Source organism: Psychrobacillus sp. (assembly GCF_032154225.1).
GTDB lineage: Bacteria > Bacillota > Bacilli > Bacillales_A > Planococcaceae > Psychrobacillus.
In genome coordinates, this window is the sequence record NZ_JALDYF010000003.1 from 1 (window position 1) to 57671 (window position 57671).

Annotated in this window: 57 protein-coding genes and 1 tRNA gene (1 of these 58 running past the window's edge); 12 read left to right on the forward strand and 46 right to left on the reverse strand. The window is 37.0% G+C overall.

Annotation, left to right across the window (positions count from 1 at the left end; translation table 11 throughout):
* Positions 1-58: 58 nt before the first annotated feature.
* From RUH95_RS05685 to acpS, 13 genes are all read right to left on the reverse strand, one after another.
* Positions 59-133: transfer RNA gene (locus RUH95_RS05685), tRNA-Asn, on the reverse strand.
* A 65-nt stretch (positions 134-198) separates the two neighbouring features.
* On the reverse strand, positions 199-684 hold the full coding sequence (locus RUH95_RS05690; protein WP_313891871.1) for a SprT family protein: 486 nt from the start codon (positions 682-684) through the stop codon (positions 199-201).
* 69 nt (positions 685-753) lie between these two features.
* Positions 754-2922: a Tex family protein gene (locus tag RUH95_RS05695; protein ID WP_313891872.1), complete on the reverse strand. Its 2169-nt coding sequence runs from the start codon at positions 2920-2922 to the stop codon at positions 754-756.
* A gap of 116 nt (positions 2923-3038) precedes the next feature.
* Positions 3039-3824, reverse strand: coding sequence for an RNA polymerase sigma factor SigB (gene sigB / locus RUH95_RS05700; protein ID WP_313891873.1), 786 nt, complete (start codon positions 3822-3824; stop codon positions 3039-3041).
* Positions 3802-4272 carry an anti-sigma B factor RsbW gene (gene rsbW, locus RUH95_RS05705; protein ID WP_313891874.1) on the reverse strand — a complete coding sequence of 157 codons (471 nt, stop codon included), beginning with the start codon at positions 4270-4272 and terminating at the stop codon, positions 3802-3804. Before rsbW ends, sigB begins: the two co-directional genes overlap by 23 nt.
* Complete coding sequence (locus RUH95_RS05710) at positions 4259-4600, reverse strand: anti-sigma factor antagonist (protein ID WP_313891875.1); 342 nt, start codon at positions 4598-4600, stop codon at positions 4259-4261. The genes rsbW and RUH95_RS05710 overlap by 14 nt, the downstream gene beginning before the upstream one ends.
* A gap of 66 nt (positions 4601-4666) precedes the next feature.
* On the reverse strand, positions 4667-5668 hold the full coding sequence (locus RUH95_RS05715; protein ID WP_313891876.1) for a PP2C family protein-serine/threonine phosphatase: 1002 nt from the start codon (positions 5666-5668) through the stop codon (positions 4667-4669).
* Between the two features lie 14 nt (positions 5669-5682).
* Complete coding sequence (locus RUH95_RS05720) at positions 5683-6084, reverse strand: anti-sigma regulatory factor (RefSeq protein ID WP_313891877.1); 402 nt, start codon at positions 6082-6084, stop codon at positions 5683-5685.
* A 196-nt stretch (positions 6085-6280) separates the two neighbouring features.
* On the reverse strand, positions 6281-6631 hold the full coding sequence (locus RUH95_RS05725; protein ID WP_313891878.1) for a type II toxin-antitoxin system PemK/MazF family toxin: 351 nt from the start codon (positions 6629-6631) through the stop codon (positions 6281-6283).
* Between the two features lie 4 nt (positions 6632-6635).
* Positions 6636-6917, reverse strand: coding sequence for a transcriptional regulator (locus RUH95_RS05730; RefSeq protein WP_313891879.1), 282 nt, complete (start codon positions 6915-6917; stop codon positions 6636-6638).
* 132 nt (positions 6918-7049) lie between these two features.
* Positions 7050-8156 (reverse strand): alanine racemase, encoded by a 1107-nt coding sequence (gene alr, locus RUH95_RS05735; RefSeq protein ID WP_313891880.1) that lies wholly within the window; start codon positions 8154-8156, stop codon positions 7050-7052.
* A gap of 68 nt (positions 8157-8224) precedes the next feature.
* On the reverse strand, positions 8225-9241 hold the full coding sequence (locus RUH95_RS05740; protein ID WP_313891881.1) for a LolA family protein: 1017 nt from the start codon (positions 9239-9241) through the stop codon (positions 8225-8227).
* Positions 9242-9299: 58 nt separating this feature from the next.
* Positions 9300-9653 carry a holo-ACP synthase gene (gene acpS, locus RUH95_RS05745; RefSeq protein WP_313891882.1) on the reverse strand — a complete coding sequence of 118 codons (354 nt, stop codon included), beginning with the start codon at positions 9651-9653 and terminating at the stop codon, positions 9300-9302.
* A gap of 68 nt (positions 9654-9721) precedes the next feature.
* Here acpS and RUH95_RS05750 point away from each other — a divergent pair, with 68 nt between their 5' ends.
* On the forward strand, positions 9722-10345 hold the full coding sequence (locus RUH95_RS05750) for a rhomboid family intramembrane serine protease (protein WP_313891883.1): 624 nt from the start codon (positions 9722-9724) through the stop codon (positions 10343-10345).
* Here the strand turns inward: RUH95_RS05750 and RUH95_RS05755 are convergent.
* From RUH95_RS05755 to RUH95_RS05785, 7 genes are all read right to left on the reverse strand, one after another.
* The gene (locus RUH95_RS05755; RefSeq protein ID WP_313891884.1) at positions 10337-11842 is read right to left on the reverse strand and encodes a PH domain-containing protein; all 1506 of its coding nucleotides are present in this window, start codon (positions 11840-11842) and stop codon (positions 10337-10339) included. The genes RUH95_RS05750 and RUH95_RS05755 overlap by 9 nt on opposite strands.
* Complete coding sequence (locus RUH95_RS05760; protein WP_313892199.1) at positions 11832-12311, reverse strand: PH domain-containing protein; 480 nt, start codon at positions 12309-12311, stop codon at positions 11832-11834. The genes RUH95_RS05755 and RUH95_RS05760 overlap by 11 nt, the downstream gene beginning before the upstream one ends.
* A 792-nt stretch (positions 12312-13103) precedes the next feature.
* Entirely contained in the window at positions 13104-14660 is a 1557-nt protein-coding gene (gene cshA, locus RUH95_RS05765) for a degradosome RNA helicase CshA (RefSeq protein WP_313891885.1), read from the reverse strand.
* A 336-nt stretch (positions 14661-14996) separates the two neighbouring features.
* Positions 14997-15713: an alpha/beta hydrolase gene (locus RUH95_RS05770; RefSeq protein ID WP_313891886.1), complete on the reverse strand. Its 717-nt coding sequence runs from the start codon at positions 15711-15713 to the stop codon at positions 14997-14999.
* Between the two features lie 24 nt (positions 15714-15737).
* A complete protein-coding gene (locus RUH95_RS05775) occupies positions 15738-17108 on the reverse strand; it encodes a UDP-N-acetylmuramoyl-tripeptide--D-alanyl-D-alanine ligase (RefSeq protein ID WP_313891887.1) in 1371 nt (456 codons plus the stop codon).
* Between the two features lie 5 nt (positions 17109-17113).
* Entirely contained in the window at positions 17114-18220 is a 1107-nt protein-coding gene (locus RUH95_RS05780) for a D-alanine--D-alanine ligase (RefSeq protein ID WP_313891888.1), read from the reverse strand.
* Positions 18221-18416: 196 nt separating this feature from the next.
* Positions 18417-19157 (reverse strand): hypothetical protein, encoded by a 741-nt coding sequence (locus tag RUH95_RS05785; RefSeq protein ID WP_313891889.1) that lies wholly within the window; start codon positions 19155-19157, stop codon positions 18417-18419.
* Positions 19158-19311: 154 nt separating this feature from the next.
* On the opposite strand from RUH95_RS05785, the gene RUH95_RS05790 reads away from it, so the two are divergent.
* Entirely contained in the window at positions 19312-20499 is a 1188-nt protein-coding gene (locus RUH95_RS05790) for an FtsW/RodA/SpoVE family cell cycle protein (protein WP_313891890.1), read from the forward strand.
* 279 nt (positions 20500-20778) lie between these two features.
* Here RUH95_RS05790 and RUH95_RS05795 read toward each other — a convergent pair whose 3' ends face one another.
* Entirely contained in the window at positions 20779-20919 is a 141-nt protein-coding gene (locus RUH95_RS05795; protein ID WP_313891891.1) for an Lmo0850 family protein, read from the reverse strand.
* A 189-nt stretch (positions 20920-21108) separates the two neighbouring features.
* Between RUH95_RS05795 and RUH95_RS05800 the strand changes: the two genes are divergently transcribed.
* On the forward strand, positions 21109-21522 hold the full coding sequence (locus RUH95_RS05800; protein WP_313891892.1) for a CBS domain-containing protein: 414 nt from the start codon (positions 21109-21111) through the stop codon (positions 21520-21522).
* A 142-nt stretch (positions 21523-21664) separates the two neighbouring features.
* Positions 21665-22831: an MFS transporter gene (locus RUH95_RS05805; protein ID WP_313891893.1), complete on the forward strand. Its 1167-nt coding sequence runs from the start codon at positions 21665-21667 to the stop codon at positions 22829-22831.
* A 42-nt stretch (positions 22832-22873) separates the two neighbouring features.
* Here RUH95_RS05805 and RUH95_RS05810 read toward each other — a convergent pair whose 3' ends face one another.
* Positions 22874-24178: an MFS transporter gene (locus RUH95_RS05810; RefSeq protein WP_313891894.1), complete on the reverse strand. Its 1305-nt coding sequence runs from the start codon at positions 24176-24178 to the stop codon at positions 22874-22876.
* Between the two features lie 113 nt (positions 24179-24291).
* Here RUH95_RS05810 and RUH95_RS05815 point away from each other — a divergent pair, with 113 nt between their 5' ends.
* Positions 24292-25512 carry a helix-turn-helix domain-containing protein gene (locus tag RUH95_RS05815; RefSeq protein ID WP_313891895.1) on the forward strand — a complete coding sequence of 407 codons (1221 nt, stop codon included), beginning with the start codon at positions 24292-24294 and terminating at the stop codon, positions 25510-25512.
* Positions 25513-25527: 15 nt separating this feature from the next.
* Here the strand turns inward: RUH95_RS05815 and RUH95_RS05820 are convergent, their stop codons facing one another.
* Positions 25528-27087: a GNAT family N-acetyltransferase gene (locus RUH95_RS05820; RefSeq protein ID WP_313891896.1), complete on the reverse strand. Its 1560-nt coding sequence runs from the start codon at positions 27085-27087 to the stop codon at positions 25528-25530.
* 141 nt (positions 27088-27228) lie between these two features.
* On the reverse strand, positions 27229-28620 hold the full coding sequence (locus RUH95_RS05825) for an L-cystine transporter (RefSeq protein WP_313891897.1): 1392 nt from the start codon (positions 28618-28620) through the stop codon (positions 27229-27231).
* Between the two features lie 148 nt (positions 28621-28768).
* On the opposite strand from RUH95_RS05825, the gene cls reads away from it, so the two are divergent.
* Entirely contained in the window at positions 28769-30220 is a 1452-nt protein-coding gene (gene cls, locus RUH95_RS05830; protein ID WP_313891898.1) for a cardiolipin synthase, read from the forward strand.
* Positions 30221-30882: 662 nt separating this feature from the next.
* Here the strand turns inward: cls and RUH95_RS05835 are convergent.
* The 4 genes from RUH95_RS05835 to RUH95_RS05850 form a co-directional block, all read right to left on the reverse strand.
* Positions 30883-31722: a M15 family metallopeptidase gene (locus RUH95_RS05835; RefSeq protein WP_313891899.1), complete on the reverse strand. Its 840-nt coding sequence runs from the start codon at positions 31720-31722 to the stop codon at positions 30883-30885.
* Between the two features lie 109 nt (positions 31723-31831).
* A complete protein-coding gene (locus RUH95_RS05840; RefSeq protein WP_313891900.1) occupies positions 31832-32077 on the reverse strand; it encodes a hypothetical protein in 246 nt (81 codons plus the stop codon).
* A 58-nt stretch (positions 32078-32135) separates the two neighbouring features.
* A complete protein-coding gene (yidC, locus tag RUH95_RS05845; RefSeq protein WP_313891901.1) occupies positions 32136-32933 on the reverse strand; it encodes a membrane protein insertase YidC in 798 nt (265 codons plus the stop codon).
* Between the two features lie 92 nt (positions 32934-33025).
* The gene (locus RUH95_RS05850; protein WP_313891902.1) at positions 33026-33742 is read right to left on the reverse strand and encodes a helix-turn-helix domain-containing protein; all 717 of its coding nucleotides are present in this window, start codon (positions 33740-33742) and stop codon (positions 33026-33028) included.
* 407 nt (positions 33743-34149) lie between these two features.
* On the opposite strand from RUH95_RS05850, the gene RUH95_RS05855 reads away from it, so the two are divergent.
* A complete protein-coding gene (locus tag RUH95_RS05855) occupies positions 34150-35286 on the forward strand; it encodes an MFS transporter (protein ID WP_313891903.1) in 1137 nt (378 codons plus the stop codon).
* Positions 35287-35786: 500 nt separating this feature from the next.
* Here RUH95_RS05855 and RUH95_RS05860 read toward each other — a convergent pair whose 3' ends face one another.
* Together RUH95_RS05860 and RUH95_RS05865 are read right to left on the reverse strand one after the other, a co-directional pair.
* Positions 35787-36071, reverse strand: a complete 285-nt coding sequence (locus tag RUH95_RS05860; protein WP_313891904.1) for a hypothetical protein — start codon at positions 36069-36071, stop codon at positions 35787-35789.
* Positions 36072-36102: 31 nt separating this feature from the next.
* Positions 36103-36552 carry a GNAT family N-acetyltransferase gene (locus tag RUH95_RS05865; RefSeq protein WP_313891905.1) on the reverse strand — a complete coding sequence of 150 codons (450 nt, stop codon included), beginning with the start codon at positions 36550-36552 and terminating at the stop codon, positions 36103-36105.
* A 130-nt stretch (positions 36553-36682) separates the two neighbouring features.
* Here RUH95_RS05865 and RUH95_RS05870 point away from each other — a divergent pair, with 130 nt between their 5' ends.
* Positions 36683-37174, forward strand: a complete 492-nt coding sequence (locus RUH95_RS05870) for a GNAT family N-acetyltransferase (RefSeq protein ID WP_313891906.1) — start codon at positions 36683-36685, stop codon at positions 37172-37174.
* Between the two features lie 23 nt (positions 37175-37197).
* Here RUH95_RS05870 and RUH95_RS05875 read toward each other — a convergent pair whose 3' ends face one another.
* The 8 genes from RUH95_RS05875 to RUH95_RS05910 form a co-directional block, all read right to left on the reverse strand.
* Complete coding sequence (locus tag RUH95_RS05875; RefSeq protein WP_313891907.1) at positions 37198-37668, reverse strand: DUF4064 domain-containing protein; 471 nt, start codon at positions 37666-37668, stop codon at positions 37198-37200.
* 955 nt (positions 37669-38623) lie between these two features.
* Entirely contained in the window at positions 38624-38905 is a 282-nt protein-coding gene (locus RUH95_RS05880; RefSeq protein ID WP_313891908.1) for a GNAT family N-acetyltransferase, read from the reverse strand.
* Positions 38906-38938: 33 nt separating this feature from the next.
* Entirely contained in the window at positions 38939-39907 is a 969-nt protein-coding gene (locus RUH95_RS05885) for a ring-cleaving dioxygenase (protein ID WP_313891909.1), read from the reverse strand.
* Positions 39908-40631: 724 nt separating this feature from the next.
* On the reverse strand, positions 40632-41546 hold the full coding sequence (locus RUH95_RS05890) for a DUF1002 domain-containing protein (RefSeq protein ID WP_313891910.1): 915 nt from the start codon (positions 41544-41546) through the stop codon (positions 40632-40634).
* 93 nt (positions 41547-41639) lie between these two features.
* The gene (locus RUH95_RS05895; protein ID WP_313891911.1) at positions 41640-42506 is read right to left on the reverse strand and encodes a CvfB family protein; all 867 of its coding nucleotides are present in this window, start codon (positions 42504-42506) and stop codon (positions 41640-41642) included.
* 2 nt (positions 42507-42508) lie between these two features.
* Positions 42509-44008, reverse strand: a complete 1500-nt coding sequence (locus tag RUH95_RS05900) for a GGDEF domain-containing protein (protein WP_313891912.1) — start codon at positions 44006-44008, stop codon at positions 42509-42511.
* A gap of 38 nt (positions 44009-44046) precedes the next feature.
* Positions 44047-44466, reverse strand: a complete 420-nt coding sequence (gene mntR, locus RUH95_RS05905) for a transcriptional regulator MntR (RefSeq protein ID WP_313891913.1) — start codon at positions 44464-44466, stop codon at positions 44047-44049.
* A 133-nt stretch (positions 44467-44599) separates the two neighbouring features.
* Positions 44600-44869 carry a late competence development ComFB family protein gene (locus RUH95_RS05910; protein WP_313891914.1) on the reverse strand — a complete coding sequence of 90 codons (270 nt, stop codon included), beginning with the start codon at positions 44867-44869 and terminating at the stop codon, positions 44600-44602.
* A 102-nt stretch (positions 44870-44971) separates the two neighbouring features.
* Between RUH95_RS05910 and RUH95_RS05915 the strand changes: the two genes are divergently transcribed.
* Positions 44972-45127: a lmo0937 family membrane protein gene (locus RUH95_RS05915; RefSeq protein ID WP_313891915.1), complete on the forward strand. Its 156-nt coding sequence runs from the start codon at positions 44972-44974 to the stop codon at positions 45125-45127.
* Between the two features lie 29 nt (positions 45128-45156).
* Here RUH95_RS05915 and RUH95_RS05920 read toward each other — a convergent pair whose 3' ends face one another.
* The 6 genes from RUH95_RS05920 to RUH95_RS05945 form a co-directional block, all read right to left on the reverse strand.
* A complete protein-coding gene (locus RUH95_RS05920; RefSeq protein WP_313891916.1) occupies positions 45157-46266 on the reverse strand; it encodes a GNAT family N-acetyltransferase in 1110 nt (369 codons plus the stop codon).
* 20 nt (positions 46267-46286) lie between these two features.
* Positions 46287-48383: a heavy metal translocating P-type ATPase gene (locus RUH95_RS05925; protein WP_313891917.1), complete on the reverse strand. Its 2097-nt coding sequence runs from the start codon at positions 48381-48383 to the stop codon at positions 46287-46289.
* Positions 48367-48753 (reverse strand): ArsR/SmtB family transcription factor, encoded by a 387-nt coding sequence (locus RUH95_RS05930; RefSeq protein WP_397469480.1) that lies wholly within the window; start codon positions 48751-48753, stop codon positions 48367-48369. The genes RUH95_RS05925 and RUH95_RS05930 overlap by 17 nt, the downstream gene beginning before the upstream one ends.
* Before the next feature lie 563 nt (positions 48754-49316).
* Complete coding sequence (locus RUH95_RS05935) at positions 49317-51674, reverse strand: penicillin acylase family protein (RefSeq protein WP_397469481.1); 2358 nt, start codon at positions 51672-51674, stop codon at positions 49317-49319.
* A 119-nt stretch (positions 51675-51793) separates the two neighbouring features.
* Positions 51794-52708: a UDP-N-acetylmuramate dehydrogenase gene (murB, locus tag RUH95_RS05940; RefSeq protein ID WP_313891919.1), complete on the reverse strand. Its 915-nt coding sequence runs from the start codon at positions 52706-52708 to the stop codon at positions 51794-51796.
* Positions 52709-52793: 85 nt separating this feature from the next.
* Entirely contained in the window at positions 52794-53099 is a 306-nt protein-coding gene (locus RUH95_RS05945) for a winged helix-turn-helix transcriptional regulator (protein WP_313891920.1), read from the reverse strand.
* A gap of 255 nt (positions 53100-53354) precedes the next feature.
* On the opposite strand from RUH95_RS05945, the gene RUH95_RS05950 reads away from it, so the two are divergent.
* The 3 genes from RUH95_RS05950 to RUH95_RS05960 all read left to right on the forward strand — a co-directional run bounded on the left by RUH95_RS05950 (position 53355) and on the right by RUH95_RS05960 (position 55523).
* Positions 53355-53879, forward strand: a complete 525-nt coding sequence (locus RUH95_RS05950) for a YceI family protein (RefSeq protein WP_313891921.1) — start codon at positions 53355-53357, stop codon at positions 53877-53879.
* A gap of 108 nt (positions 53880-53987) precedes the next feature.
* Positions 53988-54266 (forward strand): hypothetical protein, encoded by a 279-nt coding sequence (locus RUH95_RS05955; protein WP_313891922.1) that lies wholly within the window; start codon positions 53988-53990, stop codon positions 54264-54266.
* 27 nt (positions 54267-54293) lie between these two features.
* The gene (locus RUH95_RS05960; protein WP_313891923.1) at positions 54294-55523 is read left to right on the forward strand and encodes a Zn-dependent hydrolase; all 1230 of its coding nucleotides are present in this window, start codon (positions 54294-54296) and stop codon (positions 55521-55523) included.
* A 138-nt stretch (positions 55524-55661) separates the two neighbouring features.
* Here the strand turns inward: RUH95_RS05960 and RUH95_RS05965 are convergent, their stop codons facing one another.
* Both RUH95_RS05965 and RUH95_RS05970 read right to left on the reverse strand, forming a co-directional pair.
* Positions 55662-57479 (reverse strand): ABC transporter ATP-binding protein, encoded by a 1818-nt coding sequence (locus RUH95_RS05965; RefSeq protein ID WP_313891924.1) that lies wholly within the window; start codon positions 57477-57479, stop codon positions 55662-55664.
* Positions 57472-57671: the final stretch of an ABC transporter ATP-binding protein gene (locus tag RUH95_RS05970; protein WP_313891925.1), read on the reverse strand. 1543 nt of this gene lie beyond the right edge of the window; 200 of the gene's 1743 nt are visible here — the last part of the coding sequence; its start codon lies beyond the right edge, outside the window; the stop codon is at positions 57472-57474. The genes RUH95_RS05965 and RUH95_RS05970 overlap by 8 nt, the downstream gene beginning before the upstream one ends.

The window sequence follows — 57671 nt, forward strand, 5'->3', positions numbered from 1 at the left end:
ACCCGTGTTACCGCCGTGAAAGGGCGGTGTCTTAACCGCTTGACCAAGGGGCCATGAATGGCTCCGAAGGTAGGACTCGAACCTACGACCAATCGATTAACAGTCGATTGCTCTACCACTGAGCTACTTCGGAATAATTTGTCGTAACTTGTATCACTCGACTTTTATTATTATAAAGAGCCTTTCCTAAAACGTCAACTACTTTTTTAGAATTTGTTTAGTTTTCTTGTAAGAAACTAAATTCAAGTCTCCGTAACACTTGCCACACCTGTATTTGTTCGTATTTAATCTAATTTTCCGATTATATAACAGTGAGCATTTAGTGCATCTATATGTATAGACTTTAGCGTTTTGTCGTCTTTGAGGTTCAACTAGTGTCGAGCAGAATCTTGGAGAATCTGTTTTATTCAACAGCTCCCTAAAATCCGCATCTCTATGTTTATAACCCTTTCCTTCTATATGTAAATGATAATGACAAAGCTCATGTTTAATAACTCCAACCAATTCGATTAATCCATGTTTTTCAAAAACTAAAGGGTTTACTTCTATATAATGCGTTCGCAACATATATCTCCCCCCTGTAGTTCGAAGACGATTATTAAAATATGCTTGATGTTGAAAGTCTTTCCCAAATACCTCTTTTGATACATTACATACTAGTTCATGAAGCTGATTATCTGTCATTCCACTCTCTCCTATAATAAAAGAGCTTGTCTGGCGAATAAAAACAATTCACCAGACTTTACTCATTTTCTACTCTTGTTGTTCTGGAGGAAGCATCGTTAAAGAAATTCTTCCTTTATTTGTATCGTGCTGTTCGACCCACACGGTTACGATGTCACCTAGTGCCACTACTTCAAGCGGATGCTTGACGAACCCTTTTTTTAGTTTAGAAATATGGACTAGTCCATCTTGCTTAACTCCAATGTCTACGAAAGCTCCAAAGTCTACTACATTCCGAACTGTTCCTTGGAGTTCCATTCCTTTTAATAAATCTTCCATTTTCAAAACGTCTTTTTTCAAAATTGGCTGTGGAAATGCTTCGCGCGGATCACGAGCAGGCTTGATCAATGTATCCACTATATCTTTCAATGTAATTTCACCAATTTCTAATTCCTTACTTACTTCTATAATATCAATGTTCTTAAGTGCTTGTTCAGCATCCTTAGAACCGATTTGTGATTTTTTTAGCCCCGCTATTTCTAAAATTTGTTCTGCTGCTTTATAGCTTTCAGGATGAATTCCTGTAGCATCAAACGAATTTTTAGCATCAGGTACTCGCAAGAAACCAATTGCTTGCTCATACGTTTTAGCACCTAGACGCGGAATTTTTTTCAATTGGGCTCTAGATGTAAATTTTCCTTGCTCGTTTCGTAAGTTTACTACATTTTCAGCAACTGTTTTCGATAAGCCTGAAACATATTGTAAAAGAGAGGCAGATGCCGTGTTTACGTTCACTCCAACTTGGTTAACTGCAGTTTCTACTATAAATGAAAGCGACTCTGATAATTTCTTTTGAGATACGTCATGTTGATACTGACCTACACCTACTGCTTTTGGATCTATTTTTACTAACTCAGCTAGGGGATCTTGCAGTCTTCTTGCAATGGAAACTGCACTTCGCTGCTCCACTTGTAAATCAGGAAACTCATTTCTAGCAGTTTCTGATGCTGAATACACACTCGCACCGGCTTCATTGACAATAACGTAAGCTACGTCTCCGTCAACTTCCTTTAAGCAGTCTACGATAAATTGTTCTGTTTCTCTCGAGGCTGTACCGTTCCCTATAGCGATTAATGTTATCGGGTACTTTTTTAAATATGAAAGAACCTTCTTTTTCGATCCTTCCACATCCATTTTTGGAGCATGCGGATAAATAGCCGAAACTTCCATTAGCTTTCCTGTATCATCTACTACTGCTAATTTACAACCTGTTCTATAGGCTGGATCGACACCAAGAATTACTTTTCCTTTTAAAGGCTGTTGCAATAAAAGGCTTCGCAAGTTTTCTGAGAAAATATGAATAGCTTGTACTTCTGCTTTTTCTGTCAGTTCTGTTCGAATTTCTCGCTCAATAGATGGCTGTATTAAGCGTTTATACGAGTCTTCGATTGCAAGTTCTACTTCTCCAACAGCATCACTAGATGTAGCTGTTGGTATCCATTGGTTTTTCATGACATTCGTTGCTTTGTCAGTTGGAACTTGGATACTCACTTTTAATACATCTTCTTTTTCTCCTCTATTTATAGCGAGTATGCGATGAGGGACTATCTTCTTTACTAGTTCTTCGTATGCGTAGTACATTTCAAAAATATTTTTCTCATCTAGTTCTGTTTTTTTAACAGAGGTTACTACCATTCCGTCCGCGTGAGAAAGTTTTCTTATTTGCTCTCTAATCTGCGCGTCATCAGCAAACTGCTCCGCAAGAATGTCTCTCGCACCTTGCAATGCTTCCTCTATAGTAAGTACTTCTAATTCTTCATTTAAATATTCTGTTGCAAACTGTTGAACGGATTCTTTTGGGAAAGTTAAAAGGATACTTGCCAATGGCTCTAAACCTTTTTCTTTCGCAATTGTTGCTTTCGTTCTTCTCTTTTGTTTATACGGTCGATATAAATCCTCAATACGTTGTAATACAGTTGCATTGTTAATCGCAACGGTTAGTTCTTCTGTCAATTTTCCTTGCTCATCTATTAAGCGAAGTACTTCTTCTTTTCGTTGTTCTAGTTGCTGTATGTAGTTGTAGCGATCTTCGACGGCCTTTATTTGGACTTCGTCTAATGATCCCGTTTGTTCTTTCCTATATCGGGCTATAAAAGGAACTGTATTTCCTTCTTCTAAAAGTTTGATCACTTGTTCAGCTTGCGTTGTTTTCACGCCTGTTTCATTAGCAACGAGCTGTAGCATTTTTTTAAATTCCAAAACAAACACACCCTTTCCATATAAACTATATTTTAACACAAAAAAGGTTCCCCTATTCTACTAGGGTAACCTTTCTGTGATATATATAGCATTATCATTTGGCTCTTAGCTTCCCTTCAAACTTCTGATTTATCTAAAGCTAATATGGCTTCTTGCAATTTTTTTATCGCTTTCCTTTGTATTCTAGAAACATGCACTTGAGAAATGCCTACTCTTTCTCCCACTTCTTTTTGGGCTAGCCTCCCCATGTATGTAAGCTGTATTATTTCTTTTTCACGTTCATTTAGAACATTTAATGCACTCTCTACAACTAAACGCTGATCCGTTTCTTCAAATTCGCTAGCTACTTCTCCAATAATATCGAATAATGTAGTAGTACTATCTCCAGATTCCGAACCTAACACTTGATCCATTGATTGAGTCTGATAGCTCTGCCCCATTTCCATCGCCTCTAGTACATTCTCTACTTCTTCCATTAGATAATCTGCAATTTCAGCAACTAAAGGAGATCGTTGAAGCTCAATTGTTAATACTTCTACAGCAGCTCTTATACGAGGTCCTAACTCTTTTACTCTTCTAGGAACATGCACTGCCCATGTTTGATCTCGTAAAAAACGTTTAATTTCTCCCATGATAGTCGGAATAGCAAATGCTTCAAATTTTTTTCCAATTGATGAATCGTATCTTCTAATCGCCCCAAGCAGACCTAACATACCTACTTGTACCATATCTTCATGATACGACTTACCATTTGAATACTTCCATGCAATAGATTCAACCAATTTTGTATAGTGTATAACTAGCTTAGTTTGTGCTTCTTCATTTTCTGTTTCTTGATATTCTTCAATCCATCCTAAAACTTGCTCTTTGGATGGATCGTTAGGAAGTGAGGTGTTCGACATTTTGATCCACCTGCTTTATTCCGACATGCTTCGTCATAAATACTGTAACACCTTCCTCGTGGTGAATTTTCACTTCATCCATTAACGTCTCGATTAAATATATTCCGAGTCCGCCTTCTCGCAGAATAGATGCTTCTTCAAGATTATGATAAGGTCCAATTTTAGCTTTTGTCTCTTCAAAATTAAAGCTTTTCCCATGATCTGTTACCATAATTTCCATCTTCTCTTTATACAAAGCGCATCCTATTACTACTTCTCCATCTTCATCGGCAGAATACGCATGTTGAACGGCATTTGTAATTGCTTCACTCGCTGCAAGTTTCAAATCTTCAATATCGTCATATGTAAAACCAACTCGATTCGCTAATCCTGAAATCGTTAAGCGGGCTACACTGACATATTGCGTCTTGGCAGGCACACGAATCTCCACATAATCAAACGGTTTCATCTATCATCACCTCTTCACGTGTTTGAATATCCATAATCTCAACCAAACCAGTAATATCAAACAATCGTTTCAAACGAGAGGAAAGACCAGTTAATTTTAATTGGCCATTTAAAGCGTTTACACTTTTATAAATTCCTACAAATACACCCAATCCCGTACTATCCATATAGGATACATCCGTTAAATCTAGTTCAATCAATATATTTTCTTTTAAAGAAATATCCAATAAATTCTCTCTTAGAACTGGTGCTGTAAAAGCATCAATCTCCCCTTTAATAATACCTTTTACGTTCATATTTTTTTCGAATAATTCAACTGAAATGTTCATACAAGCATCCCCCTATCTTCGCTACATAGTACTTTATACCACGTGATAACCAATACTAAACATGATTCATCCTTCTTTTTTCAAAATGACTAACGTGAAATCATCACGCAACTCAAAATCTTGTAGTATTTCCAACTCGTGAAATACATGTTCTACCATTTCCTGTGCCGTTTCTTTTTTTACTCTCTCTATAATCTCCATAACTTTCTTTTGTTCGATAAAACCATCATTCGAACGACATTCTGTCACTCCATCTGTCATCATAACGATGAAATCGCCTTCTTCTAAAACAATCGAATGTTGCTCGTACTTAACGTTCGGAATAACTCCAAGCAATAACCCCTTCGCTTGAAGCTCTGTAAATTTTTTCTGCTTCGCACAATAAAAAAGAGGAGGCTCATGTCCAGCCGATGCATGTGTAAATTCACTTCGAAGCGTGTCATACCTACCATAGAACATAGATATAAACATAGAATCAGTAACACTTTTTTCTACAATCCGATTAATAACATCCAGTACAGTGATTGGATCTGTTTTTGCCCCATTTAAACTGTCCATACCGTATTTAATCATAGACATACAAAGTGCTGCAGGAATTCCTTTACCAATAACATCAGCAACAGCAATTCCAATGCTTGTCTCGTCGCTTAAAAAGTAAGCATAGTCCCCATTCATTTCTTTCGCCGGAACAGAAATCATTCCAATATCTAAACCATCCAAATTAGGGATTTTTGTTTTTAATAACGTTTTTTGAACATTTGCAGCAAGTTCCATTTCCATTTTAAAATTTTCTTGTATTTGAATTAACGCCTTATGCTCCTCCAATGCCAGCCCATATCGAATCATCACTTCTATTAAAAAATCAAAAGAATGAAGGGCATCCTTTGGTAAAGTAGGAATTAGTTCTTCCAAAGAGGCTTTATGTATGCTAATTACTTCTTCCGGTGAAATATTTTTTTGAATAAGCTGTTTACTAAAATTTTGCCCTTTATATAAATTTTGTTCTGTCTGTCTTAATGTGTATTGCTCTAATATTTCTTTATACTGCCTTTTGAACTCTTGAGGCATCTTTTTATCACCACCTATCTAAGCCATTTTGTAGCACTAATCTTAGTACCTTCTCCAATTACAGTGTCGATTTTGAAGTCGTCCATTAAACGCTTTACTCCAGGTAGCCCAGCCCCAAGTCCTCCAGATGTCGTATAACCATCATCTAGCACTTTGCGAACATCTAAAATACCTTCTCCTTCGTCTGATGCAATAATAAGTAGCCCTTTAAGATCGCCTTCTGTAATTTGCTGTATCTGTATATTTCCTTTTCCTGCATACAAGTAAATATTACGTGCAAGTTCACTAATCGCTGTTGTTATTCTCGCTTGGTCAACAGTCCCAAAACCTAGCTCTTTCGCTTTATTCCTCCCAAGTTTTCTTGCAGCAACAATGTCCTGCTCCTTTATAATTTCAACAGAAGACCTCGTGTTCATAATTGATCAGTCCTCCAATTCTTGTTATAAACTAATAACTTCATTGTACTGAATAATGAATTATTTTTCACCTTTTTCATTTAAACTAAATAGCTAAGCTCCGAAGTTAAACTATTAATTAGTAAAAAACTCTTTTTTAAACAATAAAAAACACAATGTGTATTTGTCGGTTACACATTGTGTTCTTAGCTATGTATTAAAATTTTACAATTCCTAAACTTATTGCTAAAGCATGATCTACTTGTTCCATCACATCTACATCGAGATGTGTGATTTTATCCGTTAGCCTCGATTTATCTATCGTTCGTAACTGCTCCAGCAATATAACAGAATCTCGTTCGAATTCATATTTTTTTGCGTTAATTTCCACATGTGTTGGAAGTTTCGCTTTTTGAATTTGCGCAGTAATTGCTGCAATAATTACAGTAGGACTAAATCGATTACCGATATCATTTTGAATCACCAGAACGGGTCTTGTTCCACCTTGCTCGGACCCGATGACTGGCGATAAATCTGCAAAAAAAACGTCACCACGTTTTACGATCAAATTTTCATCCTCCGCTTACGAGTCGCTCCGTCGTATGTTGTGCTTCATATTCCGCATGTAAACATTCTGTACAAATAGATAAGTTTATATGAGACATTTCAACATAACCTTTTATCATTGCTTCTCTTATAAGATTTGATTGGCCTTTCTTTAAATATTCATTTGCCTGTGCACTAACGAAATTTTCACTACCAGTTAACGTTTGTTTAACTGTTTGTACTCCTTCATTAACCATTTGCTTAGGAAGTTCTAAAATAGCTTCCTTTTTATTTTTCTCTATTACCACAGCAAACACCTCCGACAAAACATTTCCCTATCTGACACTATACGTTCATCTTACCATTGCGGGAGGTGAATTAAAAGACATAATAAGCAACGTTTAGACAAAATGTGCATTTAGGACTGCTTTGCCGAATATTTATTTACTGTATATTCTTGGGATTCTACTAGATAATGTGCAACAAACTTCATAAGGTATTGTTTCTAATGCATCTGCCCATTCTTCGATTCGAATTTCTTCTGAATGTTGTTTCCCTATTAATACTACTTCTTCCCCAATTGGAACTTGTTCCTTTAATCGAACCATGCATTGATCCATGCAAATTTTACCGACAATCGGCAGTCGTTCTCCTCTTATTAAAACAAATTGGTTATGCAATTTACGCAGTAAACCATCTGCATAACCAATCGGAAGGGTGGCAATCCATTCGTCTTTTTCAGCAGTGTACATTGTTCCATAGCCAATAGAAGTGCCTTTTTCTACTTTTTTCACATGCGTTACTTCCGTATGTAACGAAAGAGCTTTTTCAAAAGGAAATGGCAAATTTTCTTCCATCCAGAGAGAAGGGGCTACTCCATACATCGAAATTCCAAAACGAACCGCATCCAAATGCTGAGTAGGAAAATGGAGCGTTGCCGCGCTACTTGCAGTGTGTACAATTGCCGGTTTTTCTGGCAATAAAGAAAGTAAGCGCCAGAACTTATTCACTTGCTTTTGAAAGTAAACATCTGACTCTTCGTCTGCCGTTGCAAAGTGAGTAAAAGCACCAGTAATTTGGAGCCAGTCATTTTGTTGGATAAAAGAAATCGCTTCTTTTAATTCATCTTCTTGCGCAAATCCGATTCTACCCATTCCACTATCCATTTTTATATGGACTTTAACCGGATGAGCAGTCGGTTTAAGTGTTTGAAGCCATTCGAGTGAATACGCTGTAAGTGTAATATTATGTGTAGAAGCTGCTTGTAAAAAAGAAGCTGGAGCTGCTCCGAGTATGAGGAGTTCAGCTGTAATTCCTGCCTCTCTTATACGAAGTGCTTCTTCTGGTGTTGCAACAGCAAGCATTGTAGCACCTGCTGCTAGCGCTGCATATGCTACTTCAATATCACCGTGCCCATAAGCATTTGCTTTTATTATCGCCATTATATTCGTATGAGTTGGCAAGGTTTTCTTTAGCCGCTGAATATTTGCTTGAATTGCTTGTAAGTTTATATGAATGAATGTTGGTCTATAATATTCTTGCGACATTTTGCTTCCCTCTTTTTTAAAATCAATTTAAATTTATTATCCGCTTAATGGGATTCTCAAGTCAATTTTTATTTCAATTCGGTACCAGTCATTGATGCTGCAACTTCAATCATTTCATCTTTACTTAAAGTCGTAGAAGCAATGAAGAAAGACATACCATTTTGTTCCCATGAAATCGATTGATCTGTTATTGCTGCAATTGCAAAACCAAGGTCTACAGGATCACCAGGTGCAAATACCGGTATAGTCGATGAGTCGCCGTCATTGCTTAGTTGTTGAATAATCGTAAACTGCTGATCTCCACTTGCTGTTAATACAACACGTTTTTGTCCATCTACTTCTAATACTTTTTCATCGATGATGTGTACATTTTCTTTAAGAACAGGGTAATACGTTTGGAATTCAGGGATTTCTATTTCAGCAGACGCTTCCACTGATTCTCCAGTATTATTTCCTGTAGGAGTTTGCTCAATTTTGTATTCGGCAGCTGCACGCGTTTTACCAAGTGACACTTGTTTAAATTTAATATTGATTTGCTCTTCTTTGTTTTCATTCAAAATAGAAACGGATGTCGGAAGTAGCGTTTTCTTATCGATATAAATTCGTTGCGTTGGCAGCATGTTTTTATGATTATTACTCGTTTTTGTTTCAAATACATATTTGTTTCCTTCTTCTTTAAATGTAGAGCCTTTATCTTTTTTAATGTCTTGAGCCAATGAACCTATTAAATAGGCTTGGCTATTTTCGTTTGGCCATTTACTTTGGAATTTATACGTTTTGTTGAGAGCAGGTGTTACAACGAAAACACCTTCTGTATTACGCACAATCATTTGTGTATTTTCTGCATTGGAATCCGAAACTTTCACTCGGTAAAAATCTGGTTTTGTATGCCACACTTCTACTGCATACTTTCTTGGTTCTTGACCAGTCAGTATACTCATCTCCGCAGTCAATTCATACCCTTTTGCATCATTCCATTTACTGCTCATTTTCTTTAATACGTCTTCTTTCGATTGAGCCCCACATGCAGAAAGTAACAGGATCATCGTTAATGCAAATAACATTTTAGCCAGTCGGCTTTTCAATCAGTCCATCCTTTCTATTATCACTGCGTTCGTTCATTGTATGTAGTTGGACTAACAGTTATGATTGCAGAATTACTTGAGCAGCTGCATATTCTTTTGAATGTGTAATCGATACAAACCCATTTACTTCCTCTCCTTTGAAGAAAAGGCTTGGTTTGCCGCTAGGTTCACGTAGAATTTCAATATCTTGAAAGCTACATTCTTTTCCAATACCAGTTCCTTTTGCTTTCGAAAAAGCCTCTTTTGCCGCAAATCTTCCTGCTAAAAATTCTATTTGTCTTTGTGAGGATAAATCTTTCATCTGCTCTAATTCTTTTTGTGTTAATACTCGTTCCGCAAATTTTTTCGTTTTAGCTGTAATCGATTGAATTCTTTTCAATTCTGTAATATCTAATCCAATTCCAGTTATCATGAATGTTTCTCCTTTCCATTTGTTGCGTATACAGGCTATACTATTAGTAGAAAATCTGAGGTGACCATATGTTTATAAGAAGAGAGAACTTTAAACAATACATTAAATCTTACCCTGTTGTTTCAACTTTATTGGCGTTGAATATTCTTATTTTCATCGTCACGAGCCTTCCAATCATTGGAGAACCACTTTTCAATAAAGGAATCGGATTCAATTTGCTCATAAGCGAAGGGGAATATTGGAGATTAGTTACTCCTATGTTTTTACACGCTAGTGTAATCCATTTGTTATTTAATATGTTTTCTTTGTATTTATTCGGACCTGAGCTGGAGCATATCGCAGGTAAAGCACGCTTTTTAACAGTGTATATGTTATCTGGTCTAGTTGGAACTATTGCTTCTTATTTCCTTCATGAGTGGAACTATATGCATGTAGGTGCGAGTGGAGCAATTTTCGGTATACTTGGAGCTTTTGGTGCTTTAGTTTATTACACGAAACATATTATGCCACAGTTAAAGCAAGTCATCGTACCACTGATTGTTATTGGTGTTATTATGACATTCGTACAATCGAATATCAATGCGACAGCCCATATCTCGGGATTAATAACAGGTTTTATAGTCGGATTAAGTTATTTTCATCCTAAACGTATTGCTGCATGGAAAAAAAGAAAGAACAGCCATTTAAAATGATGGCTGTTCTTTTTCTATAGTGCTTTTCTTCAATGGTTCATACCAACTTAAAATCTGATCTGCATCTTCTTTTTCTATGCTAGGAACAGTTGTAGTTGCTCCTCCTACACCTGATTTAATCGTTAATTGAATCGACGATACATCCGATTTTTTTTGGAAATACGTTGTATGCTTTGTCATCGATTGAATTCGTCTTTTCTCCACCCAAACTGTCACTTTACTAAAGGTTCTATATTGTGCAATTAATCGCTGATTTTCAATGGCATATCCCGCCGTTTTATGTTGCCATACGCCAAGTAAAAATGTAAGCGGGAATAGCAGTAGCGCAAATAGTCCATATGGATAGAAAAAATAACATACTGCTGCAGCCACTGGAATTATCCAAATAAAATCTAAGCGATAGAAAAATTTTCTCGATCTTTTTGGTACTCTAGTGAAATTCGGTTCAAGTGGCAACTCCGTAAAAATTTGCTCCAGTATTGGATTGATTTTTGATTTTTTTATAAGAGGAAGCAAACGAATTGATTCATCCTTCTCTGCAAGCGAACCCCCTGCACTATCTACAATAACTGTTGCGTAACCAAAAAGTTGGCGAAGTGGATTTTCAACAATTCGTATCCCTTGAACTCTAGACAGAGGAAGTGTTATTTTCTTTTTCTCCAATAACCCTCTAGTCATAATAATTTCTTCGTCTTCGATAATAATAGTAAATGCATAGTAGTTGATTAGCGTAAGTACGACAGAAACTAGCCATGCAACTAATAACAAAGCAAATATAGCAAGTGCAATCATTAGCACACCAAATCGGATAAATATAACTAATTCACTGTAGATTGCTTCATAAGGAATAAACTCTGAGAACTGTGAAGCGAAAACAGCGATACCCGAAAAGAATACCCCAACTCCGCCTGATGTACTAGCTAATATAAGCAAGTCTTTCATCGACATGCGAAAAATAGATAGCGTTTCGTCTTTTTGCTCTTCTACTTCTAAAATAACTTCATCTACATGCACAGATTGCTTATTTTTTGCATGCATCATTTCTTTTTTTATTTGTTCGGCAGCATTTTTTGTAATGGCTGTTAGTTCGGCATCCGCTTCTTTCGTCGGACCGCCTCCAGCAGTTTCCACCTTCACTTTTACAAGTCCAAATGGTCTATGAAAAATACCTTCTGTATAGTTCAAGCTTTGAATACGCTCAAAAGGTATATATCGTTTTTTCTTAACAAAAAGCCCATACTCAATGCGTAATTCTTCTCCCTCAAACCAATATCTAAAGCGTTTCCACTTAATAATTCCACTTATTAGCAGGGAGATTAAAACAACTGCGTAAATAGCGTAGGATATATAAGAATACCAACTGCCATCTCCACCACTTTTCCCAAATCCATTCGCAACTATAATCACAATAAAAGGAAGTATTAACTCTTTTAATACTTTAACAAAGTTGATAATAGCAGTTATTGGATGCAGTTTATATTTTTCATTAGACATCATCTTCCGCCACCCTTGCAAGCACCGAAATTCTCCCTCGGAGTTCATCTGCTTCAGCTGTAATAAGAGCTGGAATCGTATGACTTGTTGCAGCTGTAGAAATTGTAATGGACGCCAAGTCATATTTTCTTAGGATTGGCCCTTGCTCCGTGTCTACATGCTGTACACGAACCATTGGTACTAGCGTGCGTTTCACGACAAATAAACCGTGTTGTAATTCAATTTCTTGCTCTCGTACTTCATATCGCCAGCGAGTCCAACGTACTTTAGGGAATAAATAAATCAGCAAAAATGCTATAAGTACAAAAACTCCTGCTGCTACTATGTATATCCACATATAATTGCCAGTGAAGTAGTTAATCACACCGGCACCTATACTAATGAGCAAAACAATAAATGCTTGCAAAACTCCGTAAATTCTCCAAACTCGAAGCCCTTTTTCAGATAACCGATTAATTGGTTCTGTTCTCATCATATGCACCTCTTCTCTAGTAATTGTATACGAAATTGACGACAAAATGTTTCAATTTTTAAATTTATTCGCCCCAAAGCTTAGGAAGAATCGGCCAAAACGATGCCCAGTCCTTTAAGTACACAGCATCTTAGTGAAATAGTTTCTGTCTCACTCTAGGCTTCACATTTGGTTATACGATGTATCCGTGAAATTTTTAAAGCTTGTTGGTCATCGTATGGCAATTGTTCGCCTTCCGCTCGTTAGAAACTTTAGTGCCAAGTTGTTAAATACTTTTGGCAATAGAAGAAGCAAGTGACATTCTATCTAGTATGAAGGTCGCCAAAGATACAATTTTGGCGACTCTTTGTAAGTTTTTAGAAAGCGACACTTCTACATTTGGACAAAAATGGAGAAGTTGATGACAAATTTACTTCGCACGAAAATTGTCGGTCTATTTCTAACTAGAAGTGCAGATAAATTTTTTTCTTCCTCTTTCATGAAAATGGTTAAGTAGAAAGAACATGTTTAAATCTCCATAAATAGTATGGATGTAGTAAAAAGCGGCGACTCCAGTGGGAACAGCGATGTTTTCTGCGACGAGTAACCGCAGGAGCATCTTTGCAGCGACGAGGAGATTGAAGCCGTGCCCGCGGAACGCGTCCGCTGGTAATGGAATCCACTCCATCCATTCCTATAACTTTCTTACTCTCTATATGTACCCTAAATCCAGTGTTCATGGTACATTTTTATATACTTTCTCTAAAAAAAGGGTGACTCGAATTCGAGTCACCCTTTTTAATGATTATTTAATTAGCTTTCACGACGTGGAGAGCGAGTTCTGCTGCTTCCGCCACTGTTGTTGCTGCTACTACCGCCGCTGCGTTGTGTAGAACCATCACGTGGTCCACTGCTGCGACGTGAGCCACTGCGTTCGTATCCACGACCACCTGATGAAGAGCTACGTCCGCCTCCACCACCGCCGCTGCGATTACCTTTGTAACCACCACTACGACCGCCACCGCCGCCGCCGCTACGTTCTCTACGAGCAGGAAGTGGACGTTCTTCAGAGATAGATACAGGAGTATCGTCTGGTTCTTTAGTCATTGATTTTAAAGCTGCAGCAATTACATCTACTGCTTCGAATTTTTCAAGCATTTCCGTTGCTAATACACGGTAATCGCCTAAATCATTTTTCCCAACAATTTCAGATAAAGTTTCAATAGCTACACGTTGTTGTCCAACTAATGCTTCATCAGAACTTGGTGGAAGAAGTGGAGTCATACGTTTTTTCGTAGTATCTTCTACAATACGTAAGTAACCCATTTCTCTTGGTGTTACGAAAGTAATTGCCATTCCACTTTTCCCTGCTCGTCCAGTACGACCGATACGGTGAACATAGCTTTCTGGATCTTGTGGAATATCAAAGTTATAAACATGCGTTACGCCAGAAATATCTAATCCACGTGCTGCTACATCAGTTGCAACAAGGATATCAATTTTGTTTTCTTTAAATTGTTTTAATACTGACATACGTTTCGCTTGGCTTAAATCACCATGGATTCCTTCTGCTAAGTAACCACGGATGCTTAAAGCATGTGATAATTCATCAACGCGACGTTTTGTACGACCAAAAATAATTGCAAGTTCTGGTTGGTGAACGTTTAAAATACGTGATAATACATCGAATTTTTCACGTTCTGTTGCTTTTACGTAGAACTGCTCAATATTTTCAACAGTCATTTCTTTCGATTTGATTTTAACTACTTCCGGTTCTTTCATGAACTTTTCAGCAATTTTACGAATAGGTCCTGGCATTGTAGCTGAGAACAATAATGTTTGGCGTTCATCCGGAACACTTTCTAAAATCGTGTTAATATCTTCGATGAAGCCCATGTTAAGCATTTCATCTGCTTCGTCCAAAATAAGTGTTTCTACGTGATCAAGCTTAAGTGTACGACGGTTAATATGGTCTAAAATACGACCAGGTGTACCTACGATTACTTGTGGTTTGTTTTTAAGTGCACGGATTTGGCGACCAATTTCTTGTCCACCGTATACAGATAAAAGACGAACTTTTTTATCATATCCGATTTTATAAAGCTCTTCTGAAACTTGGATTGCAAGTTCACGTGTTGGAGCGATAATTAATGATTGGATATTCGGGTTTTTAGGATCAATTTTCTCGATCATTGGAATACCAAATGCTGCTGTTTTACCAGTACCAGTTTGTGCTTGACCGATAATATCGCGGCCTTCCATAGCAAACTTAATAGTACCTTCTTGGATTGGTGTTGCTTCTTCAAACCCCATACGTTGTACAGATTTTAATGTTGAAGCACTAATATTTAATTCTGAAAAATTTGTCAAAATTGTTAATCTCCTTTTGTCTCTGTTTTGACAAATGGTTACATTTTCAGATGAAATTGCGGCAAATTCGAGCCTATACGAGGAACGTTTCCGTTACTTAAAATTCTCTGTGGTTTACAGGTCAGAGGGGTCTTATATAAAGGGAAAGCCCGGTCTTTTGCCGAGCGGTTCGTTAAAGAGGGTCATCATACCCAACGATTTCAACAAACCGTTATGTTCAAAAAAAAGTACTCTTCATCAATTGCTGAAGAGCCTTCACACAAAATGTATCCATTGCTTTCTATATTCTAGCATGCATTAGAAGCAGTTGCAATGAATTAGCAACTGTTGTAATTATTAGATAATATTTTCTTGTGTTTTCAATTCAACACTTAAAAATTCAAATACTTTTTTAAACCAGTCCTCACAGTCATCGCAGTAGCAAATATGGTGTTTTCCAGTGTCTGAATAGATAAGTTCTTTTTGTTCCGAACCTATCTGATCGAACAAAAACTGCGCGGTTGTATATGGTACTATTCCATCTTTTTTCCCTTGAACTAGACAAACCGGTATTTTAATGTTGCCATAATAAGGCTCGACCATCCGCACCAAACGCATAAACTCTAATGTGGCCAGTATTGGTGTATCTTTGAACTTTTTTGAATATAACTTGTACAACTTACTATCCTCTAGTTTTCCGGATATTGCATCTTTCGCTACATCACGAATATCCTGAATTAGCTGAGCAGGGTGAACATACTTTGCCGCAGCGCTCAATAAAATAAGCTTGTCTATTTTATAACGATTTGCTAAATATAAAGCAATGACGCCACCCATTGAAAATCCAATGACAAACACGCGATCCACTTCTTTTTGAAGCTGTCTAAGTGCTAATTCCGCTCCCATCATCCAATTCTCAGCCGATAACTTTTTTAACTCTAGCACTTCTCCATGGCCAGGAAGTATAGGGACAACCATTTTCCAATCTGTATTCACTTGTAAAAAATCAACAAGTGGTTGTACCTCATATGCCCCACCAGTAAATCCGTGAATAAAAAGGACGCCAGTTTTCATATTGTCCCTCCCCCTTTCCCATCATTATTTTTGAAATGGTTCTATCACTTTTTCTAACGCAATACCTCGTGAACCTTTTACTAAAACAATTGTTTGTTCATCTATTTGTTTGCCTAAAAAGGAAATAAGCGCGTCATAATCATTTTCTAACCAAATGATATGTTCATCCTTAAATTGACCGACAAGTTTTTCATAAAGCCATTTCATTTTCGGTCCAAATAAACAAACACCTGTAAATACATCACTTGAAATATATGCGCTTATTTCTTCATGGTACTGCTTTTCATTCGCCCCAAGTTCTAGCATATCGCCAAGCACTAACCACTTTTTCGGCTTAATCGACGACTTTTCCAAAAAGGAAATAGCTGCTCGCATCGAGGTTGGCGCAGCATTATACGCATCATTAATGAATATAGCTCCGTTTGTTGCTTCAATTACTTGCATCCGCATATCTGTTAATACAATTCGCTTCAAAGCATCTCGCATTTGCTCAGTGGTTAGCCCTACTTCTTTTCCGATCAATAAAGCCGCCAATGTGTTTTTCACTTGATGCTCGCCAAGTACAGGAATCGTCATTTCTTCATTTAGCTCACCACTTACACGAAAAGCACTGCCTCGCTCTGTAAAATCAACTTGGACGATGCGCAAATTATTCTGTTCACCTACACCAAACGATTTTGACATAATAGTGGGTGCTCCTTGCACGAAAGGAATTAATAATGGCTCATCGCCATCATAAAATAATCTCCCTTGCTCACTTAGCCCTGAAATTATTTCAAACTTCGCTTTTGCAATTCCTTCTCGTGAGCCAAGATCTTGCAAATGTGCTTCCCCAATATTCGTAATGACTACATAAGTTGGTTTTGCAAGGTTCGATAGAAACTCAATTTCGCCGAACGAGCTCATCCCCATTTCCAATACTGCAAACTCTGTATCTTCTTCTAATGAAAGAATCGTTAAAGGAAGTCCTAATTCATTATTAAAATTTCCTTCCGTTTTTTTCACAAGGAAATAAGGAGCAAGCATACCAGCTACTAAATCCTTTGTAGACGTCTTTCCGTTTGAGCCAGTAATTCCGATAAATACAGCATTCAACTGCGCTCGATATGCTTCCGCCATTTGTTGAAGTGCTTTTTCAGCATTTTCTACAAACAATAAAGGAACATTTTGCGGAGGATTCGGTTCATCCTTTAACCAAAGAGATGCAGCAGCACCTTTGTCAAATGCGTCCTGCACAAAACGATGCCCATTTACATGTTCTCCGCGAAACGGGATAAATAAATCGCCAGCTTGCAATGTTTTTGTATTAATAGAAACACCTGTTACGAGAGGATCTTTTTCATAAGATCCTTCGTAACCTAACCAATTTGCAATTTCAGAAAATCTTTTCTTCAACTTACTCACTCTCCATCCTTTGAGTGATCAAGCTGTTGTTTTTCTTCAAAGCGCTCAATTGCAAGGTCGATTAATTCTTCTATCAAGCTAGAATAAGACAATCCCGATTCGATCCACAGTTTTGGATACATACTAATCGGCGTGAAACCAGGCATTGTATTTACTTCATTGATCACAACTTCTTCCTCTTCTGTAATGAAGAAGTCTGCACGAACAAGCCCTGAACAATCCAATACTTTAAATGCACGAATCGCCGCATCTTCTATCTTCTTATATAACTCATCCGAAACTTCTGCCGGAATTGCATAATTCGTTGTACCGTCTTTATATTTCGCATCGTAATCATAGAAATCTTTTGTTGGTAAAACTTCACCTACAACCGAGCATCTAGGATTGTCATTACCAAGAACACTCATTTCTATCTCACGAGCAACAATCCCTTGCTCCACAATAATTTTTCTGTCATATTTAAAAGCAAATTCTATTGCCTTTAATAGCTCATCTCTATTTCCAGCTTTCGTTATTCCAACACTTGAACCTAAGTTCGCAGGCTTCACAAATAAAGGCCATTTCAAGCTTTTTTCCATTCGCTGAAGAAGTTCTGCTTGGTTATTTTTCCACTCATTGCGAATGAAATGTACATAAGGAACTTGAGATAATCCCGCTTGAGCAAATAATTGCTTCATCACGACTTTATCCATCCCAGCTGCGGATGCAAGTACACCATTTCCAACGTAAGGTAAATTCAATACTTCCAATAAACCTTGAACCGTTCCATCTTCTCCATTTGGTCCATGAAGTAAAGGGAAAATAACATCCAAGTTCGTATCTACTTTTTTCTCTACAATAGCCGCATTTGCTGTTTCTGCTGGTAAAAAACTCGTAATATTATTCGGCTTGTTCACACCTTCTCCAAACTGAAGCATCTCTACTGATTCAGCCGCACCGATTAAAGCATTTCCTTTTCGCCATTCCCCTTTTTTCGTGATGAAAATTGGATATACTTCATATTTATTAAAATCTATCGCTCGTGATACTGCCCTTGCAGTCAATAAAGACACTTCATGTTCTGCTGATTTCCCACCATATAATAAACCTAATTTGATTTTCATTAATATATAACCTCCACGTTTTGGATAGTAATAGTTTATCACGGACAGCACAATTAAATGAATAATTTATCATGTTCCCCGGTAAATATAGCATATGCTATTTCGTTTGGAATCGCCTTTATTGTTCAACCAACTATTTTAGCACAAATAATAAACGCCTTTGCACTGAAACAATGCAAAAGCGTTCGATATTTTATTAAATTTCAATTAATAAATCTGGTTCTTTTTCTAAATGTAGCTTTAAATCATCTAATACTTCATCCGGAAATATGTTTTCAGGTAAGCTTCTAATTTCAATGCCGTAATTTATTTTGTTCATTTTAAATAAAGACATGAGCACACCGTCTTCGTAATAATCAATATACGTTTCTACTTTATCCGCAGATATTTCAGGTAAAATGACGTTATTCTTTTTTCTCCAAAATGTTGTTGATTTGGTTTTTTCACTTATTTGTTGATTGAATATACTAGCCAACAAACTATTTAAATCTTCGATATCTCGAAAATACACTTTGGTAATCCTTTCCCCTTCATCTGTTAAATAAACAAACCTATTTTGTAGATGATAAAAAAATGGAGAACGGAATGTTTCTTTTTTATGTGCTATATATAATAGCTCCGCCTGCTCTTGTGGCGACAGCATATTTAGTTTGCGTTCATCCGTAAAATCCATCAGGCAAATTGCCGTCGGTCTTTCCGAGTAGTCTTTCAAAAAATGAGTGTACTGCTCTTGCACAATAAACTCTAACTGAGTGTGCATATTAAAAGAGGAGTCTTCATATTGATGCTTAAGTAACAAAAGAGCTGGCATGTCCGAGAAATACCTAATAAATTGTTGAACAGATAGTCCACTAAATAATGCAAAATGCTCTACTTCATTTACATGTACATATAAATGCGTTAAATATTCTTCGATTTCTTTCTCTTTCTTTGCCACTAAATTCACTCCTTTATCCTGTCTATTATAATAGCATAATTTTTCCAATGAAACATCTATATTTCTACTATCGTCACTTATAACTGCACTGCAAAAATCAATCGTTTAGAGTATAATGAAAAAATGAAATTAGAAAGAAATATGGGTGATGCTTATGGAAAACAAAAAAGGCTTTGCCGATCGCTTTGATTGGACACTTGCTTTTATTATATTATTATTTTTGATTATTAGCTTGCTTGCGATTTCTTCTGCGCAAACCACTGGTCAGTACGCACATATTAACTTCGTTCCAAAGCAACTTTTTTGGTATATAGTTGGTGCAGTTATTATTTCGATCACGATGTTTTTTGAGCCAGAGCAATATAAAAAAATGTCTTGGTTTATTTATGGAACAGGTATATTTTTACTGTTACTCCTCTTTATTCTTCCGGAATCATTGGATTTAGTAGAAAAAAGAAATAACGCAAAAAGTTGGTTTCATTTACCGGGAATAGGAAGTATTCAACCTGCAGAATTCATGAAAACCTTTTTCATTTTGGGACTTGCTAGATTAATCACGAAGCATCATGAAAAGAATCCGATGAAGTCATTGAAAACTGATTTTATTTTACTCGTAAAAATTGGTGTTACATTACTTGTACCATTATTTTTCATACTAGAGCAGCCCGACCTTGGAACTGCGTTAGTATTTTTGGCCATTACAGCTGCATTAGTCATTGTTGCCGGGATCACATGGAAAATTATTCTCCCACTTTTTTTAGGTATTGTATCCATCGGAGCTTTACTTCTATGGATGGCACTTTATATGCAAGATTTTTTACAGGAAAAGTTTGGTTTATTGCCTTACCAATTCGCTCGAATCTACTCTTGGCTCGACCCGTATTCTTATGCATCCAATGAAGGAATGCATTTAATCTCTTCGTTAAATGCAATTGGTTCTGGAGAGATTTTTGGCAAGGGCTATGGAGCTCGAGTAGTGTATGTTCCTGAAAATCATACAGATTTTATCTTTGCAGTTATTGGGGAAGAATATGGTTTTTTTGGAACAAGTATTGTCGTTAGTCTTTTCTTCTTACTTATTTATCATTTAACGAAAATAACACTTCAGTTAAAAGATGCATATAGCACGTATGTATGTGCTGGAATTATTGCCATGATTACATTCCATGTGTTTGAAAATATTGGAATGACGATTCAATTACTTCCTATTACAGGTATTCCTCTACCATTTATAAGCTATGGAGGAAGTTCACTCATGGGCAATATGCTTGCCATCGGTTTAGTATTTAGTATGAAATTCCACCATAAAACGTATATGTTCGCTAAAAAAGAAGAGGATTAATAATAAATGCGTAAGCGCCTATCTCTGCCCCGAAAGGCAAATGGGAAAAAGCGAGGAGGCAGCTCCTCAGCCACCACAGCTATGTTTATTGCGACGAGTAAACGCAGGAGCAAGGTCTTTCTGCGACGAGTAAACGCAGGAGCACCTTTTCACATTTGACCCCAAAGGGCTAGGCGCTGAAGCTAGACAATTACTAAGTGTGAAAGTTTATACTTTCTTATAAGTGAAAAAAAGGGTGACCCAGAAGTTCGTTATACGAATTTTCCGAGTCACCTTTTTTTAGTTTTGCACGTGAGGACTTTGTGCTGGCGGTGGTGCTAGCGCTTTAAGCATGTCAAGTCGCGATTTTGTCATTGTAACAGTAACACCTAGCTTTGCAAGATTACTCACAATTTTCTTTAAATCTACTTCCTTTGCCATTCTTTCCACCTCGTCCTTCCCTTATTTATTACGTTCTATTTTTAAAAAAGTTTCTTAAATTCAAATTAATTTATTTTTTCCTTATCATATCACTTTTTAATTCGCTTGAATTTTTCATTTTCATTACATATTATGCTCTTTTGTAAACCAAGCTACATATATTCGAAAGCTAAAAAAGGAGCGAGTTCATTGAATGTAAAGGATGTAATGAGTAAAGACGTTGCGACATGTCATCCGCAGGATTATGTGAGTGAAGTTGCCGATCAAATGCGAACACTTGATATAGGGTGCTTACCTGTCATTTCTGAAAAAAAGCTTGTCGGCATGATAACGGATCGTGATATCGTTACGAGATCTGTTGCCAAAAACGTGAAAAGTAAAGTAGAAGATGTTATGACAAAGTCCATTATTTCTGTTTCACCAGATGACTCAACAGCAGAAGCTTCCATTGTCATGGCAAGAAATCAAGTACGTAGACTTCCCGTAATTGAACAAGGTAAGCTTGTTGGTTTTGTTTCATTAGCAGATTTGGCATTCCCCTTTCCGCATGTGCAAGAAGTTTCTAACGCTTTAGAAAGCATATCCGAACCAAGGCATTATTAAACATACAAATGGGTAAAAAATCAAATGTGCTTCTGCGTATTTGATTTTTTTCTTTCATACATATCCCTCGATTCAAGCGTGTCAAACTGAAATGAAACGTGTAATATAGAGAGTAGAAGATTTGCAGAAAGCAGGTTTATATATGAAAAAGACTATTTTTATATTAATGTCCATTCAGTTTCTAGTTTATCTCGGTTTCGGGATAATAATTCCTGTTTTACCAGAAGTTATTTTGGAACAGAATTACAATGAAATTCATGTTGGTGGATTATTGACCATTTACGCACTTGCATCGTTTTTCACGGCTCCACTTTGGGGTATGCTGTCCGATCGTACTGGTCGAAAAACACTTATTTTAGTTGGGTTAGTTGGATTTAGTTTAAGCTTTTGGCTGTTTTCTTTATTTTTCGATTCACTATTCATGCTCTATTTATCTCGAGTAGTTGGTGGGGTATTCTCTGGTGCACTTTATGCTGCAGTAACTGGATTTGCAGCTGATTTATCAGATGAAGAAAATCGCAATAAGTATATGGGATTCTTGGGAATGTCGATTGGGTTAGGTTTTATTTTCGGACCTGCAATCGGTGGTGTACTTGGGCATGTTAGCTTATCACTTCCATTCACCGTTTCAGCTGTATTATTACTCGCAATTTTCGTTTATGCTGCAATTATTTTAAAAGAACCAGAACGTTCAGGTGAAGCGAATAAACGAGCACTTTTACCAAAAGGTGCGGCAAGTCTTTGGTCGTATCGCATCAAATATTTGTTCCTGTTTTCATTTATGGTGACATTTTTACTTGCTGGTTTAGAAGCAACATTCCAGCTATTTCAAATAGAAAAAGTGAATATTACACCGTTGCAAATAGGCTATCTATTCATGTTTAGTGGGTTTGTCGACGCGGCAATTCAAGGCGGTGTCGTAAGAAGGATTAAAAATGGTACGGAAACAACATGGCTATTATACGCACAAATTGCCACTGCTGTTGGTTTATTCATGACTGTGTTCACGAGTAGTATTTTCTGGGCTGGGTTGTCACTATGTGTGTTTACAGCCGGTAATGCACTTGCTAGAACAACAATCGTTTCTCTTACTTCGAAAGAATCAGGCGGACGTTATGGCACAGCGGCAGGTATGGCTTATTCAATGGATAATTTAGGGCGCATTATTGGTCCATTATTATATGCATGGTTGTTCACGAAGCAGCCAGATAATATTTATGTATTATCTAGTGTGCTTGCAGTTCTTTCCATTGGATTGATCTTCGCATTCCGTAAATCGCCGAAGTCACTGAAAGACATTCAATCATAAGAAAAGGCCAAGGAGATAAAATATTCTCTTTGGCCTTTTATTTTATTCATTTGTCGAAACTGCCACAGATGCCTCTACTCTTTTTTTCTTTAACTCAGGATGCGCCACATGAATAACAGATGGTCTCAAAAGTACTAAGACAACTACGATTAATAACAAGCCAGACACCATGAGAATGCCTTCTGCAGGTAAAACATCATAAAGAAAACCAAACAATACCATCCCTAAAGGCATAAGTGCCATTGCAAAAGTTTCCATAATTGAAAATACACGACCTTTATAGTCATCTTCTATCATTTTTTGCATCTCGACTTGCAATGGTGTATTTGTAATAATAAGAGAGGCTCCAAAAACGAACATAAGTAAGATATAGAAGCCTGTAGTCACGACGCCTGACATACTAACTACCAACGGCAAAGCAACTGCTCCCATCAAAATTCCTAGCACAACGATACTCCATTTAGAAACAAAGAAAGGATACTTCAATTCTTTACGTGCAGAGAAGTAAATAGACATTAACAACATTCCTATTGCGAATGCACCTTCTGTAAATCCAAAATGCTGTGGATCCATTTTTAATTTTTCAATTAATATAAACGAATATCCTACTTGAAATGCACCGAATAGAAAATTGATAAAAAGGGAAATGACAATCACGACTTTTAATATTGGCTGTTTCATCAAATAAGTAAAACCAGCTTTCATACTTTGAAGCATTGGTTCTTTTTCTTCCCCTTCTACTACTTCTTTTCGTTTAGCAAATAAATTAAAATTCATCGTGGATTCCAAAATCACAGCAATAATTGATGCTACCAAATACATAACAAGAAATACAGGCATTGATACCGCACCGTATAAAAGTCCTCCAACTGCTGGACTTCCGATTGCCGCAAATGAGATGGATATTTGGTTCAATGACATTGCTCTTTGAATTCTCGCTTCATCTACTAACCCCGTAATAGAAGAAGTAAAAGCAACTCCTGAAAATAAAGATGTTAACGATAAAATGACCGTTGTAGTATAAATCGCTACTAATGATAAATCTGCCGCTAAACTAACAATCAGTAAGCCTCCTATTGCTAAGGACGTTGCAATCTGCGCAACAATGACGATCATTTTTCTCGAATACCTATCTACAGCATATCCTGCGAACGGTGCTGCCAAAGTTCTCGGTAAAATACTGCAAATTAGATTAAGTGCAAAACTTGAAGCAGATCCAGTTTGCTGCAAAATATAAAAACTAATTGCAAATGCATACACTTGTGCCCCAAAATTCGAAACCAACTTACTAATTGTAAAAGTCCATAAGTGATACGTAGCTCTTTTTAACTTCAACATTTCGTCCATTCTCATTTCCCCTTTTAAAAAGTTTAATTTAATTAAACAAATAATATCACAACACGTCTTCCATTTCAACAAAAAGTTTAATATAATTAAACTATTATGAAGAGGTGATAAATATGCCCACACTAGGCGATCGAATTCGCAAGCTACGAAAGCAGCAAAAAATGACACTTGAAGTACTTGCCGGGACAGAACTAACGAAAGGCATGCTTAGTCTAATAGAAAATAATAAAGCGAATCCATCCATGGACAGTTTAAATTATATTGCAGAACGATTGAATGTAGACGTAACCGAGCTACTAGAAGAAGTAAGTACGCAAGAATTAAGGGAAGTACTAGATAAAGCAGAGTTGCTTTCTAATACAAAGTATGAAGATTTAACAGATAAACACAAACAAATAATTGACCTAATAGAACCTTATGTTCCAAAGCTCACACAAGGCTATGAAGCTGCTCGTTTACTCGAAATATATGGACGACATCTTGAATCAGAAGAGATATTAAAACAAGTGGCAACGATGTATGAACAATTAAACTTAATCGCAAAGCGCGCAGAAATAGGGACACTTTTTGCACTCATCCCATTTACGAAACGCAATTATCAAGAAGCACTAGACATACTCCTCGCTGAGCGTGCACAACTCGAAAAGAATCCATTATGGATTGATCCTCTCACAAGGTTAGACTACGACTATTTTGAAGCTGTTTTCTATTTTGCAGTAGGAAAATACGAAGATGCAATACGTGCTATGGAAAAAGCCATTCAGTACTCAACCAAGCATAAAATATTTAAACAAGTAGATAATTTATATAGATTGGCCGCTGGACAAGCAATGATCGTCCAAAATGAAGAGAAAAGACAGCATTATTTAAACAAACTTCGTGCTTATTGCGAGTTTGCAGACGATTTAGATTCAAAAACCTTTATCCTGTTTAGTGAAATACATTGCTTAAACTCATTCAAAAAAATGTATAAAGAAGCAGATCTTTTATATAGCACATCTCCTCTTAAAGTTGATGCAAAGAAAAAAATATTTACTCCCTACTTTCTTCTAGAAAGAGGAAAAACATTATTTGGATTAAATCGATTCGAGGGAGCAATTGAAAAACTCGCAACCCTAGTGATTCCTGAATATACGCACCATCCATTCGACCTATCCATGTTTTATGAAAAAGACGCCTATCTGGCATTATGCTATTTAGCACTCGATCAAAAAGAAAAAGCAATTGAATCGATAGAAAAAGCTGTAGAAAATATTACTCAAATGCCAGACACACCATACAAAACATTTATTTTTGAAGTTAATGAAAAAGTACAAAGGGCCAATATCACTTAGATATAGCCCTTTTTTTCATACATGATATATTCGGTAATTATCGAACCAAGCCATAAACTTAGCCCACGCATCCTCAAAGTCGGGTTGAATACATGAAATTTGCAATAATCCCTTCTCGATTAAATAATCACTTCTGAAATGCAAGTCAAAGCCTGACATACGTGCATCTTCCGCTAAATAAGGATGTTCCTCCTCTATCCATGTGAAAATCATTGGATAATTGGAGTCAGTAAATAGCTGTATTCGATGATTTTTTACTTCTTCTTCGATAAACTTCATACGACTATATAAAAGATCGTATCTAGCCCCATCGTCATAAGCCATTAATGCGTTCTCTAAACTATGGACAAATTGGGTAGGCATTGTAAAAGGAATCCCGTGATTAGCCATCAAACCGATATCTAAATATGCTGGAATGTTTTCACTCATCATTATTTCCGTATTGGAAAAAACAAATGCTAAACCACTCATTGTACCGATAGCTTTCCCACTTACTCCAGTAGCTAAATAAACACCATCCATTTGAAAAGGCAAGGCTCCAAAAGAACTGACGCAATCTGTACAAAGCGACACACTATATTTCTTACATATTTCCACTAACTGCTCTAATTCATTTAACATACCTGTCGACGTTTCTCCGTGCGTCATAAGTAACCAACTATAGTTCCCAGTAGCAAGTTGCTTTTCAATCAAAGCCAAGTCAAAAGACGTTCCCCACTCATAGGCTTGCACATCATATGCGAGCTGCCATCTTTTCGCCTGTTTTTCTATACGTTCTCCAAAGGCTCCATTTGTCAACACGAGCCCTTTTTCATCTATTACTTTCAACTGCGCAATCATCGCCTCATTCGCAAGTGTTCCGCTCCCAACTAATAGATGGACATGCTTCGCTCCACTCATCGCTAATAGCTTTTTCTTTACTCTCTCTAACATCACCTTAAATTCATAAGAACGATGCGAAATAGGCTTTTCCAAAAATGCCCCCTGAATATTTTCCGATTGTGTAACAGGCCCTGGATAAAAGGAATAGCGTTTTTGCTTAAAACGAGCCGCAACTGAATTATCGAATCGCTCTCTCGTTAGTACCATCGGAACAAAAAGAGCATCTCCCGTCCCAACTGTTTCTGCAAACGGCTCGAAACCTAATTGATTATATAATTTTTGCTCACGAACAGTACCAGAAATAACCGCTGCACCGTATCCATTTTCATAAGCATAGTCTGAAAGAGCACGAGCTAAGTAATAAAACACTCGTCCGTTTCGATGCTTTTTATCGACTGCTAGCAATCGCACTTCACATAACTGCCCTTGCAATGCATCTTCCGGCAGAAGATTTTCCACTGGTCCAAGCTTTTGATCTAATGAAAAAGGTCGAATCGCACGGAATGCAACCATCCCAGCTAATTCTTGATCCTTTAATACGATGACATATACATTCTCATGGTGAAAAGCATCCACTCGCATGCCACTTGGGTCAGATTCATGTTGGGGAATCTCTTCCACAAATGTTTCGTAATTTAGTTTCGCAATTGCTTCAAATTCTTTTTCTGTACGCGCAACTTTACACCAATACATTCTCATCTTCCCCTCTGCTTCATTTTTTCTCCCTAAGTATCTTTCTATCATTATACTTAAGTACGTTCAAGCAGCATATAAAGTTTCCCAATAACAAGAAAAAAGCTGCCCCATAGTAGGACAGCTTTTATTATTTTAAAATTATGCCTCCACTGATTGTGTTGCAAGTGGCGCATCATATACATCTCTGTCTAGATCGCCTGTCACTTTTGCAGTTACAACACCAGCAGTCATCGAGCCACTTACATTTACCGCAGTTCTACCCATATCGATTAATGGCTCTACAGAAACAAGTAACCCAGCTAAAGCTACTGGTAAATTCAATGCAGAAAGAACAAGGATAGCAGCAAACGTAGCTCCGCCGCCAACTCCTGCAACTCCGAAAGAACTAACTGCCACGACTGCAACAACCGTAAGGATAAACATTGGATCAAGCGGATTAATCCCTTGAGATGGCGCAATCATAAAAGCTAGCATTGCCGGATATATACCAGCACATCCGTTTTGTCCAATTGATAAACCAAATGAACCTGAAAAATTTGCAATACCTTCTGAAACGCCCAACTTATTTGTTTGCGTATTAATATTAATAGGTAAAGTACCTGCACTTGAACGAGAAGTAAAAGCAAATATTAATGGCTCTGCTGCTTTTTTCACATATGTTATCGGATTTAAACCAGAAAGTGTAATGATCAATAAATGAATGGCAAACATTACTGCTAATGCAACATAAGATGCCATCACAAATTTCCCTAGATTAAATATTGCTGCAAAATCAGATGTAGCAACTGTTCTTGCCATAATAGCCAAAATTCCGTATGGAGTTAAACGAAGAACAATTTTTACAACACTCATAATAAGCGCATAAATTGCATCGATTCCTCTTTTAATCGTAGCTGCATTCTCTTGATCTTTACGCGCCACAGCCAAATATCCAAAGCCTAAAAACGCTGCGAATATTACAACTCCAATTGTAGATGTTGAACGGGCTCCAGTGAAATCTAAAAATGGATTCGCTGGCAATAAATCAAGAATTTGCTGTGGAAGTGCTTTGTCCGCCACTTCCGCTGAACGTCCTTCTATATATTCCGCACGAGCAGACTCTGCATCCCCTTGGATAATTTGATCTGCATCTAAATCAAATATAGCCGCCGACCCAATTCCCACTACTGCTGCAATTGCTGTTGTACCGATTAAAATACTTAAAATAATTGCAGCCATTTTCCCAAAGTTTTTACCGATAGTCACCTTCGTAAATGCTCCTAGAATGGAAATAAACACTAGTGGCATAACTATCATTTGAAGCAGTTTAATATATCCAGTTCCGATCAAGTTAAACCACTGAATCGAATCCGCTAAAACCTCAGACTTTGTGCCATAAATAAAGTGTAATGCTAATCCTAAAGCAATACCCAGTCCTAAAGCAGTAAATACACGCTTAGAAAAAGACACATGCTTTTTCTGCATCCATATTAATAAACCAACTAACAGTAACAAAGCTGCAATATTAAGAACAATATAAAATAAATCCATATTGATAAACCTCCAATTTATTATGATTACCAAATAATAATACTTTTATTCCGATAGGTCAAGTAGGTTTTATTATTTCTTATTATTGTTTTCTACTTTCTCTTACATAAATCAGCTATACTGAATATATTCCTTAGGAGGTGAAACGATGATTAGTTTCATTAGTTTAATCGTATCTGGTGTAATTATTCTAAATATCCCCCTTGCAATTACAATTATATTTCTAGAACGCAGAGATGCTTCTTCTACTTGGGCTTGGATCATGATTTTGTTCTTTATACCTATTTTAGGTTTCGGACTGTATTTATTATTTGGTAGAAAACTACGCAAAAAACATCTATTTCGTTGGGAAGGTAAAAACAAAGTCGGCATAGATAATCTCATTGAATTTCAAATGGAGGCAATTGAAGATGACTCATTCGATTTTCGTTTAGACGATGCAAGTCATTACAAAGAGTTAATCATTATGCATTTGCACAATAATCACGCTGTGTTAACACAGGACAATAAAGTCGATATTTTCGCCGATGGACGAGAAAAATTTGATGCACTTTTACATGATTTAGAAAATGCAAAGAATCATATCCACATTCAATATTATATTTTCAAGCTAGACAATCTTGGAAAAAGCATTTATGACGTGCTGCTCGCAAAAGCTAAACAAGGTGTAGAAGTACGTGTTTTATATGATGCAATGGGTTCTCGCTCTCTAAGAAAAAGACATTTTAAAGAGTTAATTGAGCTAGGTGGACAAGTGGAAGTTTTTTTCCCTTCTATCTTTCCGTTAATTAACCCTCGGATGAATTATCGTAATCACCGAAAAATTGTCGTTATTGATGGACGAATTGGATATATTGGTGGTTTTAATGTAGGAGACGAGTATCTCGGCTTAAATAAGAGATTCGGTTACTGGCGAGATACGCACTTACGAATAGAAGGTAGTTCTGTTCATCCACTTCAAACTCGTTTTATTCTCGATTGGAATCAAGCTTCCGCCAACCAGGATATCGAGTATTCAGATTCTTATTTCCCAGCTATTCCGATGAAGGGCACTGTTGGACTACAAATTGTTTCAAGTGGACCTGACTCTGATTGGGAACAAATTAAAAATGGCTATTTAAAGCTTATTATGATGGCTAAAAAGTATATTTATATTCAAACACCGTATTTTATACCGGATGCTAGTTTCATGGATACGCTACGAATCGCTTGTTTGTCTGGTATTGATGTTCGTATTATGATTCCTAATAAACCAGATCATATTTTCGTTTATTGGGCAACGTATTCGTATGTTGGAGAGTTGCTCGAGGCCGGTGCTAAAATATATATTTATGAGAATGGTTTCTTGCATACGAAAATGATAGTTATAGATGACGAAGCTTCAACTGTTGGTACTGCAAATATTGATGTGCGAAGCTTTAAGTTGAATTTTGAAGTAAATGCTTTTATTTATGATCGAGAAACTTCGCACGAATTAGCTGAGCTTTTCGAAGCAGATATGCAACTTTCTACAGAATTAACGCGAGAGCTATACGAACAAAGATCTTTAAAGATTAAATTCAAAGAATCACTAGCAAGGCTCATTTCACCGATTTTATAAGAAAAACATCTTCATGGCGCAGTTCCTGGCTATCTTCTGGCTTCACATTAGGCTATACGATGAACGCGAAAATTTTAAAAGCTTGTTGGAAGTGGCTGCGCCGCTTTCAACAAGCTTTTTCGTCGGTCATCATATGGCGAATGTTTGCCTTCCGCTCGCTAGAAACTTCCGTGCTAAGTTGTTAAATACTTTTGGCAATAGGAGGAGCAAGCGCATTCTATATACTTTGAAGGTCGCCAAAGATACAATTTTGGCGACTCTTTGTATCTTCTTAGAAAGAGACACTTCTACATTTGGACATAAAATGGAGAAGTTGACGACATATTTACTTACTCCGAAAATTGTCGGTCTATTTCTAACTAGAAGTGTTGATTAACTTTTTCTCTTCCTCTTACATGAAAGTGCGTAAATAGTAAGAGCATGAATACACTCCCATAAGTAAGATGGATGTAGTGAAAAGCGGCAACACCAGTGGGAACTGCGATGTTTTCTGCGACGAGGAGATTGAAGCCGCGCCCGCGGAACGAATCACTTGTAACGAAATCCACTCCATTCATTCCTGTACTCTCTCCATATACCCCTTAAACCCTGTTTTCATGAAACATCTTTATATACTTTCTTATTCTTTTAAAAAAACTGCGTTCCTTGTCGGAACGCAGTTTTTATATATTCAAATACTCTTCAAGCGTTGTTTCTGCTTCAAATATTTTAGTTGCCAAGTCTACCCCAACATAACGAAAATGCCATGGCTCATAAATATATCCAGTAATCTTCTCTTTATCTTTTGGAAAACGCATAATGAATCCGTATTTATGTGCATTCGCCGCGATCCATTTACCAGCTTCAGTTTCACCAAAACTTTCCCTAGCAAAATGTTGCTCAAAAAGTTTTTCTCCGATATCAAACGATAGACCCGTTTGATGTTCAGAATACCCTGGTCGTGCACTGTATCTATCCGCAGCTTCTTGACCATCATTATTAACGTATTTTTCATACAGCTGTCTTTGATAATCGAAAGATCGATATGTACTAAAAGCAACTAGCTCAAAATCAGACAATCTTGCTTCTGCTGCCATATTTTCAAATGCTTCTCTAGCTTCTTTACTCTCTCCAGGTGCGTATGTAGATGGCAATGGATACTTTTTACTTGCGATTAATACCTCTTGAACGTATGTCGGTTCTTCTGGTAACACTTCATTTCCTTCATAACCTTTCGCACCAGACATATCAATTTCAGGTTGTTCTACAACTGGTGTCTCTTCTTTAACCGGTTTAGTTTCTTCTACAACAGTATCCTTGGATGGCTTTTCTGGAGCATCTGTGTTAGGTGCTTTTGTTTCTGTTTGAATGCCTAACGCAGCAATACTCTTATCAATATCCCATCCATTCAAACCTACCCACAAAATGACTGCTCCAATTATTACACCAACAACAGATCCTGAAACAATATATGGCCACTTCTTCTGTTTTTTCTTTTTGTATAAGCTTTGTCTCGATTGCATAGTCTTCCTTCTTTCCAATTACGATAAGTTTATTTTAACATTTTTTCATGAACTATAACGTTAAACTATGAAAAAAACGCAACATCTAAAAGAAGATGCATGCGTTTTTTTAAAAGAACATAATTCCTAACACAATGAAAAATAGCACGGCAAACACAATTGACATACTTCTCATCCATTTAGCTTCGCGGACAAACCCTTTTTCCTTAAAACTAATTGAACGATACCCATTGCTTAAAGCAAAAATCGCAGTCATGAGCAAAATACCAATATTAAAATTACCTAAAATAATAAACACTAAGGAAGCGATACTTACCGACGCGATTGTAATTCCGAAAATCCAACTTTTCTTCATCTTAAACACCTCTTATGAAAAAAACGAAGCTATAAAAAGCTCCGCTTAAATACATTTTTTACTTTTTTTCTACTTCTTTTACTTCTTCTACTTCTTCTATTTCTACTTTTTCTGGATGATTTGAATAAAATTTACGTCCTAAATATGTTTGGAATATTAACAAAGCTCCACCAACTGTCCAATAAAGTGGCAATGCTGCCATTGAACTGAACGAGATAAACATAATCATAATCGGAGAAATGTAAATCATCATTTTCATTTGTTGCTTTTGTTGCTCTGGTACTGTCCACAAAGAAACTTTTGCTTGAATGAAATAAACTGCACCAGCAATAAGTGTCATTGCAATATCAGAAGAACCTAAGTTAAACCATAAAAACGGATGAGCTTTTATCTCATCAGAATGCAAAATAGCAAAGTATAATCCCATTACTATTGGCATTTGAATAAGCATTGGTAAACATCCCATATTCAACGGATTTACTTGATGCTTACGATACAATCCCATCATTTCTTGCTGTAGTGCCATTTGTTCTTCTTTTGATTTTGAAGCTTTGATTTTCTTTTGAATCTCATCCATTTCAGGCTTCATTTTGTCCATTTTCAACTTCATGCCTTGTTGATTTTTATAATTCTTAAGCATTAAAGGCATTAAAATTAGACGAATTAAAACCGTAATCGCAATAATAGCAAGTCCATAACTACCATTGAACATTTCACCAAAGAAATGAATTAAAAACTCAAAAGGACGAACAAAAATATTGTAAAAAGTACCTTCTTTATTTTCCACTCCAGCACATCCACTCAAGAAAACAGCAGCGAACACTAGAATAGAAAGTAAACTAATCTTCTTTTTCAATTCATTCACCTTCATTTATCAAACTATAAAGAGTATACCTTACTAGGAAGCTATTTATCAAATTTAAATTGAAGTATCCATTTGCGAACTAATTACTTTTCTTTCGGAAAATTATATTTGAAATTAGGGTGTTCGTAATGATCTCTGAACTGCTTTGGAGTAACCCCTGCATATTTTTTGAATATACGTGTGAAATAGCTTTGATTGCAAAAATGAAAAGCATTAGAAATTTCAGAAATACCTTTATTCGTATTTCTTAAAAAGTACTGACATTCCTCTACCTTACGAATATTCAAATACTCCACTAATGTAACTCCTGTGTGCTCACGGAAAATGCGTGATAAGTGGCTTGTACTAATATTAAAATAATTAGCAACGTCTTCAACAGTTAAATTAGACTCAATTTTATCATTTATATGTAGAATAACTTTGTTTACTGTCTGATGACCAAAAGATGGTTTTTTTCTTTCTGTAATAATCATCACTAAAAATTCTATTAGTTCGTCCCCACATTGCAAAAATTGAGCATCATTCATTTTTGTCTCAATTACTTCCAGGCTAGCATTATTAAACGCTCTAACTTTATCTGCTGGCACTTGGCTTTCATATAACTTTCTTGCCATTATAGCTGATAATTGAATGTAATAATATTTTACGGAGATAATCATATCCTTACCGGAACGTGCAATTATTAACTCAATTATTTCCCTTAAAATCGCTTTGGCATTATCTAATTCAAATGAGTACATTTCGAGGAATAACTTTTTTTCTAACTCTAGAAACTCATCCAGTCCCTCAACTGATTTCATTGAATTTATTTCTTTCACGTAAGCTTTTGTAAAATAATCTAAAAACATCTTATCTGAGCGTAGCATAGAAACCTCATCTTTCTCTTTAAAAGTATTTCTTTTGATTTTTGAACATCTAAACGACATCCTGAACTAGTTTATACTATATTCTATTGAAATAACAATAATTTGATTAGATATTTCATTTTCTTTTAAAATCTAACAATTCAAAATAATTCTTCGGTCCCCCTTTTCTACTTCGAACTAATCCTTTTATCTCATATTTTTATTAATATGCTAAAGCTTCCAAAATGAAAAGCAATCCGTTTTTAATTTTATACTTTTAACCTTTCAGAATCAAATATGCGAAAAAAGAACGATTAAGTGCTAAACTAGAATAGAACTATATGTGGAAATGAGGAATTTTCTTGCGTTTGTTTGTATATATAATTATCTTTTTTTCTTTCTTTGATTTATTTACGCAACTACCTATTATGAGTCCTTTTGCAGAATCATTAGGTGCTACACCGTTTTTAACTGGCTTAGTCGTAGGAATGTATTCTTTTTCTAATACAATCGGGAATATTATTTCTGGATTTTTAACTGATAAAAAAGGTCCTTTTTATATATTAATATTTGGTTTATTTGCCAGTGGCATATCATTATTTTTATATCAGCTAGTAAGCGAACCAATGGGACTTTTATTCATACGATTTGTGCACGGATTAGTTGCTGGGTTCATCGTTCCTGCGGCGTTCACTTATTCTGCTAACCAAACTGCACAAGAAAAACGTGGCAAAGGGGTTGCCTTGTCAGGTGCATTTGTTGGACTAGCTGCAATCATTGGACCTGCTATGAGCGGAATCGTCGCTAGTAAAAAAAGCGAGGTTTTTGTTTTAGGAATTACTGGAACTATTATGCTTATACTAAGCGTACTTTCTATTTTTCTATTACGTTCAATAGCTATTAAGAAAAAAGAAGAGGCAAAGACAGTTACAAGTAATGTAACGATTCGTGATTTCTTTAAGCGAAGCGGTTTAGTAAAAGCTTTTGCAGGAGCATTTTTCTTAATGTTTTCTCAAGGTGTTTTAGCTTATATGCTTCCGTTAAAAGTAATTCATCTTGGATTTGATTCAAAAGTTAGTGGGCTGCTCTTAAGTACTTTTGGTTTGGTTGCGATTCTTGTGTTTATTTTGCCTACTAATCGGATTTTCGACCGCGTTAATCCCGTTAAAACACTTGCTTTAGGAATGACTTTAATGGGGATAAGTATGCTGTTGCTCGGTCAAACGGAAACTTTACAGATCATGTATGTATGGATGGGTCTATATGGAATAGGCTTTGCCTTTTTATTCCCTTCGATCAATTCGTTGTTAATTGATTCTACAGAATCTTCCTATCGCGGCAAAGCATACGGTTATTTTTATGCATTTTTCTCGATAGGTGTTGTTGTAGGCTCTAGTGTAACTGGATTGCTTGAATTAACTGCAAATGGCGGATTCCTTTTAACTGGTGTCGTATTACTTATCACTGCTGCATTATCTATTTTTATTAATAAACGATAAATGAAACTATTAAAGGGATTGGGAGAGTGGATTTCGGGTACAAGCGGACGCGTTCGGTGGGCACGGCTTCAGCCGCTCCCCTCGCTACGCTCAGTCCAGGGTCTTCAGCTCGCGTTTTTCCCACTCGAGTCGCCGCTTTCCATTACATCCATCCTACTTATGGGAGTGTATTCATGCTCTTTCTATTTACGCTCTTTCATGTAAGAGGAAGAGAAAAAATTCATCAACACTTCTCCACCTTATGTTCTAATGTAGAAATGTCGCTTTGTAAAAGCCTACAAAGAGTCGCCAAAAGCATTTAACCACTTGGTACTGAAGTTTCTGGCGAGCGGAAGGCGTACATTTGCCATACGATGACCGAAAAAAGCTTGTTGGAAGAGGTGCAGACACTTCCAACAAGCTTTTAAAATTTTATCGTTCATCGCATTGCCCAATGGGAAGCCTGAAGCCAGCCGGAAACTGCTTCGCTAAGTAAAAGACCGTGCATCGTTTTTTGTATTCTATTCCGCTTTCTTGCCTTTGTCTTGAATTTCCTCGTTATAATATTGCACACTCGTTAATGCGCCTTCTTCTACCATATTATTATCTCCCGCATTATATGGATCTGGATGACCAGTAGTTGTGAAATCTGAACGATTATGTTTTTGAGCTTCCATATACGAATTCACTTTCGTCTTTGTATTATTAAATGCTACAATTGCTTTATCACGATTTTCTTTTTTACTAAAGTATGCGTAAGTACCTGCCGCAAGCCCTGCTAATAATAATGATTTACTTTTTCTCATCGTCATTACCTCCTATTTTATATCTTAATTATTACTTACCCTTATTCCGAACCATGTATACATGAGGTATTCCATCTTCATCAAATTCGTCGGAAATAGTAATAAAACCAACTGATGCATAAAACTTTTGTAAATGACTTTGTGCACAAATTTTAATCGTTTCCACTTGCCATTCATTTTCTGCTGTTTCTATTGCCTTTTCCATCAGTTCCTTTGCAAGTCCTGTACCCCGCGCTTTTGATTTCACAATAACTCTTCCAATCGCACAGGCATCATACATTGCTCCTGGCGGAAATATTCTACTGTACGCAAGCACTTCTTCGTTTTCTATATACATTAAATGTAGCGCCTCTTGGTCAGATCCATCTATTTCTGGATAAGGACAGTTTTGTTCTACAATAAAAACATCTACACGCAGTTTTAACACCTCATATAAACGGTTTACATCAAATTCTTCAAATTTAAGCAATTTCCAATTCATCAGGACATATCCACCTTTTTTTCATAAGAAAATAAACACTTTCTCACACTTTTCTTTTATTATCACACAATACTAGAAGAAAGATAATATTTTTGATATGATAGCAAAAAGAATCTCGAGGTGAATTCAAATGATTAGGGCGATAACATTACAAGATATAGCAGCTGTTCAACAAATCGCATCGATCAGTTGGAACGACACATATAAAGATATTATTCCTGAAAATATACGACAGCTTTTTTTAGAAAAGGCTTATTCCAAAACGATGTTGGCAAAACGTATCGAAAAAACAATTTTCTTATTGGCAGAATACGAAGGCAAACCAGTCGGATTTGCTAATTTTACATACGTAGATGAGGATGGAGATGCAGAGCTAACTGCTATCTATGTATTACCTACATACCAAAAAATCGGCTACGGTCAAAAATTACTTCAAGCAGGCTTACATGAAATCCGTCAAGGACATCAATTGTTTGTCTATGTCGAAAGTGAAAATAATGATGCACGTATTTTTTATGAAAAATTCGGATTTGAATGCTTAGAAGAATTCGATGAACATTTTGAAGGGCATCCGCTATCTACAGCTAAATATGTTTATTTATTGAAAACACCGACTTACTAAACATAGTAGTCGGTGTTTTTTTATTACATTGTTTGTTCCGGTGCGTAATACTCTTGTTCAGCAAATTTCACTGGTGGCTTACGAACGAAACACATAATTGCCGCAATATACAATAAAATCGAAGTTAACGATAAAATCCCAGCAAATAATCCAGCTGCAATGAACATAATTCCTGCAAGTTTAGGATTTTTATTTTTTACAACTGCTACAATTCCGATGATATTTAAGATTAAGCTAATGACTAAAGCTACAACAAATCCCCATCCTAATACGATAAATATATCTGTAAACGCATTAACACCTTCCATAACTAGTTCCATATCTTGACCTATTAACTGTGGATCATTCATTATTCCTTGTTCAATTTCAGATATTAATAGCTCGTCTTGAAATGCTGCATTTCCTCCAATTACAAATAAAGACATTAAAATAATTGCAGAAATTGTAAAAACAGAACTAATAACACCTAAAACTATTTCTCCTGTACGAGACATATATATTCCTCCTAAAAATAAAGTATTACATTATATGTACGAAAATGGTCTATAAAAGTTTCGTATAATTTCACGCATGTTGATTATCCATTTTATTCAATTTTTTATTTTTGTTCGTTTTCTACATAAAGTGAGTCTCAGTAGAGAGTTTCCGCTGGGATTTACGCTGCAGGGAGGACGCTTTCCGTGGGGCGGGCGGTGAGCCTCCTCGGTCGCTAGCGCCCTGTGGGGTCTCACCTGTCCCGCTTAATCCCACTGGAGTCGCCTCCCTTTCGCTTCAATCCACTAGAGCTGGCTACTTAGTTAGAATGGTGGAGCCATTTCTTTAAAAGAGAGAGCAAATAAATGCATTTCCAACTAAACCCTCCATTTTTCCAACTAAGTAGAGGGAAGCTAGATGAAAGTGTAAAAGCATTGAGAAGAGGCAAATTCTTCGTCACTTATTATAGATAAGCTCAAATCTCCATGAATAATAACCTATATAAAAAGCGAAACACTTGTTGCCTTAGCGCGTCGGGCCGCATGAGCCGAAGTATGAGACCCACTTGGGCGCAGCACAAGTTGGCTCATGCAAGGTGCGGCAAGCGCGGAGGCATAGTGGCTATTCATTAAGACGCACTTTATGTAAAGTACGAATGAGAGCGTAATGCAAGTCGAAAATGAGTGTTTTATTATTAAGGGGTATTAGTTTTATTCCATCACCAAAATTTCCAAAAAAAGTAGGATGATCAACAGACATGGTATAGTTTTTCTCTCTATTACATATACTAGCGATAACCTGTTTGGAGAGGATGATTAGTTTGGAGAAAAAAATAGTATTTAGCCAATCAGATTTCATGTATACGTTAGTAGGTGCATCTATATTAACCGCTATTCTCGCTTTGTTTATCCAGCTATAACGACAATACGATAAAAGGCAATCCACTCGATTCGAAGCGGATTGCCTTTTATATGTTTAAGCCTTTACGTCATCATATTCCGTTGATTTATTGAAAGCAGCAACAACGTATGAACAAACAGCGTCTATTTTCAACTCATTTTGGCGAGCATATGAAGCCGCTTTGTCTAATAATTTCTTAGCAATGCCTTGCCCTCTTAATGTATCTGAAACATACGTATGATCTAGCACCATTATGTCCCCTAGTAATGTCCAAGTAATTTCGCCTAATTTTTCACCATTTTGTTGATATTGATAGGCAAATACATCATCGCCAAGCTCTTTGTATTGAAAATCCATTGTTCACCACTCCTTTTCTGAATTTTAACATATTTATTTATTAATTGACAACGGACGCAACTCTGCTTCAATTCGAGCTCTCTTCGGCTCCAGAAATGGTGGTAAAGCTATTGTTTCACCTAGTGATTCCATCGGTTCATCCGAATCAAAACCAGGTTCGTCTGTTGCTAATTCGTATAATATTCCATTTGGCTCTCTAAAATAAATCGATTTAAAGTAGTAACGGTCTACTAAACCAGATGTCATGAAACCTTGAGACCTTAATAATTGTTCCCATTTTGGGTAATCTTCCATGTTTGGAACTCTGAACGCTACATGATGCACGCTACCACGTCCAGGACGCTCCATTGGTAAATCGCTGCGCGTTTCAATATGGACTTCTCCAGCTGGTCCGCCCGCTCCTGTAGTGAACACAAGTATATCCGGCATTCCTGCAACATCAGATGGATAAGAACCTGCGTGTGTAAATCCTAAAACTTCTGTCAGCACTCTTTCTGTTGAAGTAGCATTTCTAACAGTCAGTTTCACTGGTCCTAAACCAACGATTGCATGATCCGCAGAAATCTCTTCTTTTACCCATGCTTCTCCGTACGGAATTCCTTTTCCATCATCCACAACGAGCATTAATCGTGACCCTTCGAAATCTTCAAAGTACAATGTTTGTCGTCCGTATTTTTCCATGATTTCATGGTGTGGTACTTCGTGTTTTGTGAATCTTTCTTTCCAAAATTGAAGTGCTTGTTCACTTTTCACTCGGAATGCAGTGTTACTAATACTAGATACACCTGGTTGCGTTTTTCCTGCGTTCGGTATATCGAAGTATGTCATATCTGTTCCTGGTGTTCCAACTGCATCTGCGTAAAATAAATGATAAGAAGATGTATTGTCTTGATTGACGCTTTTTTTCACTAATCGCATTCCTAATATTCTTGTAAAAAAGTCATGATTTTTGTCTGCATCAGCCGTGATTGCAGATACATGGTGAATTCCAGCTAGTTTCATCATTATTCCTCCAGTTTATATCTCGAATTCGAGATATATTAATTAAATCCATAATAACAAATATATTTTGGGTTTGCAAATGGAAAGAGATGATTGGAAAAGTGCATGTGTCCTTTAGATGAGCGAAGTTTCCGGATCGCTCTAGGCTTCTCATTAGGCTATACGATGAACGGGGAAATTTTTTAAAGAGTGTTGGAAGCGGCTATGCCACTTCCAACACTCTTTTTATTCGGTCATGTATGGCAAATGTTCGACTTCCGCTCGCAAGAAAATTTAGTGCCAAGTAGTAAAATACTTTTGGCAATAGAAGAAGCAAGTGGCATTCTATATCATTTAAAACCGCCCAAGATGCAATTTTGGCGGTTCTTATAGGTTTTTAGAAAGAATACTTGCTGCTTATTTTAAAAAAATCGAGAACTCAGTACTTCGTAAAAACACTAGATTAGAAAGAACATGATTACTAACTTATATAAATAGAAATTAACTTAATGCCGTAGCTCGTCGGGCCGCATGAGCCGAAGTATGAGACCCACTTTTACGCAGCACAAGTTGGCTCATGCAAGGTGCGGCAAGCGCGAAGGCGTAGTGGCTACTCACTAAGAGTCACCTTATCAACAAACGAAAATATAAAATTGAATATAATGGTTAATCAACATGCGTGATCTTATATATCTATTTTAAAAATGCCCTGACTATCTTCAAAAGATAATCAAGGCACTACATATTAACCGAAAATAGAACGAATTGAATTCATTAAATTAGTGAAAAAATCTTTAACACCTTGCCAAAAACCTTCATTATCAACAATCTGTCCAAGCTTATCCTCAATCGTCTTACTCAAATCAGTCAACTGATCCGACCACTTGCTAAAATCAATATCCAATTGACGAATTCTGTCCATAATATCGATTAACAACTGGCGATCTTTTTCAGAAAGCTCAATTTTCAAATTAGCTAACTGCTCCGAAACAATTTTCTCCACATCTTCACGAGAAGCGGGATTTTGCTCCGCAATTTGCATTTTAATTTCTGTTAATAACTCACTTACTTTCGCTTCATCAATTCCTGCCTCTTTTGCAAGAATCGTCGCTACAGACAACTCATCATTCGCAACATCCGTACGCTCAGGGTCTAACTCTCCCCCTGTTACCTCATATGCTTTATAAATACCGACTAGCGCGGAATGTCCTGTCACTTTTTTTGGTGCGGCTATTTCCACAACTGCATCTTGAATGCCAGCTGTTAACATTGCATTGGCATACATTTCGTTCGTTACTTCCGTAATATTGTCTGGTGTTACGATATTAATAACTAACCCTTTTCCAGCATCTTTTCTTGTAATTTTCGCAGAAGAAAACATGCGTGCAGCTGCGTCACCATCTTTTAAATACTTCGCTAAGTCTTTACCTGTCACTTCTATTTCTTGTATATCAGAACCATCTTTAATCTTTAAACTATCTTTGACACTTTGCTTTTGTGCTTCATCCAAATTGCCACCATATACAACGATTGGTGCTCCGAATTTTTCATTGACTGCTTCTTCCTCGTCACCACCCGAATCTGCAAATGCTGCACTCGGCGCTATCGTAACCCCTATCAATAAAATACCAGCTATAAAAAACTGTAAAAATCGTTTCATACATAAAACCCCTTTCTCTTCACTAAATAAGTACGTAAAAAGGAGTAAAAAGTTCCGATTTTCCATGAATCGTTTCTTTTCACTCCATATTAATTATTGCTTCACTTCAGTCCAACCGTCGATTTGAACGATTTTTCCTTCTTTCATTAACTTACCAAGTGCTCGTTTAAATGCTGCTTTGCTCATTGTGAACATTGCTGAGATTTCTTCTGGAGATGATTTATCTGTAAAGGGCATTCTTCCACCTACATCGTTTAAATAACGGAAAATAGATGTTGCATCATCACCTAAACGCTCATGTTTACGTGGCAATAAAGAGCCATTTAATGAGCCATCTTCTTTTGTATCAATGATTCGAACTGATAAATCTTGACCAAGTCTCGGCTCTTCGACACGTTCTGATTCATGAACGAATATTCGGTAGTTTTCTGGTACACTTAACAAAAATGTTCCAACTGGAAGCAGTCTATATGGTCTTGCTTGTATATTTTGATTGAACAATGTTTCTGGAGCATCTTCGTATAATTCTTCTACTCGATCCTCTGTAGCCAATCGACCTAATAATTCTCCATCCCTGTCTGTACGAAGCGTCATATATAAATGATCACCATTTGCAGGCCATAATTCTTTTATTTTCGGTAAATCTTCTGCCTTCACCTGTACTTCTTTCGATGTACCAATGTCGACAAAAACTCCTTCTTTGTCAGAAACTTTAATAACTCGTGCCCATCCGAACGTTCCTTTTTGAATCGTTGGAAGCATCGTTGTAGCCGATAAATTTCCTCTGCGGTCCATGAAAAGAAATACTTCAATTGAGTCATCCAGCTTTAAATCCTCTGGTGCTTCTGATGCGTTCAATGGAATATCCAACTCGTTATGTGCAAGTACCCATTTCGATCCTTCTTGTGCTTTTACTCGTAATTTTACTATTTCTCCTGATCCTGATGCTAATTCTGTCAAATTTAGCCCTCTCCTTCTGACCACAAATTAAACTGGTCTTTGCCTTCTTCTTTTGATCGATATAATGCTTTGTCTGCTTTCTTGAATAAGGAAGTTTCATCTTCCTCTGAATCGTGAAGAATTGCTCCTCCAATACTGAGTGACAATACCTTCCATAACTCAAATCCTGATTCAGCTTCTTTTAACTTTCGAGTTTCTATCAATACTTGTTCCGCTAATTTTCTTATAACCGTTTCATCTGTATTATAAACAACAATTGCGAATTCATCTCCACCAAACCTTGTGACAAATCCATCTTTCTTGATAACATTTTGCAACACTTTCGCAACTTGTACTAAAACTAAGTCTCCATCAGCATGGCCAAATTGGTCATTTACTTGTTTAAAATTATCCAGATCAATGAGTATTAATCCTATTCTTTTATTCTTTCTTTTTTGAAATAGCTCATCCATTTTATTAATATATGTAGCACGATTATATACACTAGTTAATGAATCATATGTTGCAAGATTAACTGTTTTCGTAAGTATGCGAATAATAATGACTAATGCTAGAAATGAAATGAATATCGCTAATATTAATAACAACCAAAACTGCTTTGTATTTTGTTTTAATAAAGCTAGCTCAGTACTGTTTCCATACTTCACATAAATAATTCGTTTCGTAGAGCTTCCACGTTTTTGTTCTGCCTCATATGGTAAAAAACGATGTGTTTCAATATGTCCATTATCTAGCCTTGTTTTATATTCTACTGGCTTAAACGTTTTCATGACGCTCATAAATGCTTCTTCAAATTGCTTTGGCATTTCAGTGACAGATACTTCAGCTTCTTCCTCTTCGTTTAAAAAGAATCCACCGATATTTATAGTTTTCACTTCTAGCAGATCATCATATTTTTCAACTAATTTATTGGACGTCTGAATAAAATTAAACGTTTGGAATATCTGAGAATTATTTAAATTTACACTTAGTTCTATCATATATTTCTTATCAGGAGTTCCAAGATAACTAAATTTTCTTATCCCTCCTGTTTTGATTGAAACGTCAATTCCGTCTGTAAAAAACTCACCGGATTCCCGGCGGTCATCTAGTTGAGTAGAAAATTTTTCACAGCACTTTGAAAAGTTCAATCCAAAATCCTTTTCAAAAGTAGTATGAACAATCGTATTTTTTGCATCCAAAATATAAATGTCCATTCCATGAATATCTTTCATCGCTTCAAGATCCCAACTTAAAACATCCGGATTCTTCTTATATTGTTCTAGTAAAGATCTAGAGTAGTGCTCCATCTCATTTGAAATGGTTGAATCAAAAAAGTAGTGAGCATTGTCTACTGTTTGCATATCTGCGAGAATATGATTTTCAATAAGTCCCCTGCTATTTTCTTCTTGATTTTGAATATCTGAAATTAGTAACTGTCTATTTACATATGAGACTGTTATTACAAGTATTAGCGCAAAAATTGTTAAGGACAATAATAGTTTCAAACGAAGATTATTCATTGATAACTTCCTAACTATACATGGTTTTCCGTTTATTATTAATTGCTTGAATCTTGTTGTAACTCGAATAGTTTAGATTGTAATTCGGGGTTTTCTTCTAAAAATAATACTAAATCTGCAATACGGTCAATGGAGTTCCAACTTAGATGATGTTCGATTCCTTCCACATCTTCGTAAATATTTTCTTCCTTCACACCGATTAGCCTTAGAAAATCTTCTAAAAGATCATGTCTTTTTACAAGTTTTTTCCCTAGCTTCATTCCTTTTGACGTTAAAGTTAATCCACGATATTTCTCATATATTAAAAATCCATCTTTATCTAACTTTTGAACCATCTTTGTTACAGAAGAAGGTAGGACAGACAGTGCTTCTGCAATATCAGACACTCGAGCATACCCTTTACTCTCGATTAGCATATAGATTTGTTCAATATGGTCTTCCATGCTTGGCGTTGGCATACTTAATCTTCCTTTCATTGCTACTTTACCTATTTTACTACATACAGCTTCCTATCTCAATTGTAGATATTTTTTCCTATGCAAATACATTCAAAATAAAAAACCTTATCACAAAAATGATAAGGTGGGATACCTATGACCGATGCGGGTACTTTCCTACTGTATAAATAGACTGAATAACTCTTTTGTTAATCCATTCTAAGTTTTCTTTGGAATTCATTCGTTCAAAAACTGCAGTTCTTCCTTTTTCGGAAGTTACATAATGTGCCGGCAGTGTATTTAAACTAAGTGCGATAATATCTTCTTGGCATTGCTGACATTTACAAAAAATTTGATAATCAGAGCCACTCATTAGAACAGTTACAATTCCCTGAACTATTTCTTCCATTGCATTTTTGAGCATCTCTATTCTCTTCCTTCAACAAATATTGTTCCGATGTTTAATAGTATAGCCCATCGGGTAAAATATCAATAATAACATGCCTCATAAGAAAGGATGATTTAAATGGGTAAGATTTTGTGGACAATTATCGTCGTATTAATAGCACTTTGGCTACTAGGTCTAGTATTACGAATTGGTGGAGGTATTATACACACATTGCTTATTATTGCTGGTATTATTTTCATCATTCAGCTTGTAACTGGAAAGCGCTCTGTATAGATAAAAAAATGCTGCCTAAGCAGCATTTTTTATTGAGTTACTTTCGCATAAATACAAGTATCAGACAGTCTTTTCCCATCTGCCGTTAAAGAATCATAACGAAGTGTACCTTCTAGTGTATATCCAAGCCTTTCCGCTACAGAACGACTGCGTACATTTTCACTATCACAGCGAATTTCTACCCTATTTGCCTGTAGTTCTTCAAATGCAAACTCCGTTATACGTGCACATGCTTCAGTCATTAAGCCTTTACCTTCAAACTTACTATCAATCCAGTAACCGATTTCAAACTTTCGCACATCCCAATTAATGCGATGTAAGCCCGAAGATCCAACGAACTCACCAGTTTCTTTCAAAAATAAATGAAGTCGTAAATCTTTTCGTGTCACAAAATCCGCCATTGCTTGTCGCAAACTTGTAGTTGTTTCTTCTAGTGTTTGCTTTTTTTGAGCCCATGGCATCCATTCTTTCAGTGCATAGTGAGACTGAATAATTGCTTCCCAGGCAGCCTCTGCATCTTCTAACTTTGGCGCCCGAATGATTAAACGATCCGTATAAAACTCCTCTTCAAAAGACAAATCTCCATCTTTCTTTAAAACTCTATGGAAATCATCGTCCCAATCGACAGGTGTCGCAGTTCCTCCTAAGAAATCATCACGCGTCATGCCGTACGTAACCGCATCATAATAAGAATGTTCTTTTGGAGAAAACCAAGCCTGACGTAATTGAGCTTCTTTTACAAAGCCTGCACGTTCAAACGTTTTACGCATCGCAAAATTATCTTGTCTTGTATGACCTTCTAATCTAATTTTCGCTTCTGGTAATTGGAATACGTATTCTGTTACTAGCTTTAATGCCTTAGGACCATAGCCTCGACCGCGGGCTTCATCTGCAATTCGCAAATCAAAGAGAGGAATCTCATCTTGCAAATCGTAAATTTTCACAATTCCTACTTTTTCACTTGTTTCATTTTCCACCCAAAAAGTTTTTACTTCGTCGGATTCATATCCACCTTCGCCAATTGTTTTCTCAATTATTTCTCTAGCTGGATGTGAATTGCCATGATATGGCCATGTATTTGTTGTCATAAAGTGAATAAGTTGCTCTTGCTCTTCCATTGTCCATTCAATTAACTTCATCTTATACCCTCCGAAACAGATTACTTATGAACTTTCAGTAATCGCAATGAATTTAGTACTACTAGAAGTGTCGCCCCCATATCCGCAAAGATGGCAATCCATAAAGTTAACCAGCCAGGAATGATGAGTAGTAATGCAATAATTTTTAATCCTAATGCAAACATAATATTTTCTTTAATAATATGCAATGCTTTTCGACTTAATCGGATTGTATATGGCAATTTTTCTAAATCATCTGCCATAAGCGCAACATCTGCTGTCTCAAGTGCAGCATCTGTTCCTGCTCCTCCCATTGCAATTCCAACCGTTGCCGCTGCAAGGGCAGGTGCATCATTTACACCATCTCCAACCATTGCTACTGCTCGATACTTTTCTTTCAATGCTTTAATCGCATACAACTTTTGCTCTGGCATTAACCCTGCTTCTACATCTGTCATTCCAAGTTTAGCAGCTATCGCTGTCGCTGTACGCTCATCGTCACCAGTTAACATAACTGTATGCTTAATGCCCGCTTTTTTCAAATCTTTCAACACCTGGGCACTAGTTGAACGAATTGGATCTGCAACGGCAATAAAACCTCTAAATATGCCTTCCTCGGCAGCAAGCATAACAGTGTTCCCTTCCGATTGAAGCTGTTCAATTTTAGCCACTGTTTCAGCCGATACAGAACTAATAGCAGTAATCCATGAAACACTACCAACCGTCCATTTGCTTCCGTCGACTATTCCTTCTGCACCTTTTCCGGTAATTGATTGGAACTGATCGACCTCTAACGCTTGTAATTCTGACTTTTTCGCATACTTTACGATTGCTTGAGCTAATGGATGCTGTGAATATGTTTCAATCGACATCACTTTTTGAATAAAATCATCTTGCCCTTCCGCCTCTACATGCGTCACTTCAGGATATCCTTTTGTTAATGTGCCTGTTTTATCAAAAGCAATTGCTTGTAATCGTCCAATTTCCTCTAAATGGACTCCACCTTTAATGAGTACCCCTTGTTTTGCCGCATTCCCAATGGCTGTTACAATCGCGACTGGTGTGGACACAACTAATGCACATGGGCAGCCAACAACCAATACTGCAAGCCCTTGGTAAATCCAAGTTTGCCAGTCCGCTCCGAATAGCGGTGGAACAATAGCTACTAGAAAAGCTATTGCGATAATCGCTGGCGTATAATACTTCGCAAATTTATCAACAAATTTTTGAGAGGGTGCTTTTTCTGCTTGTGCCTCTTCGACCAAATGGATGATTTTCGCAATCGTCGTATCTTCTACTCTTTTCGTTACTTTTACCTCTAAAGATCCTTCTTCGTTTAACGTTCCAGCAAATACTTCATCGCCAATTGATTTTACCGCTGGCACCGACTCTCCAGTAATCGACGCTTGATTGACTGCTGAAGTCCCCTTCAAGACGACCCCATCCATCGCAATCTTTTGTCCAGGCTTCACAATAAGCGTATCATTTATCTGGATAAATTCTGTATCTACCTCTACTAATTCAGTTCCTCGACGAATCGTTGCCGTCGGAGGCGCAATGTCCATTAGCTGACTAATTGACTGCCGTGCTTTATTCATCGAGTATGCTTCTAGGGCCTCACTTACAGCGAATAAAAATACAACGACTGCTCCTTCACGCCATTCTCCAATAATTGCAGCACCAATAATCGCAATCGTCATAAGCGTCTTCATATCAAAATAAAAGCGTGATAGATTAACAAGACCGCCTTTAAATAAATCGTAACCACCAACTGCAATCGAAATAACAAATAATCCAATCGCTATAGGATGTGTCTCCCCGTAAGTAAACGATGCAATAATCCCGATTACTAAAAATACGAACGAAATTGCGGTTGTTACATTTTCTTTCCGTTTGAAAAAAGGAATTTTTTCTTGGTTACGCTGTTTTACAGGAGCTATTTTAATCCCATCAAAGGCACCAGCTTTTTCAATATCCTCCACGGATACATTCCCAATAACCGCTACTTTAGAAGCACCAAAGTTAACTTTTGCATCTTCTACTTCTGGAAGGCTTTTTATATTATTTTCAAACTTCATGGCACAGCTAGCACACGATAAATTTTCTAAACGATACTCTTTTTTAGTCGCTTGCACCATCTTCTTCACCCTCTTCTATCGCATGCTCATATGCGATTTTTACTAATTCGTTGACGTGATGATCCGCTAATGAATAATAAACCAATTTACCTTTGCGACGAGATTTTGCAAGCGATAAATCTCTTAAAAATCGTAAATGATGTGATGCAGTTGCAGTCGAAGACCCAATAATTTCACTCACATCGCATACGCAAAGCTCTTCTTCTAGCGTTAATGCATACGCTATTTTTAATCTTGTTTCATCTGCCAGCGCTTTAAAAATTTGCGCAACCTTCGTTACATCCGGCAGCTTATTTTTCACCGATGATACGGTATCTTCATTTACTTTTGTTATTTCACACGTAACTTCACACATATCTTGCGTGGACATTTTAGCACCTCATTCAAATGATTGTTTGATTGTTAAATTTATTATATGCTCTGACTATTCAAATAGCAACTTCATTCAAAGGATTATTTGAATGTTTTATTCACATGCTAGAACCATTCGATTCAATAAGAAAAACCGAGCCAAAAGATACCCGGTCCTTTAAAGCAAAAACATCTTAACGACGTAGTTTCTAGCTCCCTTTAGGCTATACGATGAACGGAAAAGCTTAACTTGTTGTAAGTGCCTGCACCACTTACAACAAGTTTATTAGTCGGTCATCGTATGGCAAATGTTCGCCTTCCGCTCGCCAGAAAATTCAGTACCAAGTAGTTAAATGCTTTTGGCAATAGAAGAAGCAAGTCGCTTCTAGCGAGCTGAAATCCCCGCAGGAGAAGCCGTGCCCCAGGGTACGGGTCCGCTTGTAACGAAATCCACACCACCCATCTCTATACTCCCCCCCTCTCTATAGATGCCCCAAAAACCGTGTTCATGGAACATTTTTATATACTTTCTTAATCTAAAAAAACGACCACCTCATGACGAAGTGATCGCTTTTTCCAACCTTATTCGGCTTTCAATATTAACTCATACCCATTTTCCACTGTCCCATCTATAACAGTCGTATGGTATTTCCCTTTTACCCAGTCCATGACTTGGTTGTTATACCAATCTGATTTCACATGACCACTTTGACCTGGTCCCACAATATGATAGGCCTCACTCAAATCAGATAAATCGGCAACAAATCGCCAAGATGCTCCGTGGTCTACTCTTCCATCTTCTCCAGATCCAGCAGCCTGGACCGTAATATTCGAGCCACCAACCGGAACAGATTTTGGATTTAATAAGTAACCAAGAATAGGAGAAGCTCCTGAAAGTGGATGATCAAATGTAAGCTGGTGGAAATCTCCCCATTTCCATTTTGCTTCATTGTCCCCGTACTCCTCAGACAAATCATCAATTACCTTAGCAAAAGAATCATATACCCATTTATCAACACCACCGTACTCTTCTAACCATACACTTTCCTCTTCTTTATAGCCTTGGCGCAAAAACTGATCTGTAATATTGCCTTTGCCCGGAAGCATTTCATATACGTCTTTTGGCATTTCTTTAGACAGTAATGTTTTAGGTAACTCTTTCATCCATCTATAAAATATAAGTGGAGCCGCTTGATCTTTATCATCCACTTGATTCCATTCCGCTAGCATCGTTAGCGCATCTTTATACTTTCCTTCTACATCCTCTTTACTAACAGAACCCATCATATTCGTTAAAAACTCTCTTGCGTATAAATTTGTTTGGTCCATTTGCAAATTCATCATATCTTCTTTTGTAAACTTTTCATCTCTTTCTAGCACTTCGGCAATACGCTCGTATCTATACGATTGCGCCCAAAAATCTGTAATATGATATTTATATGACTCACCTATTACTTCATTATTCGCTGTTGCAATAAAACCTTCTTTTGGATTTACGACAATCGGAAGCTCATCATATGGTACATATCCTTTCCAACCATACTCGGCGGAATCCCCCGGTACCGGTAGCTGCCCATCTCCCGTTTTTCTTAGCGGAATTCTTCCGTTCGCTTTATAAGCAATCGTTCCATCTTTTGCTGCAAACACAAAGTTTTGTGCGGGTGCATGAAAATCTTCTAAAGCTGTTTCAAAGTCATCCCAGTTTTTCGATTTATTCATTTTTAATATTGCTTGAAGCTCAAGTGTCGGCTCTAACGCTGTCCACTGCATCGAAAATAATGCGCTCGGTTTTTCTTCTTTAAATAATACATCTGAAATAATTGGGCCGTGACGCGTTACAACTACTTCAAAAGGAACATCTTCTTGCCCCTTCACTTTAATCGGTGAATTTCTTACTTCTGCCTGCTCCCATTTCCCTTCATATGAAAACTGCGTTCGATCTTCAGGGTTTGGCGTTTCAATATATAAATCCTGCACATCTGGTCCAACATTCGTTACACCCCATGCCACCTCATCGTTATGCCCTAAAATAATTCCAGGAATACCTGCAAAAATAACGCCACTCACGTTTTGCTCTGGTGATTGTAAATGCATTTGATACCAAATCGATGGCGTGCTCAATCCTAAATGCGGATCATCCGCCAAAAGAGGCATCCCACTTTCCGTCTTATCCCCACTAAGAACCCAGTTATTACTGCCGTTAAACTCATTAGGTAAAACGGAGGCATCAAAGTAACCAGCTACATTCACTTCATTATTTTTGTTTGCTTCAATTATTGAACGAGATTCTTCTGGATATTTGATGAATAGCTCCTTCGCTTTATCTTCTGAGAATTCATTTAACGCCCAGTGATTTATCGCTAATGAAGACCAGTTACCACCTAAGTCATAAGCCATGTATTTGCCAATTGTTAATGAATCAATTTCCGTCCACTCTTCCGGCTCATAGCCTAGTAACTTAAATTCATACGACAATTTATTATCTTCTTTAGCAAAGCGAATAAATTCATTAACCCCTTCTGTATACCACTTCAGCACTTGCTTCGCTTCATCGTTATACCCTTCATACGACTTTTCAGCAGCGTCTCGTAAGCTAAACGTTAAGAAAAACTTGTCTGTTCTAATCGCAGCTTCTCCAACAACTTCCGCTAGACGCCCACTTGCTTGCCTTCTTGCTAAATCCATTTGAAATAATCGATCTTGCGCTTGTACAAATCCTTGTGCACGATATAAATCTGCATCCGACTCTGCTTGAATATGCGGTACGCCATCTTCATCTCGCACAACTTTTACTTCTGCATCTAGCGCATCTAACGTTAGCTCCCCTTTAATAATTGGTTTCGAACTTGATATATATGTATTCAAACCAATTACAACAACTAAACATAGCGCTACAATACTTCCAACCGTCCACCATAATATCTTCCATCCCTTTTTCATCTGCATCCCCCTCTAGTTTGCTCTTTAACATTATTCGACGTTTTGCTTTTTATTACCTTTATATCGCAATAAAAAAAGCCTATGAATATATTAATATTCATAAGCCTATATTTATAGTATTACTCATTTTCACCGACAATTTTTACTTCTAGCTCTAGCTCCACGTCAAAGTTTTCTTTGACCGTTTGCTTCACCATTTCAATCGTACTTATATAATCAGTAGCCGTTGCATTTTTTTTATTAACAATAAAACCAGCGTGCTTCGTAGAAACTTCTGCTCCGCCAAAACCTTTCCCTTGCAAACCGCTATCTTGTATAAGCTTTCCTGCAAAATATCCTGGAGGACGCTTAAACACACTACCTGCTGACGGATATTCTAACGGTTGCTTTGACTCACGTTGAAACGTTAGGTCAGCAATTTTCGCATGAATTTCTTCTGGATTTCCAGGTGCTAATTCAAACTCCGTTGATAATACGTAATACCCTTTTTTCATAATAAGACTCATACGATAGGAGAATTCTAGCTCTTCATTTGACAGAATTAACTTTTCTCCGGCCGGTGTAAGCACAGTCGTACGGACGGTTACATCCTTAACTTCTCCGCCATATGCGCCTGCATTCATCGCCATCGCACCACCAATTGATCCTGGGATACCACAAGCAAATTCTAATCCTGTTAATGATTCACTGGCAACTGCTCGCGAAACATCGATAATATCGGCTCCACTTTCGGCAATTACTCTGTTTCCATTAATCGTAATTTTGTTCAAATACTCTAAGCGCAATACAATTCCACGCACACCGCCGTCTCGAACGACCATATTTGATCCATTTCCAAGAAGTAATAATGGAATATCATTATTATATGCATATTGAACAACATACGCAGCTTGATCTTCCGTTTCAGGCGTTACAAACAAGTCTGCAACTCCGCCCATTTTCGTCATTGTATGCAAGTTCAATGCTTCATCTATTTTTACGTTCTTCGAGTCAAGCTGCATAACCAAATCTTGAAACCATTGTTGTTTAGTCAAAAAGAGACAATCCTTTCCTCATTAACCTTTAATTTTTACCTTTTCATAGTATGCGTTCTCGCACGCATTTTATCAAGTAAAAAACTCACAACCAGTCCTTTGACCAAGACTCGATTCCACTGACTACATCTTTTAAAGCGTAGCCTTTCTCCGTTAAATTGTATTCCACGCGTACGGGGACTTCCGAAAAGACGGTTCTTACTACTATCCCTTCTTTCTCCAGCTCTTTTAAACGTTCAGAAAGAAGTCGACCACTAATAGGAAGCGACGACTCAATTTCGTTAAATCTTTTAGCACCATCTATTAATTGATAAATTATTAGCGTCGTCCACCTTTTTCCAAGCAACTCCATTGCCTTTGCTAAACGTGGACATAATAACATTTCCTTCATCTGATTCACCTCAATTACTACCTCATTATATATTGGAATGTTCATTTTGTAAAATAAAAGTAATTTAATTACTTGACGTAATCAAGGAATTAAATTATAGTTACTTACATAAAGTAACTAAGTGTTTATTATCACCAAAAAAATTGGTCATAGTAAATGTTTAGCGTTCCAAATAATCTTGAAGTGATGTATCTTGACTTCAAGACAATAGTGTTTTATACTTAAAAAAACAACAATCCTGAGGAGGAAATAACAATGACAAAATTTAATCTTGACGCAGCACATTCTAGTATCGACTTTTCTGTAAAACATATGATGGTTTCAAAAGTAAAGGGTTCTTTTACAAACTTCAGCGCAAACTTAGACGGCAACGCAGAAGATTTAACTGGCGCTTCTATTAGCTTTGACATCGATGTAAAATCTATTTCTACTAACAATGAAGACCGCGACAATCACTTACGTTCTGCTGACTTCTTTGATACAGAAAAATTCCCAAGCATCAAATTCGTTGCTACTGATATTAAGAAAACAGATGATGGCGAATATGACGTAACTGGCGATATGACGATTAAAGGCGTTACTAAATCGGTAACTTTCGAAACAGAATATGGCGGAAAAGGAACAAACCCATGGGGCCAAGAAGTTGTAGCATTCTCAGCTGAAACAAAAATCAGCCGTAAAGAATTCGATTTAACTTGGAACCAAGCATTAGAAACTGGTGGCGTATTAGTTGGAGACGACATTAAAATTTCGGTTGAACTTGAATTAAACCCAGCTTAATAATAGAATTCCTCAAAACGACTCTGAATATTCGGAGTCGTTATTTTTTTTGAACTATTCTTTCCATTTTTCGTATATACTAAAGAAAATATAGTTGGAGGGATATTCATGGACTTTGTAGGGCTTGTTGCAGTTGTAATGGTTTTTTCTATTCCACTCACTGCAATTTGGACAACACATATTCGTCAGTCACAGAAAATAAAAGCATCAATAATCAAAGATGAGATTGAACTAGAACGACTAAGATACGATAACTTTTTACTAGAAACTGAAAAAATGCGAATAGACTTGCAGCAAAAACAAGCAAGCTTAATCGAATCAAATGATCCTGTCTTAATGTCGTTACAAAAAAAAACAGAGAATGATATAAAAATTACTTCTCTCTAAAATTTTTTATAAACTAGGAGAGATAACATGTTTGCAAATCAAAAGAGAATAACACAGCATATTGAATTGCTAAGCCAGTTTACTGCCTCTCCTGGAGAAGGTGTAACAAGACTTACATTTAGTAAAGAAGATCTTGATGCTCGCAATTATATTAAAGAACAAATGAAACAATATGGGCTTACTATTTCGGAAGACGGCCTTGGAAATATTTTCGGCAAGCTTGAAGGAACTATTCCTGACGCTCCCTCTATAATTATCGGTTCGCATTTCGACTCTGTTCCAAATGGCGGTGCTTATGATGGAACAGCAGGTGTAGTAGTTGGATTAGAAGTTGCTGCTTTATTTCAAGAAAATAAATGCCAGCCGACCTATCCACTTGAAATTATTGCACTTGTCGAGGAAGAAGGTTCCCGTTTTGGCGGTGGATTAATGGGCTCTCTAGGCATGATGGGTTTATTAACAAACGAAGATTTTCAAAAACTTGCCGATAAGGATGAAATTATAGTAGTAGATGCAATGCGGAATATTGGTTTGGACCCTTCAAAATTGAAGCAGCGCGACCCAAAAACGATAAAAGCATTTCTCGAACTCCATATTGAACAAGGTCCTATTTTAGAAGAAAAGAACATTACTATTGGTGTGGTAGAAGCAATTGTTGGATTAACTCAATTGGAGGTTACGGTTCAAGGACAGGCGGGTCATGCCGGTACTACACCTATGAATGGACGATCCGATGCACTTGTTGCAGCAGCACAAATCATTGCCGCTTTCCCTCAACTAGCAATAGATGAAGGTCATGATACAGTGATTACAACCGGACAACTACATGTATATCCAAACGGCGCAAACGTCATTCCAAGCAAAGTCGTATTTTCCATTGATATTCGTTCTGCTCAAGAAGTACATATACAAAATGTTGTACAAAAGGTAGAGCAATTAATTTCTTCCCAAAATAGGGGGAACATTCAAATTTTTACGGAACAATTGCTTCATATTTCGCCAAAGGAATTAGATGTAACTGTTCGATCCGTTTTAAAAGAAGTGAGTGACCAATTGGCAATTCCTAATTGCTCGATTAATAGCGGTGCGGGTCATGATGCAATGGTCTTTTCTGATTTTACTGCCGCTGGAATGGTGTTCATTCCAAGTAAAAACGGACTTAGTCATTGTCCAGAAGAATGGTCTGATCCAAATCACCTCGTCGATGGTACGAACATTTTATATCAAACAGCTTTGCGACTAACAAAGGGGATTTAGCAAAGATTGTCGTGAAAAAAATCCAATGAGTGCAGTTTTTATTACTGGGCTCATTGGATTTTTATAATTGTTTTTCTGTAGAAAAAGTTTGAGCTTGTAGAGTCCTCATTTCCAGAAATCTCTACAATTTTTTTTCATTCAAATATTAAACTGACTCTCATATAGTTCAGAATAAAAACCTTTTTGCTGCAATAGTTCCTCGTGCGTACCGCTTTCAATTAGCTCCCCATCGTGGATAACTAATATGCGATCGGCGTTCTCAATGGTTTTGAGACGATGGGCAATGACAAAGCTTGTTCTCCCTTCAGATAAACGGTTCAGCCCCCGTTGGATTTCAATTTCCGTTCTCGTATCAATACTCGAGGTTGCTTCATCTAAAATCAATATATCTGAGTCTGCTAAAATGACTCGAGCAATTGCTAGTAGCTGACGCTGACCTTGGCTTAAACTTGCTCCACCTGAGGTAATGAGCGTTTTATATTGCTCTGGTAAATGCTTAATAAAGCTATGTGCAGAAGCCATTTTTGCAGCAGCAATGACTTCTTCATCTGTTGCACTTAGACGTCCATAGCGGATATTTTCCAGAATTGTTCCGGAAAACAGGAACGTGTCCTGTAGTACAATACCGATTTTTTCACGGAGTTTATTCACTTGGTAGCCCTTAATAGGCAGACCATCGATTTTAATATTGCCTGAATCAATATCATAAAAGCGCATTAAAAGATTAATAATCGTCGTTTTCCCTGAACCTGTTGGACCTACCAAAGCGATTTTTTCTCCTGCTTTTGCTTGGAAGCTAATATTTTTTAAAATTGGTTTGCCAGCTTCATATGAAAAGTTTACATTCGAAAACTCTACATCTCCTTTAAAAGATTCAATCGTAATGGCATTCTTCTCATCTTTTAAATCCACCGTTTCATCCATAATTTCAAAAACCCGCTCCGCTCCAGCTATAGCAGACTGGAACGTGTTTAATAGACTAGAGAGCTGATTAATCGGACGGAAAAATTGGCGCGAATATGTAACAAAAGCTGCTATAATTCCTACTGTCGCCATTCCTTCTACCGTCATGAGTGCGCCAACTCCGATAACTAAAGCTAGCCCTAAATTGTTGATGAAGTTATTTACTGGTCCAAGAAATCCCGATACCGTATCTGCTGCCATTGCAGAATGACGAAGTCTTTCATTTACCTCAGAAAACTTTGTGAATGTCTTTTCCTCTTGCCCAAAAATCGTAATGACTTCATTGCCAGAAATAGCTTCCTCGATGAAGCCGTTTAATTCGCCTAAATCTCGTTGCCTTTTAATGAAATTGCTACTACTATATTTAATAATTTTTTTCGTCGTAAAGATGATCAAAGGGATGACGAATAGCGACACAACCGCCAGTACCCAGTTCAGCATAAACATAGCTATCGTAACGCCTGTAACCATTAAAATAGAAGAGAATATTTGAATAACACTTTGGCTCAGTGCATTATTTAAACTTTCAATATCATTCGTCACTCGACTCATCAAATCGCCATGCGTACGTTTATCAAAGAAGCGTAATGACAGTGTTTGGAATTTATTGAACAAGTCTTGGCGCAATGATCGGATTGTCTGTAACGACACTCGAACCATTAGAAAAGTTTGCAGCCAAGTAAATATCGAGGTAGCAATATAAACAAAAGCTAATACAAATAAAAACTGAAGCGTACCATCCAAATCCTTTGGAATAATATAATCGTCGATGATGACTCCTATTAAATAAGGTACGAGCAGACCAAGTAAAGTTGATAACACTACTAAAACAATAGCAGCAATCATCCCAATTTTTTGCTTCTCCATATACGTCCATATACGTTTGATCGTTCCTTTTTTATCCCGTGCTTTAACAATCGGTCCACCAAATCCACCTGGTCCACGTACACGTCCCATCACATTTGGCGCTGGTTGAGAGGAAGTTTTACTCATGCGAATGAACCCCCTTCCCGCTTTGCGTTTCATAAATTCCACGATACACATTGCTCGTGATTAGTAATTCCTCATGCGTTCCGCTTGCTTCAATCATTCCATCGTCGATGACAAGAATCTGGTCTGCATCAATAATTGAAGACACTTTTGCAGAAATGATAAACACAGTTGTATCAGTGTAGCTATTTTTTA

Excerpts from the sequence above, each read along its gene's own strand:
- RUH95_RS05955 (WP_313891922.1), top strand. The coding sequence starts at position 53,988 with ATGGACTTTGTAGGGCTTGTTGCAGTTGTAATGGTTTTTTCTATTCCA.
- RUH95_RS05770 (WP_313891886.1), bottom strand. The coding sequence starts at position 15,713 with ATGAAAACTGGCGTCCTTTTTATTCACGGATTTACTGGTGGGGCATAT.
- RUH95_RS05885 (WP_313891909.1), bottom strand. The coding sequence starts at position 39,907 with ATGAAACTAGCTGGAATTCACCATGTATCTGCAATCACGGCTGATGCA.
- RUH95_RS05920 (WP_313891916.1), bottom strand. The coding sequence starts at position 46,266 with ATGAAGTTAATTGAATGGACAATGGAAGAGCAAGAGCAACTTATTCAC.
- RUH95_RS05900 (WP_313891912.1), bottom strand. The coding sequence starts at position 44,008 with ATGAATAATCTTCGTTTGAAACTATTATTGTCCTTAACAATTTTTGCG.
- RUH95_RS05835 (WP_313891899.1), bottom strand. The coding sequence starts at position 31,722 with ATGCAATCGAGACAAAGCTTATACAAAAAGAAAAAACAGAAGAAGTGG.
- RUH95_RS05710 (WP_313891875.1), bottom strand. The coding sequence starts at position 4,600 with ATGAACATTTCAGTTGAATTATTCGAAAAAAATATGAACGTAAAAGGT.
- RUH95_RS05780 (WP_313891888.1), bottom strand. The coding sequence starts at position 18,220 with ATGAAAATCAAATTAGGTTTATTATATGGTGGGAAATCAGCAGAACAT.
- RUH95_RS05890 (WP_313891910.1), bottom strand. The coding sequence starts at position 41,546 with ATGAAACGATTTTTACAGTTTTTTATAGCTGGTATTTTATTGATAGGG.
- mntR (WP_313891913.1), bottom strand. The coding sequence starts at position 44,466 with ATGCCAACGCCAAGCATGGAAGACCATATTGAACAAATCTATATGCTA.
- RUH95_RS05790 (WP_313891890.1), top strand. The coding sequence starts at position 19,312 with ATGGAAAACAAAAAAGGCTTTGCCGATCGCTTTGATTGGACACTTGCT.
- RUH95_RS05820 (WP_313891896.1), bottom strand. The coding sequence starts at position 27,087 with ATGTATTGGTGTAAAGTTGCGCGTACAGAAAAAGAATTTGAAGCAATT.
- RUH95_RS05750 (WP_313891883.1), top strand. The coding sequence starts at position 9,722 with ATGTTTATAAGAAGAGAGAACTTTAAACAATACATTAAATCTTACCCT.
- RUH95_RS05805 (WP_313891893.1), top strand. The coding sequence starts at position 21,665 with ATGAAAAAGACTATTTTTATATTAATGTCCATTCAGTTTCTAGTTTAT.
- RUH95_RS05715 (WP_313891876.1), bottom strand. The coding sequence starts at position 5,668 with ATGCCTCAAGAGTTCAAAAGGCAGTATAAAGAAATATTAGAGCAATAC.
- RUH95_RS05880 (WP_313891908.1), bottom strand. The coding sequence starts at position 38,905 with ATGGATTTTCAATACAAAGAGCTTGGCGATGATGTATTTGCCTATCAA.
- alr (WP_313891880.1), bottom strand. The coding sequence starts at position 8,156 with ATGTCGCAAGAATATTATAGACCAACATTCATTCATATAAACTTACAA.
- RUH95_RS05935 (WP_397469481.1), bottom strand. The coding sequence starts at position 51,674 with ATGAAAAAGGGATGGAAGATATTATGGTGGACGGTTGGAAGTATTGTA.
- RUH95_RS05870 (WP_313891906.1), top strand. The coding sequence starts at position 36,683 with ATGATTAGGGCGATAACATTACAAGATATAGCAGCTGTTCAACAAATC.
- RUH95_RS05755 (WP_313891884.1), bottom strand. The coding sequence starts at position 11,842 with ATGATGTCTAATGAAAAATATAAACTGCATCCAATAACTGCTATTATC.
- cls (WP_313891898.1), top strand. The coding sequence starts at position 28,769 with ATGATTAGTTTCATTAGTTTAATCGTATCTGGTGTAATTATTCTAAAT.
- rsbW (WP_313891874.1), bottom strand. The coding sequence starts at position 4,272 with ATGAAACCGTTTGATTATGTGGAGATTCGTGTGCCTGCCAAGACGCAA.
- acpS (WP_313891882.1), bottom strand. The coding sequence starts at position 9,653 with ATGATAACTGGAATTGGATTAGATATTACAGAATTGAAAAGAATTCAA.
- RUH95_RS05815 (WP_313891895.1), top strand. The coding sequence starts at position 24,292 with ATGCCCACACTAGGCGATCGAATTCGCAAGCTACGAAAGCAGCAAAAA.
- RUH95_RS05865 (WP_313891905.1), bottom strand. The coding sequence starts at position 36,552 with ATGAATTGGAAATTGCTTAAATTTGAAGAATTTGATGTAAACCGTTTA.
- RUH95_RS05930 (WP_397469480.1), bottom strand. The coding sequence starts at position 48,753 with ATGTCCACGCAAGATATGTGTGAAGTTACGTGTGAAATAACAAAAGTA.
- RUH95_RS05950 (WP_313891921.1), top strand. The coding sequence starts at position 53,355 with ATGACAAAATTTAATCTTGACGCAGCACATTCTAGTATCGACTTTTCT.
- RUH95_RS05915 (WP_313891915.1), top strand. The coding sequence starts at position 44,972 with ATGGGTAAGATTTTGTGGACAATTATCGTCGTATTAATAGCACTTTGG.
- RUH95_RS05690 (WP_313891871.1), bottom strand. The coding sequence starts at position 684 with ATGACAGATAATCAGCTTCATGAACTAGTATGTAATGTATCAAAAGAG.
- RUH95_RS05965 (WP_313891924.1), bottom strand. The coding sequence starts at position 57,479 with ATGAGTAAAACTTCCTCTCAACCAGCGCCAAATGTGATGGGACGTGTA.
- RUH95_RS05840 (WP_313891900.1), bottom strand. The coding sequence starts at position 32,077 with ATGAAGAAAAGTTGGATTTTCGGAATTACAATCGCGTCGGTAAGTATC.
- RUH95_RS05760 (WP_313892199.1), bottom strand. The coding sequence starts at position 12,311 with ATGAGAACAGAACCAATTAATCGGTTATCTGAAAAAGGGCTTCGAGTT.
- RUH95_RS05810 (WP_313891894.1), bottom strand. The coding sequence starts at position 24,178 with ATGGACGAAATGTTGAAGTTAAAAAGAGCTACGTATCACTTATGGACT.
- RUH95_RS05850 (WP_313891902.1), bottom strand. The coding sequence starts at position 33,742 with ATGAAATCAGTTGAGGGACTGGATGAGTTTCTAGAGTTAGAAAAAAAG.
- RUH95_RS05910 (WP_313891914.1), bottom strand. The coding sequence starts at position 44,869 with ATGCTCAAAAATGCAATGGAAGAAATAGTTCAGGGAATTGTAACTGTT.
- RUH95_RS05945 (WP_313891920.1), bottom strand. The coding sequence starts at position 53,099 with ATGAAGGAAATGTTATTATGTCCACGTTTAGCAAAGGCAATGGAGTTG.
- RUH95_RS05875 (WP_313891907.1), bottom strand. The coding sequence starts at position 37,668 with ATGTCTCGTACAGGAGAAATAGTTTTAGGTGTTATTAGTTCTGTTTTT.
- RUH95_RS05860 (WP_313891904.1), bottom strand. The coding sequence starts at position 36,071 with ATGAGAAAAAGTAAATCATTATTATTAGCAGGGCTTGCGGCAGGTACT.
- RUH95_RS05795 (WP_313891891.1), bottom strand. The coding sequence starts at position 20,919 with ATGGCAAAGGAAGTAGATTTAAAGAAAATTGTGAGTAATCTTGCAAAG.
- RUH95_RS05720 (WP_313891877.1), bottom strand. The coding sequence starts at position 6,084 with ATGAACACGAGGTCTTCTGTTGAAATTATAAAGGAGCAGGACATTGTT.
- RUH95_RS05925 (WP_313891917.1), bottom strand. The coding sequence starts at position 48,383 with ATGGTGCAAGCGACTAAAAAAGAGTATCGTTTAGAAAATTTATCGTGT.
- RUH95_RS05960 (WP_313891923.1), top strand. The coding sequence starts at position 54,294 with ATGTTTGCAAATCAAAAGAGAATAACACAGCATATTGAATTGCTAAGC.
- RUH95_RS05825 (WP_313891897.1), bottom strand. The coding sequence starts at position 28,620 with ATGGATTTATTTTATATTGTTCTTAATATTGCAGCTTTGTTACTGTTA.
- sigB (WP_313891873.1), bottom strand. The coding sequence starts at position 3,824 with ATGTCGAACACCTCACTTCCTAACGATCCATCCAAAGAGCAAGTTTTA.